Annotated in this window: 32 protein-coding genes and 1 pseudogene (1 of these 33 running past the window's edge); 29 read left to right on the top strand and 4 right to left on the bottom strand. The window is 57.7% G+C overall.

All coding sequences use genetic code 11. From position 1 onward, the window contains the following. The 15 genes and pseudogenes from I6F12_RS21745 to I6F12_RS21815 form a co-directional block, all read left to right on the top strand. A pseudogene (locus I6F12_RS21745) lies at nucleotides 1-271 on the top strand (DUF4082 domain-containing protein) (it extends 1,002 nt beyond the left edge of the window). A gap of 10 nt (nucleotides 272-281) precedes the next feature. After that, a complete protein-coding gene (locus tag I6F12_RS21750) occupies nucleotides 282-602 on the top strand; it encodes a hypothetical protein (RefSeq protein WP_225132534.1) in 321 nt (106 codons plus the stop codon). Next, entirely contained in the window at nucleotides 580-2,799 is a 2,220-nt protein-coding gene (locus I6F12_RS21755) for a peptidase domain-containing ABC transporter (RefSeq protein WP_225157182.1), read from the top strand. The genes I6F12_RS21750 and I6F12_RS21755 overlap by 23 nt, the downstream gene beginning before the upstream one ends. Then, entirely contained in the window at nucleotides 2,796-4,223 is a 1,428-nt protein-coding gene (locus I6F12_RS21760; RefSeq protein ID WP_225132532.1) for an HlyD family type I secretion periplasmic adaptor subunit, read from the top strand. The genes I6F12_RS21755 and I6F12_RS21760 overlap by 4 nt, the downstream gene beginning before the upstream one ends. A gap of 845 nt (nucleotides 4,224-5,068) precedes the next feature. Continuing rightward, nucleotides 5,069-5,581, top strand: a complete 513-nt coding sequence (locus I6F12_RS21765; RefSeq protein WP_225157183.1) for a glycosyltransferase — start codon at nucleotides 5,069-5,071, stop codon at nucleotides 5,579-5,581. Between the two features lie 282 nt (nucleotides 5,582-5,863). Continuing rightward, on the top strand, nucleotides 5,864-6,928 hold the full coding sequence (locus I6F12_RS21770; RefSeq protein ID WP_225132530.1) for a Gfo/Idh/MocA family oxidoreductase: 1,065 nt from the start codon (nucleotides 5,864-5,866) through the stop codon (nucleotides 6,926-6,928). Between the two features lie 48 nt (nucleotides 6,929-6,976). Next, complete coding sequence (locus I6F12_RS21775) at nucleotides 6,977-8,449, top strand: oligosaccharide flippase family protein (RefSeq protein WP_225157184.1); 1,473 nt, start codon at nucleotides 6,977-6,979, stop codon at nucleotides 8,447-8,449. A gap of 14 nt (nucleotides 8,450-8,463) precedes the next feature. Then, nucleotides 8,464-8,991, top strand: a complete 528-nt coding sequence (locus I6F12_RS21780) for an acyltransferase (RefSeq protein WP_225144585.1) — start codon at nucleotides 8,464-8,466, stop codon at nucleotides 8,989-8,991. Nucleotides 8,992-9,082: 91 nt separating this feature from the next. Then, nucleotides 9,083-10,258 carry a DegT/DnrJ/EryC1/StrS family aminotransferase gene (locus tag I6F12_RS21785; RefSeq protein WP_225132527.1) on the top strand — a complete coding sequence of 392 codons (1,176 nt, stop codon included), beginning with the start codon at nucleotides 9,083-9,085 and terminating at the stop codon, nucleotides 10,256-10,258. Nucleotides 10,259-10,263: 5 nt separating this feature from the next. Further along, the gene (locus I6F12_RS21790; RefSeq protein ID WP_225132786.1) at nucleotides 10,264-11,256 is read left to right on the top strand and encodes an NAD-dependent epimerase/dehydratase family protein; all 993 of its coding nucleotides are present in this window, start codon (nucleotides 10,264-10,266) and stop codon (nucleotides 11,254-11,256) included. A 301-nt stretch (nucleotides 11,257-11,557) separates the two neighbouring features. Beyond that, complete coding sequence (locus tag I6F12_RS21795) at nucleotides 11,558-12,415, top strand: glycosyltransferase (RefSeq protein WP_225132526.1); 858 nt, start codon at nucleotides 11,558-11,560, stop codon at nucleotides 12,413-12,415. A gap of 168 nt (nucleotides 12,416-12,583) precedes the next feature. Beyond that, complete coding sequence (locus tag I6F12_RS21800; protein WP_225132525.1) at nucleotides 12,584-13,099, top strand: UDP-N-acetylglucosamine--LPS N-acetylglucosamine transferase; 516 nt, start codon at nucleotides 12,584-12,586, stop codon at nucleotides 13,097-13,099. A gap of 509 nt (nucleotides 13,100-13,608) precedes the next feature. Then, entirely contained in the window at nucleotides 13,609-14,757 is a 1,149-nt protein-coding gene (locus I6F12_RS21805) for a DegT/DnrJ/EryC1/StrS family aminotransferase (protein WP_225157185.1), read from the top strand. A gap of 115 nt (nucleotides 14,758-14,872) precedes the next feature. Beyond that, nucleotides 14,873-16,030, top strand: a complete 1,158-nt coding sequence (locus I6F12_RS21810; protein ID WP_225157186.1) for a glycosyltransferase family A protein — start codon at nucleotides 14,873-14,875, stop codon at nucleotides 16,028-16,030. 43 nt (nucleotides 16,031-16,073) lie between these two features. Continuing rightward, nucleotides 16,074-17,369, top strand: coding sequence for a glycosyltransferase (locus tag I6F12_RS21815; RefSeq protein WP_225157187.1), 1,296 nt, complete (start codon nucleotides 16,074-16,076; stop codon nucleotides 17,367-17,369). Between the two features lie 148 nt (nucleotides 17,370-17,517). Here I6F12_RS21815 and I6F12_RS37345 read toward each other — a convergent pair whose 3' ends face one another. After that, nucleotides 17,518-18,432, bottom strand: coding sequence for a class I SAM-dependent methyltransferase (locus tag I6F12_RS37345; RefSeq protein WP_346656323.1), 915 nt, complete (start codon nucleotides 18,430-18,432; stop codon nucleotides 17,518-17,520). A 780-nt stretch (nucleotides 18,433-19,212) separates the two neighbouring features. Here I6F12_RS37345 and I6F12_RS21825 point away from each other — a divergent pair. The 5 genes from I6F12_RS21825 (at nucleotide 19,213) to I6F12_RS21845 (ending at nucleotide 24,697) form a co-directional block, all read left to right on the top strand. Next, nucleotides 19,213-20,226, top strand: coding sequence for a glycosyltransferase family A protein (locus I6F12_RS21825; protein WP_225132521.1), 1,014 nt, complete (start codon nucleotides 19,213-19,215; stop codon nucleotides 20,224-20,226). A gap of 225 nt (nucleotides 20,227-20,451) precedes the next feature. Continuing rightward, on the top strand, nucleotides 20,452-21,729 hold the full coding sequence (locus tag I6F12_RS21830; RefSeq protein WP_225132520.1) for an O-antigen ligase family protein: 1,278 nt from the start codon (nucleotides 20,452-20,454) through the stop codon (nucleotides 21,727-21,729). Nucleotides 21,730-21,776: 47 nt separating this feature from the next. Then, the gene (locus I6F12_RS21835; RefSeq protein ID WP_225132519.1) at nucleotides 21,777-22,760 is read left to right on the top strand and encodes a glycosyltransferase; all 984 of its coding nucleotides are present in this window, start codon (nucleotides 21,777-21,779) and stop codon (nucleotides 22,758-22,760) included. Between the two features lie 153 nt (nucleotides 22,761-22,913). Then, nucleotides 22,914-23,975, top strand: coding sequence for a glycosyltransferase family 4 protein (locus I6F12_RS21840; RefSeq protein ID WP_225144654.1), 1,062 nt, complete (start codon nucleotides 22,914-22,916; stop codon nucleotides 23,973-23,975). Beyond that, nucleotides 23,972-24,697 (top strand): polysaccharide deacetylase family protein, encoded by a 726-nt coding sequence (locus tag I6F12_RS21845; protein ID WP_225132517.1) that lies wholly within the window; start codon nucleotides 23,972-23,974, stop codon nucleotides 24,695-24,697. Before I6F12_RS21840 ends, I6F12_RS21845 begins: the two co-directional genes overlap by 4 nt. 4 nt (nucleotides 24,698-24,701) lie before the next feature. On the opposite strand, the gene I6F12_RS21850 is transcribed toward I6F12_RS21845, so the two are convergent. Then, a complete protein-coding gene (locus I6F12_RS21850) occupies nucleotides 24,702-25,385 on the bottom strand; it encodes a class I SAM-dependent methyltransferase (protein ID WP_057029397.1) in 684 nt (227 codons plus the stop codon). 2,418 nt (nucleotides 25,386-27,803) lie between these two features. Here I6F12_RS21850 and I6F12_RS21860 point away from each other — a divergent pair. From I6F12_RS21860 to I6F12_RS21875, 4 genes are all read left to right on the top strand, one after another. After that, nucleotides 27,804-28,820, top strand: coding sequence for an aldo/keto reductase (locus I6F12_RS21860; RefSeq protein ID WP_225132515.1), 1,017 nt, complete (start codon nucleotides 27,804-27,806; stop codon nucleotides 28,818-28,820). A gap of 775 nt (nucleotides 28,821-29,595) precedes the next feature. Further along, nucleotides 29,596-32,007, top strand: coding sequence for an Ig-like domain-containing protein (locus I6F12_RS21865; RefSeq protein WP_225157188.1), 2,412 nt, complete (start codon nucleotides 29,596-29,598; stop codon nucleotides 32,005-32,007). Between the two features lie 93 nt (nucleotides 32,008-32,100). Continuing rightward, nucleotides 32,101-34,035, top strand: a complete 1,935-nt coding sequence (locus tag I6F12_RS21870) for a type I secretion system permease/ATPase (protein ID WP_225157189.1) — start codon at nucleotides 32,101-32,103, stop codon at nucleotides 34,033-34,035. After that, a complete protein-coding gene (locus tag I6F12_RS21875; RefSeq protein WP_225144592.1) occupies nucleotides 34,032-35,345 on the top strand; it encodes an HlyD family type I secretion periplasmic adaptor subunit in 1,314 nt (437 codons plus the stop codon). The genes I6F12_RS21870 and I6F12_RS21875 overlap by 4 nt, the downstream gene beginning before the upstream one ends. Before the next feature lie 312 nt (nucleotides 35,346-35,657). On the opposite strand, the gene I6F12_RS21880 is transcribed toward I6F12_RS21875, so the two are convergent. Beyond that, nucleotides 35,658-36,050 carry a hypothetical protein gene (locus I6F12_RS21880; protein WP_225132511.1) on the bottom strand — a complete coding sequence of 131 codons (393 nt, stop codon included), beginning with the start codon at nucleotides 36,048-36,050 and terminating at the stop codon, nucleotides 35,658-35,660. Nucleotides 36,051-36,401: 351 nt separating this feature from the next. Between I6F12_RS21880 and I6F12_RS21885 the strand changes: the two genes are divergently transcribed. From I6F12_RS21885 to I6F12_RS21905, 5 genes are all read left to right on the top strand, one after another. After that, nucleotides 36,402-37,004 (top strand): transglutaminase-like cysteine peptidase, encoded by a 603-nt coding sequence (locus I6F12_RS21885; RefSeq protein ID WP_225157190.1) that lies wholly within the window; start codon nucleotides 36,402-36,404, stop codon nucleotides 37,002-37,004. Between the two features lie 95 nt (nucleotides 37,005-37,099). Beyond that, a complete protein-coding gene (locus I6F12_RS21890; protein WP_128265386.1) occupies nucleotides 37,100-37,897 on the top strand; it encodes a hypothetical protein in 798 nt (265 codons plus the stop codon). A gap of 337 nt (nucleotides 37,898-38,234) precedes the next feature. Continuing rightward, a complete protein-coding gene (locus tag I6F12_RS21895; protein ID WP_225157191.1) occupies nucleotides 38,235-39,308 on the top strand; it encodes a glycosyltransferase family 2 protein in 1,074 nt (357 codons plus the stop codon). 6 nt (nucleotides 39,309-39,314) lie between these two features. Beyond that, nucleotides 39,315-40,229, top strand: a complete 915-nt coding sequence (locus tag I6F12_RS21900; RefSeq protein ID WP_225132508.1) for a polysaccharide deacetylase family protein — start codon at nucleotides 39,315-39,317, stop codon at nucleotides 40,227-40,229. Between the two features lie 161 nt (nucleotides 40,230-40,390). After that, on the top strand, nucleotides 40,391-41,050 hold the full coding sequence (locus tag I6F12_RS21905; RefSeq protein WP_225157192.1) for a formyl transferase: 660 nt from the start codon (nucleotides 40,391-40,393) through the stop codon (nucleotides 41,048-41,050). Nucleotides 41,051-41,150: 100 nt separating this feature from the next. On the opposite strand, the gene I6F12_RS21910 is transcribed toward I6F12_RS21905, so the two are convergent. Then, the coding region (locus I6F12_RS21910) for a DUF4082 domain-containing protein (protein ID WP_225157193.1) at nucleotides 41,151-43,901 on the bottom strand (2,751 nt) is incomplete at its 5' end.

Here is a 43,901-nt window from a genome sequence, read left to right on the forward strand (position 1 = left end):
TGGTTGGCAGCAGGTCAACTTCAGCACTCCGGTGACGATCGCGGCGGGGACCACGTATATTGCGTCTTACCACAGTGCGGGAGGCTATTCTGCGGATCCAAACCTCTTCGCCAGCTCCCTCACGAATGGACCGCTAACGGCTCCGTCGTCGTCGTCGAGCGGCGGCAACGGCGTTTACGCGTACGGGACCGACAGTTTGTTCCCCACGAGCAGTTTCAACGCGACGAGTTACGCCGTGGACGTTCTATTCAGACCTCAGCTAACAGCATAGGAGACGTAAGATGCACGCCGAACTTTATACCGATGGTATCGAAGAAATTACCGTCAGCGGAACCATCGTCCGCGTCGATCTGGTCAGTCTTTCACCGACAGAGCGTGACGCCAACAACGCCCCGAAGCGCGTATTTTCTCAGCGTCTGATCTTTTCGGTCGAATCTTTCGCCAACTCGGTCGACGTGATGCAGAAGGCGCTTCAGGGCCTGGTTGATGCGGGCGTGGTCCGGCGGAACCAGCCGGCTCAATCGCACAACGGTGCGTCGGGAGTACGTGATGCGCTGCCGCCCAACACACGGTCTCTGAATGTCTCCTCGAATTTCCGCTGACGTCGATGCCGCTGGCGGCGCGAACGACCGGGTTGCGGACGCGCCCGCGCCCGGATTGTCGACCCAGACGGCATTGGAATGCCTGTCCAAGGTTTCCAGTCACCATGGCATAGATCTGCCGGTCGAACGCTTGAAGCATGCGTATGCGGTAGCCGACCCGCTCTCGTTGAATCTCCTGCTGCGCATGGCGAAGGATGCAGGCCTGCGCGCGAAGAGCACGAAGCTGGATTGGGGCGCGTTGATTCGTCTTGGAGAGGCCTATCCGGCGCTGGCGAGGCTCGCCAATGGCAACTGGATCGCTGTCCTTGGCGCGGGACGGCGAACTGATGGCACCGAGGTCGTCAGCATCTTCGACCCGCTCGCCGATCGCAAGCACGAGGTCTTGGTTGTCGAGCGCGATCGATTCTGTGCGCAGTGGCCCGGTGACACGATCCTGATCAAGCGCGAGCAGTTGACACAGGATGGTCGAGGGAGTTTCGGCCTCCGGTGGTTTGTGCCGGAACTGCTTCTTCAATGGCGGCTGTTCAGGGATGTCGCCATTGCCGCCATCCTGCTCTATGCGTTGGGCCTCGTCATCCCGATATTTTTCCAGCTCGTCATCGACAAGGTTTTGGTTCACGAAAGCTTCACCACTCTGTACGTACTCTCGACAGGAGCGGCCGTAGCGCTTGTCTTTGACGCGATATTCGGCTTTCTGCGGCGCTACTTGTTGCTATATGCGACCAATAGGGTCGACATTCGCGTCGCTACGAAGACGTTCGGTCATCTCCTCGGGCTACCGGTCACGTTTTTCGAACACATGGCCGCCGGGGTCCTGGTCAGGCACATGCAGCAGGCGGCGAGGATCCGTGAGTTTCTGACCGGGCGCTTGTTTCTGACGACCCTCGATGCGCTTTCGCTATTCGTCTTCCTGCCGGTCCTTGCGCTTTATAGCGTCAAATTGACTTTGATGGTCCTGGCCTTCACCGCCGCGAGCGGCGCCGTCGTCGGCCTGCTCATGGGTCCATTTCGACGACGACTGTATGATCTATATCAAGCAGAAGGTGCGCGGCAGGCTCTCCTCGTCGAAACAGTTCACGGCATGCGCACCGTGAAATCGCTGGGGATGGAGCCAGCGCAGAGCAGGGTTTGGGATAGCCGCTGCGCGCAGTCCGTGACCATGCGATTCGGTGTCGAGAAGATCTCCGCAGGCGCCCAGGCGCTTACCGGATTTCTCGAGAAGATCATGACGCTCGGAATCATCTCCGTCGGGGCACTCGATGTCTTCGCCGGCGAAATGACAATCGGCGCGTTGGTCGCCTTCAATATGCTGGCCGGCAGGGTCTCCGGACCGCTGGTCCAGCTCGTGACCATGGTGCACGAATACCAGGAGGTGGCTCTTGCCGTGAAAATGCTCGGCGAGGTGATGAATCAGAGGCCTGAGCGCGACGGTCGGAAAGATGGGCTGCGGCCCGACCTTGCCGGCAAAATCGAGTTCGAAAGTGTCTCTTTTCGCTACGGATCCGAGGGATCGCCGGCGCTTGATGATGTCTCCTTCACCGTCGAGCCAGGATCGATCTTCGGAATCGTGGGACGGAGCGGCTCAGGCAAGACGACTCTCACCAGGCTGATTTCGGGCATGTATCCGGTGCAGCAGGGGCTGCTGCGCATCGACGGATATGACTCCAGGGAGCTCGACCTCGCGCATCTGCGCCGAAACCTTGGGATCGTCCTGCAAGACAATTTCCTGTTTCGCGGGACGATTCGCGACAATATCGCCTGCGTGAAGCGTGATGCCACCTTTGCCGAGGTTGTCGCTGCAGCGCAGCTCGCAGGCGCCGACGAGTTCATCGAACGGTTGCCGCGTGGCTTCGACACCATGCTTGAGGAGGATGCCTCGAACCTGTCCGGCGGGCAGAAGCAGCGGCTCGCGATTGCGAGAGCTCTGATCGTCAATCCAAGGATCTTGATTTTCGATGAAGCGACGAGTGCCCTCGATGCCGAAAGCGAAATGATCATCAGGCGCAATCTCCGCCGTCTGGCGGCAGGACGTACCGTTATCGTCGTCTCGCATCGGTTGTCTATGCTGACCGAAGCAAGCCAGATCCTGGTGATGGACCGCGGCCGGATCGTCGATATGGATCGCCACGATCACCTCCTATCGAAATGCACTATCTACAGGCATTTGTGGAATCAACAGATGAAGCAGATTGCATGAGGGAGACAGGTCCATCACGCGCGGATGTGAAGCCGAACGGTCTCGTTCCGGCCAGATCTGTCGAGCGCCGCCGCAGGCTATTCAGGCAAGGGCCGAGGCGAGCGCCGATCATCGCCGAATTCCAGTCCGATGCGACCGAACTCGAGCAGCAAGCGCCACCGCGGCTCGCGCGCTTCACCCTTTACGGCGTACTTGCACTAATTGCTTTCGTGGTCATCTGGGCTTCCGTTTCGCAGGTGGAGATGATCGTCACGGCGCAGGGAAAACTTACCACGACGCGTCCCAACCTGGTCGTGCAGCCGTTGGAAACGTCGGTCATACGCGAGATCCACGTCAAGGCCGGTGATCGCGTCAACCGCGGCGACGTTCTGGCGACGCTCGATCCGACGTTTTCGCAGGCGGATTTCGACCAACTGCGCGGCAGAGTGGCTGGATTCGATGCGTCGATCGATCGTCTGAGCGCTGAATTGAACGGAATCGAGTATGCCATCAAAGAGCTGACGAACGCGGATCAGATCCTGCAAGGCAAGTTGTTCTTGCAGAAGAGAGCCGCCTACGAGGCGCAGATCCAGAACTACGACGCACAGATCGCTTCCGCGCAAGCCAATCTCAAGACAGCACAGAATGAAGAGGCGGTTCTCCTTCAGCGGCTCGACACAATGCGTTCGATTGAGGCGATGCGAACCACGCTGATGGATAAAGAGGTCGGCTCGAGGCTGAACTTCCTACTGTCTCGCGATGCTCGGCTCGAGGTCGAAAGCAATCTGGCGCGTGTCCGCGGCAGTATCGCCGATAGTACCCATCGGCTGGAGAAGGCCCGCGCCGACCGAAAAGTATTCGCCGAGGAGTTGCGTCGCACCACTTATCAGGAACTGGTGGAGACGCTGCCGAAGCGCAATAGCGCAGCAGAGGAATTGAAGAAGGCCGAGCTTCGTCGACAGTTGATCATCCTGCAGGCGCCGGCAGATGCCGTAGTGCTGGATATCGCGAACCGGACAGTCGGCTCGGTGGTTCGCGAGGCCGAAACGTTGTTTGTTCTGGTTCCGCGCGACGTGCCGCTTCAGGCGGAGGTCAACGTCGAGGGGCGGGATATCGGTCAGGTGGCGCTCGGACAGTCGGTTCGGATCAAGTTCGAAGCGTTTCCCTTCCAGAAGTATGGAACTGCAACGGGAGAAGTCCGCGTCATCAGTCAGGATACGTTCTCCCCGGATACGAAGGCCGAAGGTGCGCGCCGCGCGCCAGCTCCTTATTACCGCGTACTGGTCGACTTGTCGGACACGCACCTTCGGCTGCCGGCTGAACGCATTCAACTGATTCCGGGTATGGCGGTGACGGCCGAACTGAAAGTCGGCAAGCGCACCGTGATCTCCTACTTCCTCTATCCATTGCTACGCGGACTGGATGAAAGCATCCGGGAGTACTAGGTAATTCAGCGTAGATGCCGGTTCAGGTAGATCAGTCCTCATCCGGAGAGGGCGCGCGCTCGCGAGAGTCGAGCTACGCCCTTTGAGGCTTGGTGCTGCAGCCCGAACATGGCCGCCGGGCGCACACCCATCGTCTGGATGGATGTTTCCCGACCAATAAAATCCCTCGCAGGATGCGTGATCTCCGAACGCTCAATGTGTTGCTTGTCTGTCCACCTGCCGCCTGAGAGCACTAGGCCTTAGCAGATACTTCGTCCAACATCCCTCAGCTGACTGCACTTCAGGGCCGAAGTATGCCTTCGGGGTGGTATTACAGGCGATTGTCGAAGAGTGCTGCGCGCGCTGTCGGGTGCGCGTGTCGGAACTTGCATCGAACTGACGGGGCGCGTCGCGGTGGTTGAGGGCAAGCGCCGCACGCTGTTTCATTCCATATCGTCAACCGCGGGGCCGAAAGCTTCAAAGTCGCGAACAAAAATCGCGAGAAAACAGGGATGGATCTAAAAGTTTAATTTAATTATCTCCTTGAAAATAACCGCTCGGGCGGTATTATAGAATAATAATTAAACGCCGTTTAATTGAATAATACATTTCTCTCCAAGGGGCTGCGGTGCGTGCGTGGATGTTGCGATGGTCCTTCGATACTCAAGGTATGGCCGACACGGTCGATCTCGCGAGCGCGGTTGTGGGCTGGCCGGCGTTCGACATCTTCGCATGCGCAGTGAACGTCGCCTCGTATGTAGTTCCACCACGAATGGCCGGACCGCATTTGTCAGGAGCCAAGTCGCGTGTGGTGGCGGTGCGTCACCTTGTTCGCATGTCAAACGTATCTATGAAGGACTCGCGTTATGATTTTCGTAACAGTCGGAACGCAAGTGCAATTCGACCGTCTGATCCGAACGGTCGACGAATGGGCCGGTGCACGCGCAAGGAGCGATGTTTTCGCTCAGATCGGGCCATCAAACTGTCCATTCAAGCACATCCGTACCGAGCGATTCATTGACCCAAGTCGATTCAAAAGTTGCGTCGAGGCGGCAAGCGTGGTGATCGCTCATGCAGGCATGGGCTCCATTATCACCGCCCTTGAGCTCGGAAAACGAATTATTGTCATGCCACGTCGTGCGAGCCTGGGTGAACACCGAAACGATCATCAGATAGCAACGGCAAAACAGTTCGCGGCGCAAGGCCGTATTGAGGTCGCTTTCGACGAACGGGAATTAACGGACAAATTGGATCAGTTGGACATCGTCAATCGATGCGAACGCCTCGGTGGTGAAGCATCGCCGCAGCTGATCATGGCAATTCGGAGTTTCATCGAAACGGGACATGTTCGTTCCGGACCTAACAGCGCTTCAGCTTAGGCGGTGGATATGAAAATGCGATACGGCCGAGCCTTTTCTCCTGTCCAGTCGTGCCGTAACGATGACGGAGACCTCCGCCTAAGCCAGCGACGAAGATTGCCAAAAGCGCACAGCCCTGCTCGACGTCGCCATGGCAACCGTGAGCTGGAATGTCGTAGACACACTGCGCGTGTGTCCGTGTTCATTTGGCCGCGAGGTCAGCGGTGTGGCCATCGCCAGGGCTGCCGAACTAACCTAGCAAGTTGAAAAAACCTCACGCGAGTTTTTGATCACGGTGCAGTTATGTCGAACGATACAGTTGGCATTGGGGTTGTCGGATACGGCTATTGGGGACCGAACCTGGTCCGCAATTTCGCTGCTCATCCTTCGGTACGTCTAGTTGGTATAAGCGACCTTGATCCGGAGAAGCTCGCGACCAGCAAGCGTCTATATCCGGGAGCGATAACGACGTCCTGTTACGATGAACTGTTCAAGAACCCGGCCATCGATGCCGTGGCCATCGCTACGCCGGTTCATACACATTATGAATTGGCGCTATCCGCGCTCAAGGCGGGAAAGCACGTTCTGGTTGAAAAGCCGCTGGCACAAAGTTCAGATCTGGCCCGACGCCTGATCGATGAGGCAGCTCGGCGCGGTCTGATACTGAGCGTGGATCATACTTTCGTCTATACGCCGGCCGTACGGAAAATCCGCGAGCTCTTGCTTAAGAAGGAGCTCGGTGAAGTCTATTACTACGACAGCACGCGGGCCAGCCTTGGCCTGTTCCAGAGCGACGTCAACGTGATCTGGGACTTAGCGGTGCACGACATTTCGATTATCCACCATATCTTGGATGAGAGGCCTGTTGCAGTTTCGGCGACGGGATCGTGCCATGTGGCCGGCTCGCCGGAAAGCATGGCCCATATCACATTGTTCTTCGATAGCGCATGCGTTGCCCATATCAGCGTCAACTGGCTCTCGCCAATCAAGGTCCGCCAGACGTTCATTGGAGGCAGCAAGAAGATGATCGTCTATGACGATCTTGAACCGACGGAAAAGATCAAGGTGTATGACAAGGGTATCACCGTGGACGGCCCCTCCGATCACGCCCATCATTTCCGGATCGGCTATCGGGCTGGAGATATGTGGGCGCCCCACGTCGCCCCTAAGGAAGCGCTGCAGGTCGAGGTCGAGCATTTCATCGCTTGTGTGCGCAATGGGACGCCACCGATCTCGAGTGGCATGTCCGGACTGCGGGTGATCGAGGTCCTGGAGGCTGCATCTCGGTCGATCGCCGAACACGGCAAGCCGGTCCTACTGAAACGGCAGGAGTACAGGAGTCCGGAACGTGCGACGGCGACGGTTTGAAGCATTGGCGGGCGACACGCTGTCCGCGAACAGCGCGACGGTCTCGCGATGAATTCGGTAGAACGTTCCATCCTGTTTTCAGCGGCCGACCGCTATGGCAGCCTTATCCTGGTCTTCGTTGCCACCGCTATCCTCGCTCGTCTGCTTTCGCCGGCAGAATTCGGGGTCTATGCAGTCGTCACTGCCATCACGACGGTGATTGGCGCATCCTTTCTTGAGTTCGGGGGCGGAAACTATCTGATTCAGAAGCGTGAATTATCCACGGCGGACGTTCGCTCCGCGTTCACCATCACGCTCGGAATATCGGTATCAATTGCGCTTCTGCTGTTCGTGCTTGCGGGCCCGCTCTCGGAGCTCTTTGCCCAGGACAGTCTCAGAAAGGGCATCCAGGTGTCGGCGCTGAATTTTGTTCTAGTCCCGTTTCACGGGACAACATCCGCTCTGCTCCGCCGCGACATGAAATTCGGCACGCTGGCCGTGTGCAACCTGGCAACCGGAGCGGCGACGGCCCTCGCATCGATCGTGCTTGCGATGGCGGGATTCAGCTACATGGCGCCAATCTGGGGCGGATTGGCGGGGAGCATTGTATTCACCGTGATGCTGCTTGCCAATCATCGGGACTGGGGCGCCTTGCGTCCATCGCTGCTTGGGCATCGCGAGGTAGTCAACTTCGGTCTTTACTCCAGCGCGGTCAGCGTCATCAATCTCGTCTACAATCTGGCGCCGCAGCTGCTGCTCGCCAAGATCCTGGATTTTGGATCTGTCGGTCTGTACACCCGGGCCACCAATCTGACACAAATGTTCGACCGGCTCGTCGCGCAGGCTCTAAATCCTGTCATTATGCCGGCGATTGTCGCACAACGCAGGGCAGGGGCGGATCTGAAGGCCGTCTATCTCGAGGCCGTTGAACTACTTTCGGCTGTGCAGTGGCCGTTCTTGATTTTTGTCGCGCTCATGGCTCAGCCGATCGTTCTGATTTGGCTCGGGCAGACGTGGCTGGAGATAGTTCCCTTGGTCCGCATTCTCTGCATTGCAAATCTTGCGCTATTCGCCGCTTGCCTTACCTATCCCGTGTTCCTCGCGGTTGGAAGCGTGCGCGACGCCTTGGTGTCTTCGCTCATCTCGCTACCACCTTCGCTTCTGGTCGTTCTGTGCGCATCCTTTTTCGGCGTAGAGGCTGTCGCAAGCGCGGCCCTCGCAACACTGCCGTTCCAGACAGCCGTGGTGATATATTTCCTCAAACGTCATCTGGCCTTCAGTTCAGGGGAGTTTTTCCGCGCCTCTCTGAAGAGCGGCCTGGTGACGTTCGCTATGGCCCCCGGTGTACTGGCTTGCGCCGCATTGATCGAAGCGGGCATGCTTACTTCCCTGACCGGCCTGATACTGTCGTTCCCCATTGCCGGCCTCGGCTGGTGGTGCGGATTGATAATGACCGGCCATCCGCTGCTGCATCAGCTTCGCCACGTTGTAGACGGGCTCTTCCGGAGTGCGCCGAGGCTGCGTCGATCACGTCCGGCATAATCTGGAGGACAACCGTGCCTATAACGAAGGATGTGAAGCTAGGCCGCGACGTCAGGATATTTCATCCCGAGCTGGTCAACCTGTATGGTTGCGCCGTTGGCGATGAGAGCAAGATTGGAGCCTTCGTCGAGATTCAGACGGGGGCAAAGATAGGTGCGCGTTGTAAGATTTCGTCGCATACCTTCGTCTGCGAGGGCGTCACGATCGAAGACGAAGTTTTCATCGGCCACGGTGTGATGTTCACGAACGACAAATATCCGAAGGCGACAACCGCAGATGGTCGTCCTCAGCTGGCTTCGGACTGGACACTTCAGCGCACTCACGTTGGTAGGAGAGCTTCCATCGGCTCGAATGCGACCATTCTATGCGGCGTGACGATCGGAGAGGGGGCCTCCGTAGGTGCGGGAGCAGTGGTGACAAAGGACATTCCCCCCGGCGCCGTCGTGGCCGGCGTGCCTGCTCGGATTCTGTCCGCCGCTGACGACGGGGTGCCAAGCGGTCGTAGCTCAGCAGAGCCGCTTCAGAAAGACTACCACCGGTAATATATATTCTGCTTGAATTTAACGCTTGATTAAATTTAATAGTCGGATTTAAATAGCCGATATAATGTCGATCAAATCAAGGCTTTGAATCTTGATACCCTTCCTGGACCTGAAAGCGCAATACAGCCAGATCAAGCCGGAAATCGACGCCGCGGTGGCGAGGGTCGTCAGTAGCGGGCACTTTGTGCTCGGACCCGAGGTCACAGCCTTCGAGGAACGCTTTGCAAACTATTGCAGGACCACCGCTTGTCGCGCGGTGAACAGTGGCACCTCGGCGCTTCACCTTGCCTTGCTGGCGGCCGGCGTCGGATCCGGTGACGAAGTCATCACGGTTTCCATGACGTTCGTCGCAACAACCGCAGCTATTCTCTACAGCGGCGCCAGGCCGGTATTTGTCGACGTTGACCCGGTAACATGGACGATGGATCCCAGCTTGATCGAAGCTGCGATCACACCGCGAACCAAGGCGATTCTGCCAGTTCACCTCCACGGGCTGATGGCCGACATGGATCCGATAATGGCCATAGCGCGTCGTCACGGGCTGGTCGTCATTGAGGACGCCGCGCAGGCGCACGGCGCGGAATATCGCGGACGTCGCGCAGGCTCGATCGGCGATCTGGGATGTTTCAGCTTTTACCCGGGCAAGAACCTCGGGGCGTTTGGCGAGGGTGGGGCGGTCGTCACCGACCGGCCTGAATTCGCACGCCGTGTGTCCCTGTTGCGGGATTGGGGGCAGGAGGCGAAGTACGACCACGTCATTGCCGGATACAACTATCGCATGGACGAAATCCAGAGCGCGGTACTGAATGTCAAGCTGGACTTTATTGAGCATTGGACGGATGCACGTCGGTCGCTGGCTGAGCGATACAATGCGCTGCTTTCTGGTCTTCCATTCGCGCGTCCCCAGCCGCCCCAGTACGCCCGCCACGTGTATCACGTCTATGCGGTCAGATCGGAGCGCCGCGACGACGCGCTGAACCGATTGCGTGATGCCGGGATTGGCGCCGGAATTCACTATCCCGTCCCAGTGCATCTGCAGAGGGCATATGCAGAACTCGGCTATCGGGTCGGTGATTTCCCCGTCACTGAGATGCTCGCGAACGACTTCCTCTCTCTTCCCATCTATCCCGAGTTGCCGCCGGAACGGACGGCCGAGGTTGTCGGAATATTGAGGAGTGCGGCGCTGCAGCCTAGCGCAGACATCAGCACCCGGTCGGAGCATCCACAAAGCTTCATGACATGGTCCCACAACAGGAGAGCGTCTTGATCGATATCAAGGGTAAACGCGTTCTGGTCACCGGCGGGGCGGGATTTATCGGCTCCCACATCGTTGATCTGCTCTGCAACGAGGGCTGCATCGAGATTGTTGCCCTCGACAACATGATCAGAGGCCGGCCGGAAAATCTCCGGCGGGCGCTCGGGCGTGGACCCGTAAGGCTGGTTCACGGCGACATTCGCGATCGCAAGCTGATGGAAGCGTTGGTCAAGGCTGCCGACATCGTCTTTCACCAGGCCGCGCTCCGCATTACTCATTGTGCGGCCGAACCGCGCCTGGCCAAGGAGGTCATGGTGGATGCCACCTACGACCTGCTGGAGCTGTGCATCAAGCACGATATTGAGAAGGTCATCGCGGCCTCTTCGGCATCGGTATATGGCATGGCTGAGGAGTTTCCGACGACAGAGCGGCAGAATGCCTACAATAACCGAACCCTCTATGGGGCCGCCAAGGCGTTTAACGAAGGGCTACTGCGGGCTTTCAACGATGCATGCGGCCTCGACTATGTGGCATTCCGGTATTTCAACGTCTATGGCAGCCGGATGGACATCCACGGACGGTACACCGAGGTCTTGATCCGCTGGATGGAGCGGCTGGAAGCCGGATTGCCTCCCGTTATCTTTGGCGACGGCCGTCAGACCATGGATTTCGTCCACGTCCGCGACGTCGCGCGTGCCAACATCCTTGCCGCCAGGGCAAAGATTACCGATGAGGTCTTTAACGTCGGGAGCGGCACTGAAACAAGCCTGACCGAGCTGGCTACGGTACTTGCGTCGGTGATGGGACACCGCGGCCTCACGCCCGAATTCGCGCCGGAGCGCTCGGTCAACCCAGTACCGCGACGGCTGGCCTCGACGGGTAAGGCAGAGCGTTTGCTGGGCTTCCGCACCACGGTTTCGCTGGAGCAAGGGCTCGCAGATCTCGTGAAATGGTGGCGATCCGAGCGCGAGCTCGCTTCGGAACATCAGCGGCAGGCGGCGGCGTCGTGATTCCGATCGCAATGTCGCTACTTGCAGATCAAGAGACCGAAGCGGCGCGCCCGGCCGCTCTCTCTGCTTGGGCGTCGGAGCGTTCGACGCCGAGGCGGAACGCGCGGCCCTGCCATCCGGCTAGGTTCGGTAGAGTCCGCAGACGGGGGTAAGCACGGGTTCGCCCCTGTAGTCGGCTCGGTCGATGCCTGTGGGCGCCCGCGCAAAGCCATCGCCTGTGAGGCTGAACCACCCCATGAGGCTGATCGAACCTGTGGCAGCCTCAGATACGCAAATTTGATCGATCTCGACCGGACCATTCATGATTTCGATCGTCGTCCCAGCCCACAATGAGAGTTCTGTGATCGCACGGACGTTGAGGCAATGGGTTGGCAACTCAGCTTCGGACCAGATCCGTGTGATCGTCGTCTGCAACGGGTGCTCAGACGACACTGCGAACGTCGCCCGGCGTTTCGGCCCAGCCGTCAATGTTTTGGAATCGAACATCGCAAGGAAAACCCACGCTCTGAACCTTGGCGATCAAATCGCGGACGTTTTTCCGCGGATTTATGTTGATGCCGATATTCTGATTACCGTTGATGCCATTCTGGCTTTGGCAAGACGCCTCGATGAAGGTGGCGTTTTGGCGGTCGCGCCTACAGCCGACATCAATCTGGCAGGCTGTTCCTGGCTCGTCCGTAAATACTTCGGAATCCGGTCACGGCTGCCATCTTCGCGGGAGGGTATCGGCGGTTCTGGCGTCTATGCCTTATCTGAGGCGGGACGCAAGCGGTTCGGCCAATTTCCAGACATCACCGCTGATGACACCTTTGTTCGACTTCAGTTCAGACCAGAAGAGCGGGAGACACTGCCCCGCGTTAGGTCCACGGTATTCGCCCCACGCACTCTGCTGCAGCTTCTCGCCGTCAGAACTCGTGCCTACAGGGGAACATTCGAGCTCGCCCGGCGCTTTCCTGAACTGCGCGTCAACAAAGGACCGGCGAATGGCCGGGCGCTCATTGCGCTGTTCAAGGAACCTCGCTTATGGGCCGGACTATTGATTTATTGTGGGGTCAACATTGCCGCTCGCTGTAAGGCTACCCTGGGTTCCCGACTTGGAGCTCATCGTTGGCAACGCGACGACACTTCCCGTGCGGTACTATCAGATTCAATCAAGTAAGATTCCAATGCGGCTGGCATGACAGGAAATCGGACGTGCTCCGCATATAAATCGCTTGATTTTAAATGGCGGCCTGTTAATTTAAATTAAAACATTAAATGCAGGCACCGAGGACCCGATCCGTTGATGGGAGCTTGCGAGCTTGCAGCGTTCTAGGGAGGCCAGCCCATGCTTCTCAGCCCGGTTTTTCACCGCAAGACGTTGCTCAAGAATAACACGCCGCGGTCACCCGGCACTCGGCCGAAACTGCTGGCGGTCTCTTCGGGTGGGGGCCATTGGGTGCAGCTGTTGCGGATCAAACCCGCCTTCGAGCATTGCGAAGTCACGTTCGTCACCGTCCACGACTCCTATCAAGCGCAGGTGCCCGACCACAAATTCTACCTTGTCAATGATGCTAACCGGTTGACCAAACTCGCGCTGTTGAAGGCGGCGCGCAGAATGGCCTGGATCGTTTGGAATGAAAGGCCGGACATCGTCGTTTCGACGGGTGCCGCTCCGGGATATTTGGCATTACGGTTTGGACAAATGATGGGTGCGCGCACTATCTGGCTCGACAGCATCGCCAACATCGAGCAGCTTTCGATGTCGGGCGACCGGATTGGTCATTGCGCCGACCTCTGGCTGACGCAGTGGCCCCATCTGGCGCGACCTGAGGGACCTCATTACACAGGCGCGGTGCTATGAGTATCCTGGCGGTCGGAATGCCGTCACAGCTGGACCAGCAGCTCCATGTCTTCGCGCATCGTGATTTCTCGTGACGGCCTTGCTTGCAAGATTACCTCGAGCTTGAAAGTGGATGATAGTCATGCCTCCTCGAGGGGGACTCGATCGCGGTTTCCCCCGGGCGACCATCTGCGCTGACGCGGTTGTGTCGCGTGAGGTTCGGCTACGCGACCGTAGTGTCGTGCGCATCGGCTGCAAGGAAGCCAGGTTGGCGCCTGAAGCTGTCCCCGACAGTGTCGGAGATCCACATTAGATTTAATTATTATCGTTTGGTTAATTGACTTAATTATAATAATCTATGACAAATAAATCGCCACACCGCATCGCGCTCCAGGATAGGAATAGTCCTTGATGCCCTTGTCAGGTTTGAAAGCTCAAGATCATCGGGCCAGTTCTGAGATCGATGTAGCGCCAGGTCCGGGGGCGGGGGGTTGGTGTGGGCGGCTCGCCAGCAGGAGGGCGATAATCCCGTGATTCCGATCGCATTACCGTTGCTTGCTGAGGAGGAGGCCGACGCAGCTCGCGCAGCTGTACTCTCCGGCTGGGTCTCGCAGGGCCCACAGGTGGCAGCCTTCGAGCGCGATTTTGCGGCCCTGGTCGGTGCGCCTTATGCCTGCGCCGTTTCCAACTGCACAACCGCCCTGCATTTGGCGCTCGTCGCCCTGGAGATTGGGCCTGGCGACGAGGTCATCACGGCCAGCCACTCGTTTATCGCCACGGCCAATTGCATCCGGTATTGCGGCGCGACTCCGGTCTTTGTCGACATCGATCCCGGTACATACAATATCGACCCTAACCGGGTTGCCGAAGCGATCACTCGGCGCACACGCGCGGTGATCGCCGTCCACCAGATGGGTATGCCCTGTGATCTGACAGCCCTCGCCACGCTGGCCGATCGCCAGGGCATCATCTTGATCGAGGATGCGGCCTGCGCAGCCGGCAGCCAGATCCGAGTGGATGGCAGCTGGGAGCGCGTCGGCAAGCCGCATGGGCGGATCGCCTGCTTCTCCTTTCACCCCCGCAAGGTCATCACGACCGGCGAGGGTGGGATGCTCACCACCTCCGATGCGAAGCTCGACCATAAGTTCAGGCTGTTGCGCCAGCATGGCATGAGCGTTCCGGACATCGTGCGGCACGGCTCACAGCAGGTGATCTTCGAGGACTATCTGGTAGTCGGCTACAACTACCGCATGACCGATATACAGGCCGCGGTCGGACGCGAGCAGCTCGAGCGGCTGCCTGCACTGGTGTCTCGACGCCGCGCGATCGCGGCCCGCTATCGAGAAATGCTCGGCAATTTCGCAGGCCTGAGACTGCCGATCGAGCCCGATTGGGCGCGGTCCAATTGGCAGAGCTATTGCGTTGGGCTGCCGGACCGCGTCGACCAGCTCAAGATCATGCAAAGCCTGCTCGATCAGGGCATCGCGACTCGACGCGGCATTATGTGCTCGCACCGGGAAGCGCCCTACGCCAAGGACAAGCACCGCCACGATCTGCGGCACTCCGAGTTCGCGCAGGACAATTCGATTTTGTTGCCAATTTACGCGCAGATGAGCGAGGAAGATCAGGAGCGGGTCGCCTGCGCGTTGCGAAGGGAGCTCCAAGCCTCTGCATTGTAATAGGCCGCGTTCCTCAAGGCCCAAGACGCCCTGTGCGCTCTTCATGGCGCGTCATCGGGCGAGTTACGGCTTAGGCTCTTCAAAGTGCGGATCCACAATAGGCGAGTTATTCCAAATGCAAAAGCCGCTTGTTAGCTTTGTCGTCCCTTGCTACCGACTGGCTGCTTTCTTGCCAGAATGTGTCGACAGCATCCTCTCGCAGACCTTTGAGGATTTCGAAATCCTCATCATGGATGATTGCTCTCCGGACAAAACGGAAGAAGTTGCCAGAACATTCACAGATAGCCGAGTTACCTATGTCAGGAACGAGCAGAATCTGGGAGCGCTCCGGAATTACAACAAGGGAATACTTTTAAGTCGAGGGAAGTACGTTTGGCTTATATCGGCCGATGATCGCTTGCGCCGACCGTACATACTGCAAAGATACGTCGAAACCCTGGAAAATCATCCGGAGGTCGGTCTTGCCTTCTGCCCCGGGGTTAGCCTGAGACGTGGAAAAGAAGGTGCAGTGATAGATTACTCGACCTATGGAGACGTCGATACGATCGTCAGGGGAGAGGAGATCATCAAGCACTCATTGAAAGTAAAAGGAAATGCGATTCTGGCTGCGTCGGTGCTTGTTCGACGTGACTGTTACGAGAAACTGAGCCTCTATCCGGTCGACGTGGTATGGGCCGGAATTCCGGTCGATTTCATTTGGGGCGGCGATTGGTACATGTGGTTATTGTTCTCCTTGAACTATCACGTCGCATACTTTGCAGAGCCGATGGTGTGTTACCGTGAACATGAACTCAGTATGACAAACGCCATCACTCAAGAGAAGATCGATATCTGCTGGCACTCCGAGTTGGCCGTCATCACGATGATATCGCAGGCTGCCAAGGAGAAAGGCGCCCTGACAGTATACAAGGCTTGCTTGGGTGCGCTCGCCAACTTCTATGCCAAACATTGTGCCTCAAAACCCTATTCGTGGATGGGGCAGACATCCTGGTCCACTATAGATCTTCAGCAGGTGGAAGCGACACTCGATCGCAGCCCTTATACTGAGCAGGAGAAGACGTGGATCCGTTCACGCATCATGGTGGCGCTGGCTGAGATCTATTATTCAGAGGGCGATTCTATATCAGCGAGATCATATTATTTGAAGGGATTGAAGCTGAAGCCTTTCATGCTGCCGGTGTTCTTGAAATTGATTGTTCTTTCATTCGGCGGTCCAGGCCGGCAGGTTCGCGAGTTGCTGCGAACCGCTCGAGAGCATTTGGTGCGAGGCTAAGGATCAGATTCCGAGTTTAACCGACTCTTTTGCTGTAAGTTCGATGAAGAAGACCCTAGTGATCAGCGACAGGTATCCTCTGCCTGAGAAGTTTGGCGCTGACATCAGAACCATGAATCTCGCACGGTACTTTGCCGGCCTTGGGCCCGTCGATATTGCGTATCTCTCGGATTTGCCCTCCGGTCTGCGACAGATGGCAGGAGCGGGGGGGCATCTCGAAAAGGATGACGTATTCTCTGGGAAATATTGTTTACAGAAGCTGGAGTACCCTAGAACCTTGCGGGGACGGTTCGGAATGTCGGTTCGTGGCTTTCCGTATCCCGTTAGAGAGTATAGCAAAGCCTCGATGGAGAAGTTGGTCGCGCTAATAGAGTTTGGCGGCTACGATTTTGTGCTGGTGCGATACCTCAGGAATACCGCCGGGTTTTTTGGATTGTCACAGACGGCGAAAATGAAGGTCATCGTTGATATTGATGACGTCCTGACTCTTTCGCTCTATGATACGCTGTTTACCCCGACGAATAATGCCTTGAGGAAACTGTTCCGTGCCATCAACAAGGTGCTCCTGACTTACTATCAAACTCGTTGTGTGACCGCCTTTGGCGCCTGCTTGGTATGTTCCGAGAAGGATAAATTGGATCTGTGGGGTGAAATGGCCTCTGAAAGTATCTTCGTTGTGCCAAACACGTTGGGGATGAGAGGTCCAGGAGAACTCCCCATGGGGAGCGGGTTCGCCGGCCGACACATTTTGCTGTTTATTGGTGCGCTTCACTATCAGCCTAATGTCAGCGGCTTGCTCTGGTTTTTGGAAAACGTGTATCCGCTCTACAGGAATGTGTACCCCGATGCCGTTCTTTTGGTTGTTGGACGTGACCCATTGCCAGAGGTGATCGAAGCTTGCGCTCGCTCAAAGGGAGTCGAGTTGCATCCCGATGTCCCTGATGTCGTCGAGTACTACAAGGACTGTAGAGCGGTTGTTGTGCCATTGCTCGAGGGTAGCGGGACGCGGTTAAAGGTTTTGGAGGCGGCACTCTTGGAGAGGCCCATTATCTCTACAAGGAAAGGTGTAGAAGGGCTGGATGTCGTCTCTGGCGTTCATTTTTTGGAGTTCGATGATGATCGTAGCTTTTGCGAGGCGTATAGGGCCTTAAGCAACGAAACGGTCTATGACGCGCTTGTGGCAAGCGCTGAAAGCATGGTTCTAGAAAGATATTCAAACAGCGCTCTTTCTGCTTCAATGAGCAAGGTGGTTGCACATATCGATTCAAGGAAGGCAAAAATGTCCTCGCCGAGGTCTCACACCCCCGCAGGGCAACCTTCCGGTGAAGCTTTCAATTAGCTACGAATTCTCATCCGTCCAGAGCGGGGCCGGGAGGACCCTGCAGTCCGCGCCGCATGTCGCAGGCTTGGCCGATCTCTTAGTCAATCGCTCTCATGCCCTTGCACTTCAAGCGTGAGCCTCGGCTTGGACTTACGGTGATTCAGCCCTAGGCAGCGTTCAGCAGGAAAGCTACCTGATCGCCTTGCTGTTCAGTATTCAGCTTTGCCGCCCTCTTGGCAAACCCTCTCATTTCCCGCCGGCTGAACACATCATCTGGTCTGGATGATGCCAGCGGCTTGGAGCTCTTGTACATTTCGCTTCCCCAGAACTGAAATGCAGTCGAATCGTCGATTGATTGCCTAACACGCAAACCGCAGCGCTCCGCCAATGCATTCATTCCCTTGCGAGAGGGTATCACAACGTGGCGCGGCGCATCCAGTTGCACCCAATTCGGGCCGTACTCTCTCCACGCATGCGAGGATGAGGTTGGGATGCGAACCAGAATGCGGCCGCCGGGCGCAAGCAACCTTCTTGCATTGCTAAGACTTTGGTCCGGCTCGGGCACGTGTTCTAACGAATGATTGAACATGATGAAGTCAAACTCGCCGGACATACTCTGAAGGTCCGATTTTTGAATCGTCACGGCACCTGCTGCTGGCTCGACAATGTAGGGATCGACTCCTGTAAGATTCTTGAACCCTGCCGCAGACATTCTGTAAAGAAGTTTCCCGGACCCGCAGCCTACGTCCAGCACTCGAGAACTGGGATCAATTCCAAAGCATCCGATGACCGCTACGATGGGATCGTACCTCACAAAGGACGCCACGGCTCCCAATATGCTCTTAGTGCCGAGTGCGTGCGCGTCCCTGACGGCAGTAACACGCGAATTTCGCGACGGTCTGGAGAATGAGTAATACCCATCGGGGTAAAGGCGACTCTCATCGGCTACGTCCGATAAGCGCTGGATCGTCCCACAATCACTACATTCCTGATACTCAAACCGCTCTTTTGTGCCAAACATCATCTCAATAAAGACGTGGTGGCGATGTTCGCTGTCTGACAAGCAAGTTTTACAAATCATATCGAGTACCTAGCCACAACGGCGGATCGACTGCCGGCTAAGCGATCGGTGAGGCCGTAGAGGTGCAGTGTCCTCACTATGACGCGAAACTGACGAGCTTGCCGATGCCTTCGGCTGATCGCTCTGTCCAACCTTCTTGATCGGGCTGTCACTTTGCATGCGCCGCCTTTCGTTCTCGCCGGGTCGCGGCCCGCGGGCAATCAAGCGGAACTCGGTTGGCGAAGCTTCGTGTATCTGCAATGAATATAATAAATAAACTGAAGGCTGTCCAAATTAAATAGGCAAAGATCGCATGTTTTAATTCCGAGGGCTTCCTCTAAAGTTCAACCGAAGCCCGCGTCGCCGGGATTAGGCTGCGCCGGCGTGGGCTTTGCCGGCCGCACCAGTAAACGTGGAGCTTGGTCAGGGCGCGAGGCCGGTATTTCAGTCGAGGCTCGATGTTATAACATAACCAAAGCGCGTCTCTAATATTTAAATGGATGGCGATTGAAATTTAAAAGCGATTTAATTATGTTTGGATACGGAGGGCCTTCCGAGGGGCTCCGGGGCTGACAGGCGTATGCCATGCCTCCTGAGACGACGCGGAGTTTTATTCTTGAGTGCAGACAAAGCGGTGAGTAGGCGGAATTTCATGTGCTTACGGACTGGGCCTCCGGCGGAACCCGAGAAAGGCCATTCTTGGTCTGCGCGCTGAAGAATTGCAAAAGTCTGGCCAGCGAACCGGGAGGTCGTGCAGATGGCGCCGGCGTGTCAGGCCCGACTGACTAGGAGCGTTTCGTGATGTCCGAGGCACATCCGCCCAAGGCTGGAGGAATGGCTGAAGAACCCTTGGTCACGGTCGTGATGTGCGTGTACAACGCTGGTAAATATTTTCGACCGTCGCTGTTGAGCATAATTAATCAGACATACAGGAATCTGGATATTCTCATTGTCGACGATGGTAGTTCGGACGGCTGCTTCAGCTCAGTTCAGGATTTGCTGGTAGATGAGCGTGTTCGCGTGATCCATCAAGCGAACTCAGGCAAGCCTGTTGCTATCAATCGAGCGCTCGATCGGATCCGCGGCGAGTTTTACGCAATTCAAGACGCGGATGACATCAGCTATCCAACTAGAATCGAAAAGCAGGTTCGTGCGCTGCTCAACAGTCCGCATTTGGCTGCCGTGTTCTGCGGCAACGAGCTCATCATCAACGAGAGATTCATGGCACCCGTGTTTTCGCCGAAAAGCGAGAGCGACTGCCAGTCCGAGATCAGGGCCTTTCAAATGCCGGCTCTCGATCCCACGGGAATGTTTCGAATGTCATTGGTTGGCGATATCCGGTTCGAGCCGTCGTTAATGGTTGCCGAGACCTGCGATTACATATGGAGAGTCGGGGAGGTGCATCCGATGATCGTATTGGGGGAGTGCCTTTATGCCTACCGCATTCTTCCCAATTCCCTCAGCCGACGGGCGCCAACCTGGCGGAAGCAGTTTGAGGTCGATGTCTTCAGGCGAGCATGCGAGCGGCGCGGTTTGCGGTTTGAGCAGGGTTGCGCGGATGCGATGTGCGGCTACAGAGGATCTAACAACAGTTTATTGGACAACAACATCGCCGCCCATTTCATCAAGAGCGTGCTGGATTGGCGTAGGTCGAACCGTCGGTTGTCGGCATTAAAGACGGGTTGGCAATGTGCGTGTTTGCACCCAGCGGATCCGCACTACTACAAAGCGCTGGTTTACGCCTTGATTTCACCCAGCGTAGCGAGCCGCCTGCGTCGTGACTTCCTGGCGACTCCCCTGGAGACCACGAAATGAAGCGCCTCGTAGGGAGGAATTGTCGCTTTGTGCGGCGCCTCGGCTTCGAGCGCGCTACTTGTTTGCAGAACGTCTCAGATATTTGAGGTACTCGCGTTGACCCGCAAAAGCTTAGAATTGGAATCGGGTTCTCAGCTTACGTATCTGTATGGTCGGCAGTGGAGTCCAGTTGGTCGCGCCGCGGGGGCGCCGCGTTGGGGGACGGAACTGTATCTGAAGCTATTGTTGGTCGCGATTGTCTTGCCCGAAGGATTGTCTTTCTTCGTCGGCGATTTTCGCCTCTCGGTTGCTCGAGTTCTAATTTTCTGTTCCTTCATCGCCGCGCTACAGCAGCTTGGACAGCGTCTAGGCGCGCGAACCGTCGTCTGCGTCCCATCGGATATCTTGGCCCCGCTCACGGGCGTTTGGATGATGTTGGCTGCCACAGTCACTGATGGTCCTGCGGGTTTTAAAGGGGCTGGAATCGAAGCGCTCGAGTTTGTGGGCGCATACCTGACGTTCCGGTTTCTTCTTGGGCCGGTCGATAGTTCCGTTCGAATAGCACGGTTCTCCTGCAAGCTGATGATCTTGATCGTCGGCATAGCGCTTCTTGACCCGCTGAGTGATAAACTGTTCACCTATGAGTTCATCAAAGGTATTACCGGCTATGCGAAGCTTAGTTACGATGGACCATTAGCAATCAGGGCTGACACGTTCTATCGGGACGGTGTCGTTCGCGCCATGGGGCCGCTCGAGCATTCGATATTGTTCGGTGCTGTTTGCGTTTGGTTTGGGGTCGTGGCCTTCACTACGTTCAGGCACCAGGTACTCGGCTGGGGTGTGGCGGGCATCGCCCTCATCGGTGTGTGGTTTTCGCAGGCGCGCAGTCCATTGTTGGCCTATCTGATCGGATTTGCGCTGGCGAGTTTCTATGCCGCAAGCCCTCGCTTCGCTGCCCGATGGAAGTTGGTCGGGTTGTGTGTGACCGCTCTACTCCTTGTTGTTTTCACTTTCTCTGGCAGCCCGGTCGCAACCCTTGTGCGACTTAGCGGAGTAAGCCCAGAGGCGGCCTGGGCCCGTCAAGCGATTTGGGACACGGGAGGACCTGTGGTCCTCGGTTCGCCGATCTTCGGAATTGGTTTGAATGGCGACTGGAATTGGCAGTCGCATGGCGCGCTCGTGAGTTCGAGCGTGGATGCCTTTTGGCTTGCCACCGCAATGTCGTATGGAATTCCGGGAAGCGCGTTGATCCTTTTGACAATTGCCAGCGCATGCTGGCTTGGCTCGATCGACAAATCGCCTCACCTTACTCCCGAAGAGAGACGGCTGTCAGTGGCGCTCGGAATTGTAATAGCGACGATCGCGTTTCTAGGGTTCATTGTGCACTTTTGGGGCATTTGTTGGATCCTCATCGCTGTGTTTACCGGGATGCGAGCGAACCTCGCGGAGACCGCCATATTGCGCGAAAGAGGTGCGACCCGATTACCGGAGACATTTGAAGACGGGGGACCGCGAGGTCATTAGGCTGGCAGGGACGCCGATCAGGATTTCTCGCTGCGCAGGACTAAAGCATGAAGGTTTCCATTATCATACGAACTTACAATCGTGCGTACATCATCGGGGAAGCGATCGAGAGTGCCTTGAATCAGACGTATGCGAATTTCGAGATAATCGTCGTTGATGATGGATCCACAGACGGCACGGCCGCAACGGTGAAAAAGTTTCGAAGCGACAAAGTGCGTTACATTAGGCATGATCGCAATCGCGGGGTGAGTGCGGCAGGCAACACGGGTATAAAGGCCGCCAACGGCGATATCGTTGCTCATCTGGATTCGGATGACCTGTGGAAGCCGGAGATGCTCAGCAGTCTCGTCGATGTTTTGCGGCGTCATCGTCAGATTGGCGCGGTGTTCTGTGACGTTGAGGTCGACCGTGGCAGATCCATCTCGTCAATTGTCTCAAGCATGCGTGCATTTCCGAAACTGCTCGCATCGCGCGCGCGTTCTGATTTCGATGTCTTTCTCTTCAGCAGCCGTGAGATGTATCTGTGTTTGCTGGAAGAAGTGCCTATCAAGCCGACTGCGGTATTGATCCGGCGCACTGTTCTGGATGAGTTTAGAGGTTATAATGAATCATGGTGTTCGGGCGAGGACTGGGAACTGTACCTGAGAATCTCGAAGCATCATGGATTTGGATACGTCGATCGCAAGCTCGCAGTTATGCGGGTGCTCGAGGATTCAACCCTATCGAAACTCCAGGAGGAGGATAAATCGTCCTTGCTGCAGCTGGCAGTGAGCGAGAAGAAGGGGCTTCGGCGAGATCGCGAAGCGCTCGAAGCGGCAAATCGTGCAATCGCTCGGCATTGCAAGGATTTGGGATGGATCTATCTGCACTCGGGAAGACGAATGAAATCGATCTCAACCTACGCTCGCGGATTTGCCGAAACGGGACACGTACCTCTCGTTATGAGAGCCGGCGTGGCTCTTATGCCTCTGTCGCTTACTGCGGGTTTGAAAAAGCTACTTCTATCCAGCGATCGCTCGCTCGCTCCATGAGAGATCTTTCCGGCGAAGTGGTCGATGGTCCGTGTGTGCGGGAATAGAATGACTCAGAACCACATCTCCGACAGGCCGGCGGCACGGCGGATTGCATTCGCCACGATCGGGGATGGGCGCCTGGTCAGGTTCTGGTCCGGTACCCCGTTTCACATGTCGAGATCGCTCGCAGGTGAAGGTCACGAGGTGGTCCATATCGGTCCGTTGAGCGCACCGATATTGCCCCTATACAAGACGTATTCCAGGCTTTGCCGTGCCTTTCGCAGACGCGGCCGTTCCCCGTTGCATGCGGGGGCGGTCGTTGCACAATATGCAGCGGACTCTGCGCGTAAAATCCGAGCGGTGTCGCCCGATATCGTCTTCGCGCCGGCCGGCTCTACCTTTGCATGGAGTGTGCCTAACGGCGTTCCGCTCGTCTATGCGTCCGACGCGACCTTTCGGCTCATTGAGAACTACCATCCTAACTATCGAAACTTGTCGCGAGGTGCTCGGGACATCGCTGAACGCGTGGAGCGGGACACGATCGCGCGCGCGGATCTGATCCTCTACCCGTCGGAATGGGCAGCCGAATCTGCCATCAGGGACTACGGTGCCGACCGTAGCCGGGTGCATGTCATTCCTTGGGGCGCCAACCTCGAAGAAGCGCCGGATCGTGCCTCCGTGCTAGGGTGCCGCAAGCCGGGTCCCTGCCGTCTCCTCTTCATCGGCGCCAACTGGGAGGAGAAGGGCGCTGACATCGCGGTCGGCGTCCTCGCTGAACTGAGGAAGAGGGGCATGGAGGCGGAGCTCGTGATCTGCGGATGTACTCCGCCGAAGTCAGTTGCTCAGGATGGCCTGACGATCATCCCTTATCTCGACAAGTGTGATCGCGAACAGCGCAACCGATTGGATCAGCTCTATCGGGACGCGGATCTATTTCTGCTGCCGACCCGGGCGGATTGCTATGGAATCGTGTTCTGTGAAGCCGCGGCCCATGGAGTACCGAGCATTGCGCCGGCCACTGGCGGCGTCCCCTGCGCTGTCCGCAACGGGGAGACGGGCTTGTTGTTGCCACCGGAAGCGACGAAGGCGGACTATGCGGCGGTCATCTTCGAGACCTTTGCTAACCAGGATCGGCTGGCACGCCTGAGACAATCGAGCCGCGACGCCTTCGAGGCCCGATTGAACTGGCAGGCTTGGGCCCGGCGGGTTTCAGATCTGATAGAAACTCTATGATCGTCTTGAATTATCATGAGCTGGTGGAAGCCTCGCCTTCGAACGCGTGGTGCCTGACTCATGAAACGTTCGAAGTGCATCTCGCACTTTGCGGGGAGGCACTGGTCTCGCCCCAGAAGTTTCTGGAGCATTGCTCCGATCCGACATCCCACGGCACCGGCGCGGTCCTGTTGACTTTCGACGATGGATTTATTTCGGACTATACGCATGTCTACGCCCGTTACATGACGACCGGTCGTATCCCGGGTTTCATGTCCTTTATCCCGGTAGACTTTGTAGGCTCGCCGGGACGTATGAGTTGGGACATGATCGAGGAGCTTGCCAAGGGGGGTGTTGCGATCGGCTCACATGGCATGGCCCACGTCGATTTGACGACTGTCTCGGACGCAGAACTCGAGCGCGAGCTCGGTGTGTCCAAGTCGATGCTTGAGGATCGCCTCGGTCGACAGGTAGCTCTCTTCGCTTTCCCATATGGACGGTTTTCCCGACGGGTCTGGGAGGCGGCGCTGAGGGCTGGCTACACACACCTCTTTACAATCCAGCTTGGATATCATCGCGGCTTCGAATCGTTTTTGTACTCCCGCCTTTGTATGACGAACAACATGGATGCTGAGTACATGCGCCGCCACTTGCGCGATCCGGATGCGATGCGCGGCGTTTCCTGGAAAATCAGCACAAAGCTCGGGCTCTATCGCCAACTCATGCGCTTGCGGTATCACTAGCGCTTTAGTATTTGGGCGGTTTCAGTGCTGTGCAAAGCCAGGACATCGCCCGTTGAGTCGTCTTGGCCTCGTCGATCACCTCGAATGCTCGTTTTGCCTCCCGCAACACTGCCAATGATCGCCGCGATGCGGTGTAGTTCGAGACGATGATGCAGCCTCCCGGTTTGAGTGATTGCGCGTAACGCTCGAGCGACCGAACGGGGTCGCGCAAATAGAAAAGAGACTCGTTAAAGACGATGACATCGAAACGGCCGTCGGGCTCGTACACGTCGCCGTCAGCCTGAGAAAAGTCAGTGCGATCATCGTTGTACAGACGGAGCTTCTCGATTGCCACGTCAGAGATGTCCACTCCGACATAGCGTTCATATCCAAGCTGCTTGAAGCGCTCGAATAGCATTCCGTCTCCGCAGCCGATCTCCAGGTACTCGCCGCCACGTCTAAAAGCGTCCATGAAACCGATGAGTGTCCAGTAGCGAGCTACTTCGCGCTGCATGTAGGTCCAGAGGCCATCGCTGTACTCGGCGTCCCAAGTGGATTTCGCTTTTGGGCTGTCACCGAACCCCTGCGCAGTCTCCCACTCGCTAACGGCACGCCCCAGCGCGTCGCCAAAAGGCAGCCGGGCCAATCCGAAGGCATAGTACGCGGCGCGCACCCGGCGCCATGCGTGGTAGTGAAGTGCTGCAAGCATTCCCAACCTGCCAACGCGTATTCGACGTCAGATAGTTTAATACAGGTGAAGTTATCGACAGATCAAGTGTGTACGGCGGGCGAGAACTGCAGATTTCATAGTACCTGTGAGGTGAGCTTTCGCCCGGCCAATTCGCCTGCGCATCTCGGACCCTTGTCCGTGAGCCGCCAGGGAACGATTACCGCAAACGTCTTGCGCTCCTATCGTTCCGTGATCGGATCGAGAGTACCACGCCCCGCAGAATCACAGCACGTCCCCAATGACTCACCCCCGCTCCCAACGCGCGGGCATCATCAGGTCGTGGCTGGACGCTGCCACATCGGGTCTTCCGGTGCCGCGGATCCGGTCTAAAGCGTTGTTTCTACCTGAAAGCCGGCCGGGAGTATTGTCCGCGAGAAGGTAGTGCTTTTGGCAGGAGCTACACACCCCGAATATTCGGAGAAATGGGTTGGCTTGTGCAATGCAGAAATTAAATGCCTATTAACAGTTGACGGATGTATTTAAGTGCGCCTATCATTATTTGTTTTTGCAATTTGTCACAGAAAATCAAAGCCATGGATAGTGGTTTTGCGGAAGCGATAATTTCCCTTTCATTGCATGCATTGCCGGGGCGGTTGCGCCTAAGCATTAAACCCGGAGCGCTCGGTTACCGGGTTCGCCGACCGATTTGTCTTAAGTCGCTGTTCACAGCTGGTGGCCCATCGCTGTCCGCTTGGCATGCTAGCCCCCGACCAATTTTCGCTTGAAGAGAGTTGTCATGCAGATCGGGCCGGCGCTTTCAGGTGTATTAGGTACCACGACGATTGAGGAGTTGCGGCGCCCGGGAGCGCAGGATGCGATCGTGATCGGCGGGGGAGCCGCCGGGGGATTGGCGGCGCTCTTACTCGCCGAGGCTGGCCTGCGCGTGCTTGTGCTTGAGGCCGGGTGGCAGAATTCGCCGCGAACGACTGGGATACGCCGAGCTATAGCCAGCATGACCCGTAGGCTCGCGGACCCTGCGACACTTCGCTTGCTCCCTCCTGCGGTTGTTCCCTTTGGCAAGATGGCCTTGAGAGGCCTCGGCATGTTGCGCCAGCCCATCCAATCTCGCTGCAGCATCTGGGGCCGAGCGCCGGACTCGTTTGTTGACGATCATGACCTGCCTTACGTGACGCCACGGAGCCAACCTTTTGTCTGGATACGAGCGCGAACGCTCGGCGGACGCGTGGGCCTTCCAGGGCACGGCCGGCAATACTATCGGCTGAACTCCTCCGACCTTGCGCCGTGCGATGGATTGAGCGCGCCTTGGCCGCTAGAGCCGGGTGAGTTGGACCCCTGGTATTCGATGATCGAGCGACGGCTAGCGCTTGCCGGTGCCATGGATAGCGTACCATGGCAGCCTGACAGTCAGCTCTCGCGAGAACTTGAACCTTCACTGAATCAGTTCGCGCTGATGGCAGCTATCCGCGCACGGTGGCCTCACTCGCGGCCGATGCTCACGCGCTTTGCCGCACCGCTGGATGCCTTGGAAACTGCTGCTCTTACAGGGCGCCTTCGATGCCGTGAGGGCGCAGTCGTACGGCAAATCGATGTTGATCGATCAGGTCGCGTACGCGGCGTAGTCTGGTTCGATCAACAAAGTGGAACCGACGTACGCGCTTGCGCTCCGTTGGTCTTTCTGTGCGCGTCCTCGTTAGAGTCGACACGAATACTCTTGCTTTCGCGTTCATTCAAAGGGGGCCAAGGGCTCGGTGCAGGATCTGACGCGCTGGGGCGCTACTTGATGGACCATATTGTCGTAACTGGGTGGGGTGGAGGTGCGCCGCTGAAGCCCAGCCCAGTGCTCGAAGATGGGTGCGCGATTTACCTTCCACGCTTCGATGCGCGCGACAGGCCCGCGCCCCTCGGCGGGCGAGGTTTTGGCGTGCAGTTGTATCAATTTCCAGGAGGGCACGGGCGTTCCCATTTTACTGCGGTTAGCTTCGGTGAAATGCTTCCTCGTGCCGAAAACCGAGTAGCGCTACATCCTACACGACGGGATGTATGGGGAATCCCCGTATTGCATATCGACTGCCGCTATAGCGAAGCGGATTTGGCGCGTGCCCGCGATCAGGCAGCTGCCATACGCGAGATCGCCGCAACAGCTGGCGTGACGTTGAGCCGGGTTAATGAACGGCCGGCCCCGCCTGGCTCCGCGATTCATGAGTGCGGGACCGCCCGGATGGGTATCGACCCCGCGACCTCCGTGCTCGATCCAAATAACCAGTGCTGGGACGCACAGGGATTGTACGTTACGGATGGTGCCTGTTTCCCGTCCCAGGGCACGCAAAATCCCACGTTGACCATTCTCGCTCTGACCGCGCGCGCATGCCATCACGCGGTGAGCACCGTCGCCCAAACAAGGCGAGAAGCTGCATTCGGACTAGCCGGAGGCGCGTCATGACGGTGGCTGCTGCCGCGCCGTTTCGAGAAATCCTTCCGCGAAACATGCTCCCCCTAGGTTTTGGATCCGGCGCACTGTTGAGCAAGCGACGAACCCGCCGTGAGGCTCTTAAGTTGCTCGAAGCAGCTATGGATTGTGGGGTCACATATTTTGATACTGCGCGAATGTATGGTGCCGGTCGCGCAGAGGGCATTCTGGGAGAGTTGGCGGCGCGAAAGCGGGAGCGCCTGGTTCTGGCAAGCAAGGCGGGCATTGTCCCACAAAGTCGCGCACTTCATGTCCGCGCAATGGGTCGTAGCATTCGTCTTCTGCACAATGTCGCGCCAAGTTCAAAGAATTACCTGCCTGTGCCGTCCAACTATCTGCCGCGTTTCGGAGCCTTTGGTCTCGTGGAATTCCGAGAAAGTGTCGAGACTAGTCTCAAGGAATTGCGTACAGATTATCTCGATGTTCTACTCCTGCACGAGTGCAGCGCTGCCGACGTAGAGGAAACGGACCTGATCCGTCTTCTCGATGATCTCAAGCGTGAAGGGAAGGTCCGCGCCGTTGGCATAGCGACAGGCATAGAGGAGACGGTGTCCATCCTCCAAAGATATGCAGCGCTGTTCGACGTTGTGCAGATTCCAAATGCCATCTGGAATATGAACGTCAGGAAAGTTCCGGCAACTAACCGCCTCGTGATTACGCATTCGTCTCTTACCAGCCGATTTAAAATACTGCTCGATAGATTGTTGTCCGATGAGCGGATGGCGGCTGAATGGCGTTCGCTGACGCAGGTAGATCCACGCGATTCGACAGAGCTGGCTCATCTACTGCTGGCTCATGCGCTGAATGCAAATCCAAACGGGATCGTCATCTTTTTCTCGTCCAATCCGTCGAATGTTGTGGCAAACGTGAGATCTGTCAGCAGTCGAGCTATCGACGAGAAGCAGATCGCGGGTTTGAACGCATTATTGGCGAGAAAGCATGTTGCCGAGTTTCTTGACGCGAGCTTCCGAGATCTGAGTTTCTGATCGGTGCAGACCGACGACGGTGGCTTGACTTTGCATCAGTCAGACGCGGCGGAGTATGGTTAGGTCGTCGGCAGGACCTGATCGAACATCTTGTTGCGACCCTGCCGGGGGAGCGGGTGACTGTGTGCTGGGTTCGGGGGACATCAACGATCAGGATGATCGGTGCGCGCTCGTAACTCTCGATCTGAATGGTGTGTCCGGAACGGCATTTGCTTTGCTTGGCGCGCTTTGCGGATGGCGCTGGATTGGCCGTTACCTGAATCGGGCAATACGGGTTCGGATTGTTCGCAGCGCGATGTGTGCTCAAATGCTCTTGCTGGACGCTCGCGCTGTTGATTGTCTGGACAAAAAATTATGTCGTGTTTGGCGGCAGATAATCTTGTGGATCGAAATATTTAATTTGTTTTCTGCTGTGGCGCCGTCGACGACACTTGGTAAGCTGTTGTCTAGTGGCGAAGGCGTAACATCGATTCCGGCATACTTTTGTATATCTTCGACCGCTCCGTGTGGCCCTCGTTCAATGCGGTGCACGAGTGGTTGATCGGACTGAAGAAATTTCCGGCATTTAATTCGCGCGATGCGAATGTGTCTAGGGTAGCTCAGGAAATTACCTTGGGTGAGCCGTCGTGTCGTCGCAAAAAAGCCTCCACCCGCCGGGAAGACGCACCCCAACGGCGCTGCGCCAGCAGAGTCGCACTTGGGGTCGCGTCGCTTGGGGAAACAATTGGGCGCGTGCCAGGGGCAAACCAGATTGAAATTAACAGGAGAAAACTAGATGGCATCCATTCCTCTGACATGGAATGATCCGATGTTTAGCGACCAGACCAATTCGGGGACGGTCTGGCTTGGAAATGGAGAGACGATTTCGGGTGTGAGCATTTCCGACCAGAGCGACACTGTCGCCGTCGGAGGGAGCGGCTCGTTCACCATCGACGACGTCCGTATTTCTTCAAGGGAAGGCGTGCGCATTGGGGGCAGCGGTGATGTCACCATCAACAATACGTACATCGAGACAACGGGACTGTCGGGCGATCACGCCGACGGAATTCAGGCCTATGCTCCCGGCGCCACCGGGAATCTGACCATTACAAACTCGACCATTGTATCGCACGACCAGAATGCCACTGCTGGGCTGTTCATCGCAGATGGTTATAGCGGAACGTTCACTTTCAATAACGTGGTGTTCGACGGTGGCCCATTTGGTCTGCGCATTGCCGCGGACGCAGGAGCCGGTCACGATGACTACCTCGCCCTCAAGGACGTGTATTTTGTGGGGCCATTTGCGTATGGCGCGCTTTGGTTGGAGGAGGTCAATGCGAACATACACATCACGCAATGGGAGAATGTTCGCTACGCCACGATCGTGGACGGTCAACTCATTCCCGGCGATCTTATCCCGCCTCCCCTTCCGGTTGAAGGACCGACCGCACCCAGCACGCCGACCGCGCCGGATGCTCCGACTATCGCGTCGTTCTCGACCGACAGCGGCACCGCTGGCGACAAGATTACCAACGACAATACCATCGAGCTCAAGGGCACCGCGGCTGCCGGCAGCACGGTCAAGATCTACGACGGTACGACCCAAATTGGTTCGACGACTACGGACTCGAGCGGCAGTTGGGACTACATCACCAAGATCCTGACCGACGCCAAACATACGCTGACCGCAACGGCGACCAGCTCGTCGGGTCAGACCAGCGCGGCGTCGTCTGCGTTGGCAATCACTATCGATACCAAGGCTCCGACTGCGCCGACCATTGCCAGCCATACCGTGAACACCGCCAATCAGGTGGTGATGTCGGGCAGTGCCGAAGCGAGCAGCGTCGTGAAGGTGTTCGACGGCACGACCCAGATCGGGACCGCGACTGCCAACAGCACCGGCGGGTGGAGCTATACAACCAGCGCCCTTGCGGCCGGCTCGCACAGCCTTACCGCGAAGGCAACGGATGCAGCAGGCAATACCGGCCCGGCGTCCACTGCGTTCACCGCCAGCATCACCGGCACCTCGGCGCCAGCCACACCGACCTCGCCGACTGCCGGCACGGTGGTCGAGTCGGCTGGCGCGACAGCTCTCGTTGAGAGCGGCGGCAAATATTACCTCAATGGCAGCACCGGATCGGGCCCCACGCTGAAGGACAACGGTGTGCAGTTTGTGAAAGGGTCGGATGGCACCTGGACTCCCATCGGTGCGGAGAAGACGGCGACGGGCTATGTGGTTGCGTGGAAGGAGACGAGCACGGGTCTGTACACGGCGTGGAACACCGACAATAACGGCAACTACGTGTCCCATGTCAGCTCCCTGACCGGCTCCACAGACGGTGGCTCGGTGTCGGGTACTGACTCTGGCCTTAAGTCGCTCGAGACGAGCTTCCATCAGGATCTGAACGGTGACGGGCAGGTAGGTACTTCCACTGCGACCATCCCGACGTCGCCAACCCCGACGACTGGCAAGGTCGTCGAATCGGCTGGTGTGACAAGTCTCGTTGAGAGTGGCGGCAAATACTACCTCAACGGCAGCACCGGCACTGGCCCGACGCTAAAGGATAACGGCGTGGATTTCGTGGGCGGGTCCGATGGCACCTGGACTCCCATTGGCGCGGAGAAGACGGCGACGGGCTATCAAGTTGCCTGGAAGGAGACGAGCACCGGTCAGTACACGGCGTGGAATACCGACAATAACGGCAACTACGTGTCTCATGTCAGCTCCCTGACCGGCTCCACGGACGGTGGCTCGGTGTCGGGTACGGACTCTGGCCTCAAGACGCTGGAGACCAGCTTCCATCAGGACCTGAACAGTGACGGGCAGATCGGTACGTCCAGCGTAGCTACGTCATCCACTGCAACCGGTAGCAACGCGGCTATTGCGGGCAGTACGTTCATCGCTTCGCCGGGCAACACGACCCTGACCAGCACTTCCGGCGATGACACCTTCGTTGGCAGCAGCCAGGCCGATACTTTCGTGTTTGGCGCGAACTTCGGCAACGACGTCATCAAGGGCTTCGTTGCCCGCGGACCTGCTCACGACACGATCGAGTTCAGCAAGAGTGTGTTCGACAGTTTTGCCAGCGTTCTTTCCCACGCGACGCAGTCAGGCACCGATGTCGTGATCGCGACGGGGAGCGATACGCTCACGCTGAAGAACGCCAAGCTCGGCTCGTTGACCAGCAACGACTTCCACTTCGCGTAGGGGACGGCATCCACAGAGAGCAATCTTCAACAACTGCCTTGGGGGATCTCTTGAGGGATCTTCCAACAAAGGCGCGTTTCAGGGGCAGAAGCCATGATTGACTTTGGACGGCGGGGGGTATTCCCCCCGCCCGCAAATCTCTATCGAATTCCAGTTCTTTACATATCAGGACTCTGGTCAGCCGGACGGCAGTGGGCGGAAAACGCTCAACTGCAGACGCCGCAACTGATCGGCTGGGCAAAGGGCCTGATCGAAGTGCTGCGGTCACGGATATTCGCTGGTCGACCCCGGCCAGTGGATCACTATGACGAGTCGCAGTCAGAGTTGTCGGCGTTCCTGCGGTCTTGCCGCCGGATTTTCTGGGCGCTAGCGGCATTCAGCGGCATGAGCAACCTTCTGATGCTCACCGGCTCGTTCTTCATGCTGCAAGTCTATGATCGGGTGCTGCCCGGACGCAGCATACCGACTCTTGTCGCTCTGTTGGCTCTGGCAACGGTGCTCTACCTGTTTCAGGGCGGGCTCGACTTCGTCAGGAGCAGGATCAGCGCCCGGGTGGGCCGGTATTTCGATGAAAGTCTCGGGATTCGCATCTTCGACGCTCTTGTTCGCCTGCCTTTGAAGACCAGAGCGGATGGCGACGGCCTGCAGCCGGTGCGGGACCTCGATCAGGTCCGCAGCTTCCTGTCGAGCGGAGGGCCGACGGCGCTCTTCGATCTGCCCTGGATGCCGATCTATCTCGGCGTCTGCTTCCTCTTTCACTTCTGGATTGGCATCACTGCGCTGGCTGGTGCGTTGGTGCTGGTCGGCATTACGATGCTCACGGAAACGCGTACCCGAGGTCCGGCAAAGGCGAGCTCGCGTCTTGCCATTTCGCGAACTGCCCTCGCGCTCGAGGGACGGCGCAACGCCGAAGTTCTGCAGGCCATGGGTATGCGGCAACAAGCGGCTTTGCGTTGGCAGGATGCCAACGCAAAGTACCTCGCAGCCCATGAACGGGCCAGCGATGTCGCAAACGGACTCGGTGGTGCCTCGAAGATTTTCCGCGCGATCTTGCAATCGCTGGTTCTTGCCGTTGGCGCCGTCCTCGTCATCAACCAGGAATCGACGGCCGGCATCATCATTGCCGGATCGATCCTCACCGCGAGGGCCCTTGCGCCTGTCGAAATGGCAATTGCGAACTGGAAGGGGTTCGTCGCGGCGCGCCAATCGGGACAACGGCTCGATTATTTGCTGAAGCTTCTTCCTCAGGAGGAGGAGCGGTTGGCATTGCCTGCGCCTGTGGAAACCCTTAGCGCCGAGAACCTCTATATCAGTGCTCCGAACTCCGAGAGACCCACTCTCAGCGAAGTGTCATTCCAGCTGCGGAGTGGGCAGGCGGTCGGAATCATCGGTCCGAGCGGATCCGGCAAGTCGACGCTGGCGCGTGCGCTGGTTGGCGTGTGGCCGTGCATTCGAGGCAGGATCCGGCTCGACAACGCCGCCCTCGATCACTGGTCTTCTGACGACCTCGGCAAGCACATCGGTTATCTGCCCCAAGACGTAGAATTGTTCGACGGCAGCATTGCGATGAACATTGCACGCTTCGACCCGAACGCAACCGCCGCCGCTGTTCTGGAAGCCGCCCGCGCCGCGGGCGCGCATGACCTCGTCCTCTCACTGCCGGACGGGTACAGCACGAAGATCGGCGAGGGAGGGCTGGCGCTGTCGGCGGGGCAGCGGCAGCGTATCGCGCTTGCGCGCGCTTTTTACGGCAAACCCTTCCTGGTCGTGCTTGACGAACCCTCTTCCAATCTAGATGCGGAGGGCGAGGAGGCTCTGACAGAGGCGATCCTGAACGTGCGACGCCGCGGAGGGATTGTGGCCGTTGTCGCTCATCGGCCGAAGGCGCTGGAAGGTGTGGACCATGTATTGTGCCTCGGCGAAGGCAGAGTTCAGTCCTTCGGCAAGCGAGAGGAGGTACTCAAGAGAGTGCTGCGGACTCCGGTGCCGCTGAAGGTCGTCGCAGAAGCTCAAGGAGGCGGCCGATGAACGATCAGATTGCGCCGGCGTTGCAGTCCATCCAACGTTACATGATCGTCGGAATGATCATGTTCGCTTTGGTGACTTTTGGGGTCGGCGGCTGGGCGACGACTTCCCAGTTGTCGGGCGCGGTGATCGCGCAGGGCGTGGTCGTGGTGGATTCGAGCGTCAAGAAGGTCCAGCACGCCACGGGTGGAATCGTCGGAGAGTTGCGCGTGCGCCAGGGCGATCGGGTCAATGCAGGCGACATTCTGATCCGCCTCGACGAGACGCAGACGCTCGCGAATGCGACGATCGTCACGAATAGCATCGACGAATTGCTGGCACGGCAGGCCCGTCTCGAGGCCGAGCGCGATAGTGCCGAACAGGTCGTGTTTCCAAAGGTACTGCTCGACCGGGCCAAAGAGAGCAACTCCGAGGCAAGCCGTGCAATCGCCGCGGAGCGGAAGCTGTTCGACCTGCGTCGTCAGGCGAGGAGCGGCCAAAAAGCGCAGTTGCAGGAGAAGAGCGCGCAGTTGGAGAACGAAATCAAGGGCTATATGGGGCAGACGGAGGCCAAGCAGAAGGAAGTGGAGTTCATCCGACAGGAGCTGGAGGGCGTGCGCAGCCTCTGGCAGAAGAACCTGGTGCCGATCACCCGGCTCAATTCCCTCGAGCGCGACTCCGCCCGCATCGAGGGCGAGCGCAGCCAGCTCGCAGGAATGATCGCTCAGTCGAAGGGCAAGATCTCCGAAATCGGACTCCAAATCATTCAGATCGACCAGGACCTCCGTACCGAGGTCGGCAAGGACCTGATCGAAACCCGCTCGAAACTCTCCGAGCTGGGCGAGCGCAAGACTGCGGCGGTGGATCAGTTGAATCGGGTCGATATCCGGGCGCCACAATCCGGTCGCGTCCACGAGCTCAGCGTCCACACGGTCGGGGGGGTGATCTCTCCGGGCGAGCAAATCATGCTGATCGTTCCTGACGCGGACTCGCTCGCGGTCGAAGTCAAGATCGCACCGAAGGATATCGATCAGGTCTACGTGGGGCAGACCGCGACAATGCGCTTCGCAGCATTCAACCAGAAGACCACGCCCGAAATCGACGGCGAGGTCAGCATGGTCTCGGCAGACATCACGCAGGATCAGCGTGCTGGCACGAGTTACTACACAGGCCGCGTCTTGCTGAAGACGGAAGAGCTGGCGAAGCTCGGCTCGGCCAAGTTGCTGCCCGGCATGCCTGTCGAGGCCTTTATCAAGACGGCGGGGCGGACCGCGTTGTCCTATCTGCTCAAGCCGCTACACGATCAGGCGCAGCGCGCATTCAAAGAGCGCTGAGCCCTTTGGATTTGAAACGACACAGCCCCGAGCGCACCCGCACTCGGGGCTGAGAGGAATCTCAAGAGTTTGTCCATTGCTGCGAATAACATTGATGTTCAAGACGAAAAAGAAGCCCAAATGAAAAGATAACGACGGGCTTGCAGGCGTGCCGTGAGCTGGGTGAACACCGAGGAGAGCTGCTCGCTGCGGATGGCTCGCCGCTCGTCGCATTGCATCCGAAGCCTATCGTTGGCTTCGACCGCCCGGAGCTCAAGATTGCGCCGCGAGATCGATCGAGTCGATGCGGGGCAGACCGCAACGTTGGCCGCATCAACGAGCACCGAGCTGACGACGAGCCCCTGCAATGCGGCTGGAGACGGACGGCGTGGCTTGAGGGGGCTCTGGCCGCCAGGAACGAGCCACAAGGGTGGACAGCTTTCGCCCCTTCGTCAGGCCTGATTGGGCGTGTCTGAGCAGCCGCCAGAGATTGGCTGGGGTGAGCCTGGCAGTACCGATCCACGTCGGCAGTGCCGACAGCAAAGCTCCGGCGCGCGCACGGACCGAGTATGGCGCGGGCTCGCTGTGTTGGCAGGCGGACCAGCTAACCGCCCGGCGGTGCAGCCCGCTCAGCACATCCATTCGCTTGCTGCGCAGAGTCATCGCTGTGACGAAGACAAGCAGGATGGCTTCAGCCCCCAAAATGACGAGCAGTTCTTCCGGCATGTGCAATCTCGATTGTGAGGCGGAGAGGTCGTTCGGAATACGATCTGCCGGAGGGCGCATTGAATCAACGATTAATTCGTGGGAATCGTTAAATTGGCGGCTTATTTCTGAACGCTGCGGAGCAGCTCATAGCGGCCGGCGATGCGGCCGGGCCGGGACGCGTCTGCGGGGGCGATCTGCTTGTTGGCTGTACTGAATAATGCGCAAACGCATTATTTCTTCCCGCCGCTTATATTTAATTGACAATTAAATTAAATAAATTAAAGATGAAATATGGTTGCCGCGGGACTGTCGGTGTCAGCCTGCCAGCGGATCCGAGCCTCAGTTTTGCGTTTGCGAGGGGATCGGCAGATGTATCGAACCTTCGGCTCCGTCGTGGCGGTCGCTATCATGCTCAGAGGAGTTCAATGGGCCGGGGCGGGGCGCATGTCCTTGCCGGCTACGCCGCGGTCAGGGCAGCACATCGAACTGGGAAACCCGACGCTGCCGCCCCTTGCGTACACGGTGTTCTGCCTGCGCTACGAGGCGGAATGTCTTCCGCCGCGCTCGTTTCGCGGTGGGCCGATCCGGCTGACCGAGGACCGCTGGGCGGCTCTGCAGGAGGTCAATCGCGCGGTCAATTTCGCCATCGTGCCGACGCGCAACGAGCTCGGCCTTGCCGGCGAGGAATGGGTCATCAACCCGAAGCACGGCGATTGCAATGACTACGCCGTAAGCAAGCGCCACGAATTGCTTCGACGCGGCTGGCCTGCGCGAGTCCTGCTACTGAGCGAAGTCGTCGTCAGTTCCGGAGAGCACCACCTCGTGCTTCTCGTGCGCACGCGAAATGGCGATCTCGTCCTCGACAATCTATCACCCGAAATCAAACCATGGTCGCGCGTTCACTATCGCTGGGTTCGGGTGCAAATGCCACGCCACATTCTGTGGGCGAGAATCGAAGGGAAGGGAGCATGAACCCGACAACCATTCAGTGAAATATCTCTGGTTAAGATCGCCTGCGGTCTGAACGCGCAATTCCGCATGGTCGCAATCATTTGAAGGGGAAATCTGTGAAGAAATTATCGCGTTGGCGAGGCTTTAGCTGGGCGCAAATAGCCGCCGGCTTGTGTTACGCCGGTTCCGCACTGGCGGATCAAACACTTTCCTCCAGCCAAGCGGCAGGTCCTGCCTCCTCGCGGCTGCCTTCTCCTGCGTCGGCTCCTCCACTCTCATTTGATGACCCCCGCTTTGCTGGAAATACCTCCGAGCCATACACCCGTTACGGGAAGTTCTTCAGCAACGGTGAAGTCGTCGAGCATCGGTCCTGGGATCACAACAACGATGGAAGCTCCGTCGTTTGCGGGGATTGCACTCTGAAAAACTCCCGCATTCGATCCAACGAGGGATTCCGGTGTATTGGCTCCGACGGTATTGGCGGCATCAACATGGACGGCGTCTACATCGAAACCAAGGGTTTGCCGGGCGATCACGCAGACGGGCTTCAGTGTTATGATCCTGGCAAAACCAACGCCATCACGGTTCGCAATACAACATTCAAGACCTACAACAACACGAATGCAACGGCCGGTTTCTTCTACGCTGATGGATTGGGGGGCTCAGTTAGCTTTGAGAACGTCTTGTTCTGGGGCGGACCTTACGGGTTGCGAATGCATCCCGATGGCATGAACGTCACTGTTTCCCTTAAGGATGTGTATTTCGTTGGTCCGTTCCTGTACGGCGCATTTCTGATTAACAATGCGGGCGGCGGAACAATGACGATCACCAAATGGGAAAACGTCAGGAGTGCAACCATCGTCAATGGCCAGCTCGTCCCGGGGAGCTTGCTTCCTCAGCCTCGGATCCGCTGATCCATTTTCCTGCCCCAGTCCCGCGCGGCTTGCATTCTCGGATTAAGGTCGCTCGTCCGGAAATAACAACTTGCAAATTAAACCAATTTAACAATATAAATATTTAATCGTGGGTTCCAGTCGGTTATGCCATACAGAAGACGAGGAAGGCTGCGCGCACTTAGCATGGCCGAGCCGGGTCGCCAGGCACTCACCACATTGATGAGCCAATTCCGGATGGTTTGCCGACCATCAGGAAGGACGGGCCTGACAAATCGCGTTCGAGCAAGATGGTTGTCGAAGATGGGTTCGGTCGAACATTGAAGGGGGCCTGACGTATCGCATGAGGCTGAATCCCATGTCGGATGCAATTTATCGGGCCGCTGAGCCCGACATTTCGATCATCATCGTGAGCTACAACACGCGCACCATGACGCTCGAATGTATTCGATCTGTCTTGGCACAAACAACGACAGTACTCTACGAAGTCATCGTTTTCGATAACGCTTCAACAGACGGATCTCCGGAAGCCATTCGCGCAAACTTCCCTCAACTCGAGCTCATCGCGTCGCAAGAAAATCTTGGGTTTGCCGGCGCCAACAACATCGTCGCGATGCGGGCGCGGGGACGCCGGTTTTTGCTGCTCAACCCGGACACCCTGATCTTGAATCGCGCAATCGATCATCTGCACGAGTTCGCCGATGCGAATCCGCGCTTTGGGATCTGGGGCGGGCGCACCGTGCTGTCTGACGGCCGCTTGAATCCTGGCTCCTGTTGGGGAGATGCCACCTTATGGAGCATCTTCTGTTTTGCTACTGGTCTGACCAGCTTGAAGCGCAGCAGCTCGGTTTTCAATCCCGAAGGATACGGTGGTTGGAAGCGTGACAGCATTCGTGCAGTCGACATTGTCACGGGCTGCTTTCTTCTCATAGACCGCGAACTTTGGAAGCAACTTGACGGCTTTGATCCCGAGTTTTTCATGTACGGTGAAGAAGCGGACTTGTGCCGCCGGGCGCGCAAGCTTGGTGCATCCCCAACCATCACGCCTGCAGCTACCATCATTCATTACGGCCAGTCTTCCGAGCCCGATCAAGCAGAGCAACGCATCAAGGTCCTTGCCGGCCGGATCACGCTGCTGCGGCGTCACAATTCTGCTGCGACGATTCTCGCAGGCAAGACACTGTACATGCTTCTCCCCCTCCTGCGCTTGCTTGCGTACGGAACGGCCGGCCTGGTCTCCGGCAGAAGTGATCTGCGTGAAAAGGCGCGAAACTGGCGCTATGTCTGGCAGCATCGTCAACGCTGGGTGAATGGCTGGAGCAATGTCGGCGTGAGGAGCGCGCGCGGCAATCCGCGCAACAAGCTGCCAGAGGAGGTAGCGGCTGTGGAACGTCCGTTAGGGGACGCGTTATCCCGCTCGCGCCAGGGATAGCCACTGATGCGGCGCGACGTTACCATTGTGGTCTATCATCATATCGCGGACCGTGAAGACCCGTTAACCAGCAAGCTTGGAGTTGTTACAAGGCCAGAGGTTTTTGAGAAGCACGTCAAGTATTTCGCGCGTCATTTTGACGTGGTGAGCGGATCGGACCTTGTAAATGGCACTCTGCCGCGTAAACCTTTGCTGATCACCTTCGATGACGCATATCGCTCAGTTCTCGATACCGCAAGTACTGTCCTTAAAACGGCAAATGCACCTTCGCTGTTCTTCGTCAATCCGACAACGCTGCTGGGAAGCAGATTGCCAGTGGATAATATCTTATCGTTGGCAGCGGTGGTGCTCGGTAAACAGCAACTGATAGCTCTCCTGAACATCAACGAAACCGGACCAACATCAGTCCCTAGGCTCATCGCTAACGTGATTTCAAAATGGACTCAGGCGCAAATTGCCGAGGCGAAGCAGCAGCTGTGTACCGCAATGGGCACCAATGAATTGGAACTCCGGCGTACATCGAAGCTTTTTCTTAATATCACCGATATCAAGCGGTTTGCGAGCTTAGGGATAGAAGTAGGAAACCACTCGATGAGCCACACGTTCTTTCGTTCGCTTTCATCGAGCGAGTTGGAGACCGAGATCGTGCAAAGCCGAGAGCTTCTGGAGAAGTTATCGGGACAAACGGTTCAATGCCTGAGTATTCCCTATGGGAATGCATTGGACGCGACCGAAGGTGCGCTGCGCGCCGCACGGCGTAATCACAAGGCGATCTTTTTAGTGCATGCGAAAAGCAACCGCTTTAAACCGGCGGCTGACATTTTCTATCGGATTAGCCTGGGGAACGCCGCGCCAGAAGAGATTCCGTTCAAGCTCCGGATTATGCCTGTACTACGGTGTGCGAGAGATTGGCTATGGTAGCTGGGCAGCCCGAACAAAAGAGAATAGTGATTCTGACGCGGGATGGCCCAGAACATCGCTATGTCGCAAACATGCTTTGCGCTGGACTCGCCATTGACCGCATCATTGTGGACCGGTCAGCACGGAGAACAAGACTGCGGCGCGCCGTACGGAAGGGGTTGGTGCATTTCTTAGGAAAGGCAACCCGTGCTGTCTTTCTCAAGATGATTCGAGACGATGAGGCCCGGACCCGGTCACTTGAAAGTCTGTTGGGGCAAAAGGCTCAAACATTCTATGCATCTGATCGAATCGTCTATGTCGAGGGCATAAACGGCACCGCAAGCTTGGAAGTCCTGCGGCAGAGACGCCCCGATGCGATTCTTAGTTACGGCACGTCGGTCGTGAAGGATGCGGTCCTCGACTCTGCAACCGATATCTGCATCAATCTGCATACAGGTATTAGCCCCCAGTATCGCGGAACCGCGTGCAGCTTTTGGCCTGTAGTCAACGACGAGTTGGACATGCTCGGTGCGACCATTCACGAATGCACGTCCGGCGTCGACAGCGGGCCGATCTTTGAGACAGTGCATTCGAGATACGAACCAGGGGACGATTTGCATAGGATTTTTGGCCGAGCCGTGATGGTCGGTGCCGAAGCGTATGTACGAGTGGTTCAACGCTATGTGGCGGGCACCTTGAGCGGAGTTTCGCAAGATCTCAGTCTTGGGCGCGAGTACCGTGGAGCCGATTTGACCATTGGTCCGGAATTGGTGGCGCGACGCCGGCTCGCCCGTCTGAGGTCCATCGCCGAAATCTCGATCATTGGTCAAAACGACAGGTAGTTCGCTGACGGGCAATCGTGCAAAAGCTCGCCTTATCGACCGAAGTCGTAAGCCGCCCCAGCAGATCGTCATCGATGGGGAAAGCAGTGACCGGCGCCTGCTAGGACGACGCTGCGAGCCCCAGCGCCGTACCCGCTGAGGGGTCGACCCAACGTCGGATAGTGCCGTCAATCAAATTGGCCCCGTACATCCAGCCGTCGGGCCCCTTCTGCATGTCGACGATGCCTTGTACGTTGTCCACCAATTGGACGCTGGTGACCTGCCGGCTTGCGTTCAAGGTCGCAGCGAAGATCGTTCCGTTCTGGACATCGTCGAAAAAAATCGTGTTCTGATTATAGAAATCTCCCGCGGTAATCACGTGGGCATTGTCGGGGGCCCCATGGCTTAGAGACAGGATCGGAAATACCGCGGGCGGGTCTGACGTATTGTTCCGATTGCCATTGTTATAGAAGGTGATCGCCTGCGCGAGATTTTGGTAGCTGCCGGTCCTGTCGGGGCCTTCGAGATAGGGCCATCCAAAGTTCGAGCCGGCTGGCCCCGTATTCAGCTCTTCCCAGCTGTTCCAGCCCACATCTCCGAGCACAGGAAGATTGGTAACTGGATCGAAGCTGAAGCGGTACGCGTTGCGAACACCGTAGTAGAACACCTTCGACGCATTACTGTTTGGATCGCTTGCCTGATAGAACGGATTGCCGGGCACTCCCTCACCTGTAACGGGATCGATCCGCAACAACTTGCCCGATAGATTGTGGATGTCTTGGACGCGCACTCCCCGGGGGTCGACGAAGTTGTACGACACGCCATCGCCGACGGTGAGGTAGAGATAACCGTCCGGGCCGAAATGAACAGCGCCTACGCCGTGCGAATCGCTATCAGTCGCCAGATAGTCACGAATGTTTTGGTTCTGGATGCCGGTCCGGTCCGGATCGTTGTCCTGCGATCCACTCTCGATCTGGCTCGCCGGAGCTGTGATCGTGGTGCCGTTGACGATGCCGGAAGGAGCGATGCTCGGATCGCCTGTGCTGTTTACGTCGGGACGGCTCGTATAGGCCCAGATGCTGTTCTTTCCGACCAGCACTACCTCGCTCGCCGGATCGGCAATCATTGTGGTTGGGTCAACGGTGACCCTCACCAGGCGAGCCGGTCGGTTGCCGGCCTGATCGGGGCCGGCAAGGCCAGGCTGGCCCGCCGTTTCGGGTGGATCGTAGGTATAGAGCAGGTAGACATAGGGGTTCGTTGCGAAATTCGGGTTCACCGCGATACCCAGCAGTCCGCGATCATTGACGTCATTTACCTCGCTCGAAATGTCGATCAGCGGAGTTGATCGAAGTTCTCCGTTGTCCACCACACGCACCACACCGTCCTTTTGGGCAATCAGCATGTAGCGGCCGTCTGGAGTCCAATCGATCGCCGTTGGCCCGCCGGCATACCCCTGGCCCAGTCCCGTCACGTACGTCTCGCCCGCCAGATTGCCGAGATTGGGGTTGTCATTATCCAGGATTTTCACAGTCGTCGTTGTCTCGGCGCCGAGAGTGGCACCGGTTGGGTTGCTCAACGTGACCGTGAAGGTCTCATCATTCTCCGGTGTCGCATCATTGAGGATCGGTACCGTGATCGTCTGGGTCACCTGGCCAGCAGCGAAAGTCACCGTGCCTGACGAGGCGGTGTAGTCGGAACCCGCGAGGGCGCTGCCGTTGCTTGTCGTGAAGCCGACAGTAGCTGTTTGGCTGGTGCTGCCGCTGCGCAGCAGCGTAATCGTTGCCGTCTGTGTATTCTCGGTAACGCTTATCGCCGCGTCCGCCATTGAGATCGCGACGGGCGAGTCGTTGTCGATGATGGTCACGAGCACTGTGCGCGGGGTCCCGAGGGAACCGGAACCGGGATTCTGAAGCCCGACCGCGAACGTCTCGTTACCCTCGGTGAGCTGATCTTTCACAATTGAGATGGTGAAGCTCTTGGTGCTCTCTCCGGGGTTGAAGACGACCTGACCAGTGTTCGACCGGCCATTAAACGTGGGCTGGATGAAGTCCTCGCCCGCGGTAGCTGTGCCGCCGGTGCCGATTTCGTTCGTCGTGTACTCCACGGTTGCTTGAGATTGGAGGTCGCCGGAGCGTACGACGGTGATGGTAGCCATCCCTCCCGTCTCACTGACATAGACTGTGGAACTGCTAAGTAGTGAGATGACGTTGCCCGCAGCGAACACGACGTCGCGGAAATAGTTTGCATTCTGATAGACATTGGTGGGGAAGGCGCCCTTGGACAGGTCGAAGAGGCCGGCACCCACCGGGGCGTTCAGGCCACCATTGCTGATGGCTGAGGCGAAGCCCTGCGTGGTGGAGACGTAGTTGCTGTTGATGTTGACGGAGACGATGTAGGTCGTGCCGGCCTGGATGGTCAGGGGCGTGGCGAGCGCCTGCTGCTGCCAGCCCGATGCGCCTTCGTTGGTGAACGTGACCGTCGCCAGCTCCTGGCCGGTAGCCGACCAGATGTGGCCGATATGCGTGCCCGTCTCGCTCGGAGCCTTGTAGTACCGGATTGCCTGGATCGAGCCGGAGGTGTCGCTGGTGAAGCGCATCCCCAACTCATAACCTACTCCGTCGCTGGCATTGGTGATGACAGGCGTCTGGGTGGTGAACAGCGTAGTGGTGGCACTCGCAGCGGCAACCGTCGCCGTGGCCGCGCTGGTCACGTTCTCGCTGGCGCCGAACAGGTCGGTGTAGGTGCCATTCACGCGGATCCGCTTGCCGACCAGGCTGCTATCGAGGGTGAGGCTCGAGGTCGTGGCGGCCAGGTTCGTCCAAGTGGTGCCGTCGGGGCTGCTCTGCCAGTGATAGGTGATGCTGGCGGGCGC

The sequence above is a fragment of the Bradyrhizobium sp. IC4059 genome (assembly GCF_020193615.1).
Lineage (GTDB): Bacteria > Pseudomonadota > Alphaproteobacteria > Rhizobiales > Xanthobacteraceae > Bradyrhizobium > Bradyrhizobium yuanmingense.

Bases quoted from the DNA above. Each gene is read 5' to 3' on its own strand.
- I6F12_RS21750 (WP_225132534.1), top strand. From the start codon at position 282: ATGCACGCCGAACTTTATACCGATGGTATCGAAGAAATTACCGTCAGC.
- I6F12_RS21755 (WP_225157182.1), top strand. From the start codon at position 580: ATGTCTCCTCGAATTTCCGCTGACGTCGATGCCGCTGGCGGCGCGAAC.
- I6F12_RS21760 (WP_225132532.1), top strand. From the start codon at position 2,796: ATGAGGGAGACAGGTCCATCACGCGCGGATGTGAAGCCGAACGGTCTC.
- I6F12_RS21765 (WP_225157183.1), top strand. From the start codon at position 5,069: ATGATTTTCGTAACAGTCGGAACGCAAGTGCAATTCGACCGTCTGATC.
- I6F12_RS21770 (WP_225132530.1), top strand. From the start codon at position 5,864: ATGTCGAACGATACAGTTGGCATTGGGGTTGTCGGATACGGCTATTGG.
- I6F12_RS21775 (WP_225157184.1), top strand. From the start codon at position 6,977: ATGAATTCGGTAGAACGTTCCATCCTGTTTTCAGCGGCCGACCGCTAT.
- I6F12_RS21795 (WP_225132526.1), top strand. From the start codon at position 11,558: ATGATTTCGATCGTCGTCCCAGCCCACAATGAGAGTTCTGTGATCGCA.
- I6F12_RS21800 (WP_225132525.1), top strand. From the start codon at position 12,584: ATGCTTCTCAGCCCGGTTTTTCACCGCAAGACGTTGCTCAAGAATAAC.
- I6F12_RS21810 (WP_225157186.1), top strand. From the start codon at position 14,873: ATGCAAAAGCCGCTTGTTAGCTTTGTCGTCCCTTGCTACCGACTGGCT.
- I6F12_RS21815 (WP_225157187.1), top strand. From the start codon at position 16,074: ATGAAGAAGACCCTAGTGATCAGCGACAGGTATCCTCTGCCTGAGAAG.
- I6F12_RS37345 (WP_346656323.1), bottom strand. From the start codon at position 18,432: ATGATTTGTAAAACTTGCTTGTCAGACAGCGAACATCGCCACCACGTC.
- I6F12_RS21825 (WP_225132521.1), top strand. From the start codon at position 19,213: ATGTCCGAGGCACATCCGCCCAAGGCTGGAGGAATGGCTGAAGAACCC.
- I6F12_RS21835 (WP_225132519.1), top strand. From the start codon at position 21,777: ATGAAGGTTTCCATTATCATACGAACTTACAATCGTGCGTACATCATC.
- I6F12_RS21840 (WP_225144654.1), top strand. From the start codon at position 22,914: ATGTCGAGATCGCTCGCAGGTGAAGGTCACGAGGTGGTCCATATCGGT.
- I6F12_RS21845 (WP_225132517.1), top strand. From the start codon at position 23,972: ATGATCGTCTTGAATTATCATGAGCTGGTGGAAGCCTCGCCTTCGAAC.
- I6F12_RS21850 (WP_057029397.1), bottom strand. From the start codon at position 25,385: ATGCTTGCAGCACTTCACTACCACGCATGGCGCCGGGTGCGCGCCGCG.
- I6F12_RS21860 (WP_225132515.1), top strand. From the start codon at position 27,804: ATGACGGTGGCTGCTGCCGCGCCGTTTCGAGAAATCCTTCCGCGAAAC.
- I6F12_RS21865 (WP_225157188.1), top strand. From the start codon at position 29,596: ATGGCATCCATTCCTCTGACATGGAATGATCCGATGTTTAGCGACCAG.
- I6F12_RS21870 (WP_225157189.1), top strand. From the start codon at position 32,101: ATGATTGACTTTGGACGGCGGGGGGTATTCCCCCCGCCCGCAAATCTC.
- I6F12_RS21875 (WP_225144592.1), top strand. From the start codon at position 34,032: ATGAACGATCAGATTGCGCCGGCGTTGCAGTCCATCCAACGTTACATG.
- I6F12_RS21880 (WP_225132511.1), bottom strand. From the start codon at position 36,050: ATGCCGGAAGAACTGCTCGTCATTTTGGGGGCTGAAGCCATCCTGCTT.
- I6F12_RS21885 (WP_225157190.1), top strand. From the start codon at position 36,402: ATGTATCGAACCTTCGGCTCCGTCGTGGCGGTCGCTATCATGCTCAGA.
- I6F12_RS21895 (WP_225157191.1), top strand. From the start codon at position 38,235: ATGTCGGATGCAATTTATCGGGCCGCTGAGCCCGACATTTCGATCATC.
- I6F12_RS21900 (WP_225132508.1), top strand. From the start codon at position 39,315: ATGCGGCGCGACGTTACCATTGTGGTCTATCATCATATCGCGGACCGT.